Origin of the sequence: Anabaena sp. FACHB-1237 (assembly GCF_014696225.1) — a bacterium.
Lineage (GTDB): Bacteria > Cyanobacteriota > Cyanobacteriia > Cyanobacteriales > Nostocaceae > FACHB-1237.
In genome coordinates this window covers 1-57,671 of the sequence record NZ_JACJPV010000024.1, presented here as the reverse complement: position 1 = coordinate 57,671, position 57,671 = coordinate 1, and the positions used below count along the sequence as shown (strand labels likewise).

The following is a 57,671-nucleotide window of genomic DNA, read 5'->3' as shown; positions in this document are numbered from 1 at the left end:
TTAACCTAACAAAGTTAGAAAAATTAGTTGTACAACTGAGAACAATACTAGAAGATACAGAAAAAACAAATCTTCTTGAACTGTCGAATTTTTTTGTAGACAGATTGCGATATTACGAAAGTCGCAGACAATGGTATTTACCAACTATTGTGGATAACGACATACTATTAGAGATTTACCGCAGCCGTGAAGAATTAGCAACAAAAACAAGGTTAACTTTAGATCAATGGGGAAATTTAAGTCAAAATATTCACACTTGGTTACAAACTTATAATAATATTGATTGGCGTTCAGCCACAGTAGAAAATCAAATACAACAATTACTAAATGACAGCGAGCATTTTCTCAGAAGAACTATCGAAATAGTAGGAGAATTAACCGATCTATCTTTGATATATAGAAAATGGTTAAATGTAATTGAAAACCTACCTGTAAATCCCCAAGGAAACCCTGAAGAATTAACTCAACATTTTCTTAGTCTCAAAAAATATTCAGAAGCAAGCACTTATTTTCAGAAAATTGATCACCCCTTAACATTACATCAAATTGAACTGGGTTTAGAAATTTTTGCTCGCTCCCGACAACGAGATGCTTATATACAACTACTGATAGAGAATGATCAAATACTGAAAGTGTATAAACCTGATTTTGAAAACCTTAATCATTCGGTTCGTATCTACTCATCCTCAGTAGTTTTGATACGGGTAACATTAGGAGCTTCCTCTGCTAGTGGTAGTGGTTTTTTTATTAGCTCAAATCAAATAGCCACCAACCGCCATGTTTTAATAGATGAAACTACAGGTCAATGTGTTTCACCTGAATCTGTCTGTGTAATTACTAAGCAAGGCGTTCTTCAAGTAGCAAAAATTTATTTACCTACTTGGGGTGCAGATGATGTAGCAATTCTCTGCTTAGTACCAGATTCTACTTCTATGACTACTACTCCATTAAGACTAGGCTTTTCAGAATTAATTGAAGTGGGAGAGCAAATAATGACAATTGGTTTTCCTACACCTGATAGTAGTGGTTTTGAAGAGAATCTATACTGTAATAAAGGTTTAATCAATCGTATTCGTCAAGATCAATCTTGTACTGAACGTATCTTAGAAATCAGTATTCAACTTCAAGGAGGAATTAGTGGTGCGCCTATTTTAAACAAATACGGAGAAGTTATAGGTCTATCAACCTTCTCACGACTTAAACAAGAACAAGAGTCTGTTGGTCAAATAATTCGTATTGAACAATCATTTTATGCAGTTCCTGTTCAGCTTTTGCACCGCCTTTGTGCAGAAATTGAAAATTAACAGTATAGGAAAAATTGTTCTACTATTTACTTAATGATGGTGAATTATACTGTCGTTATCGTGCAGCTATGATAGTAGAGCCTTATGCACCCTAAAGATTACTACAGATTACTAGAAAATTATGGACTTAACAAGTAACTCATCTTTACAATTCCAAAAAATATATAATGCTATCTTTGGTGATTATATTACTGGTTTAACTTGGAGTCCCCAAGGACAAACTTTAGCTATTACTTCCGCAGTGGGAGAAATTTGTTTATGGGAAAATGGGGAAATTACTACTTTACAAATGCCTATCAATAAAGCAGTAAATTGTGTAGCTTTTTCTGCTGATGGTGCATATTTAGCCATTGGTGGACAAGATGGTAAAGTAAAAATTTGGCATAATAAACAGCTAATTAGTGTATTAGAAAATGCCCCAGTCTGGGTTGATCAATTAGCATGGAATCATAACAACAACCAACTAGCTTTTAGTTTAGGACGTTCTGTACAAGTGTGGGACGCTAACACATTAGAAATTCAAACAACACTGGATTTTAATGATTCTTCTATTTTAGGCATTAGTTGGCGCAAAGATGGTAAATATTTAGCAATTAATGGTTATAAAGGTGTAAAAATTTGGCATACTTACGATTGGGATGATGAACCTTTTATATTATCCATACCTACAGTAAGTTCACTAATAGCATGGTCAGCAGATAATAAATATTTAGCCTCGGCAAATATGGATAAAACTTTAACAGTTTTAGAATGGGAAAATCCTGATCCTTGGGTAATGCGAGGGTTTCCTGGTAAAATTCGTCAACTCGCATGGTCAGAAGTGAAAAATTCCACAGAACCACCAATTTTAGCGGCATCTAGTGTGGAAGGAATTGTAATTTGGAAAAAATCAATAGATGAAAAAATTGGTTGGGAAGCAGAAGTATTAACTAATCATGTTGATATTATTAAAGCGATCGCTTTTGCACCATCCAGTTTAATATTAGCCTCTGCTGGTGCTGATGGTTGGTTATGTTTATGGAATGAATCTCAAGAAATATCCCAAATTCTTACAGACACATCCGCAGGAATTGCTACCTTATCATGGCATCCTCAAGGAAAATTATTAGCCGCAGGTAGTGAACATGGAGAAGTAATTATTTGGGCAAAATAAAAATAAAAGCTCTCCGACTTCTTGAAGAAGTCGGAGATATTACAGCGATTTTCATGTAGTTAAGCCAGAAAATGAGGTAAACTAGAATAATAACATTTATCCCTTATAATAAGTTCAGTAATGGAGAATTAAAGTATGAAATTTTAAAATTCCCTCCCTCAAACTCTTACTCTCTGTGACTCTGTGCCTCTGCGTGAAACAAAATCATGTATTCATCTAAAATACTGAAAATTATGGACATTATCACAACTCTTACCGAAGATTATCACCGCTTTCCTCTTAACCAAACCTACAGCATTTATGCCCCAGATGTTTATTTTCAAGATCCGATTTTCAAATTTCGCGGTTTACAACTTTATCAATGGATGATTAAATTTATTCAAACTTTTTTTCTCAATCTAAAAATGGATTTACATTCTATCCAACCACAGGATGATTATATTAAAACAACATGGACTTTAAGTTGGAACTCTCCTCTTCCCTGGAAACCTCGTATCTCTATTTCTGGTTATAGTGAATTACGTTTAAATGCTGATCAGTTAATCGCTTCTCATCTTGATTATTGGAATTGTTCGCTTTTAGATGTAATTAAGCAACATTCCTTTTCTCTCAAAAAACAATCATAATATAAATGTGTAAATATTTGTAAACTAGGTCAAAGGAAACAGGAATTATCCATGCGTGTAATTTTAATGACAGGGAAAGGTGGAGTCGGTAAAACCTCTGTAGCTGCGGCCACTGGTTTACGTTGTGCGGAATTGGGTTATAAAACCTTGGTTTTAAGCACCGATCCCGCCCACTCCCTAGCTGACAGTTTTGATATAGAATTGGGTCATGCTCCCAAATTAGTGCGCCCAAATTTATGGGGTGCAGAATTAGACGCTTTACAGGAATTAGAGGGTAACTGGGGGGCTGTAAAACGTTATATTACTCAAGTTCTCCAAGCAAGAGGTTTAGATGGTATCCAAGCGGAAGAGTTGGCCATTTTACCAGGGATGGATGAAATTTTCGGTTTGGTGAGGATGAAACGCCACTATGATGAGGGAGAATTTGATGTTTTAATTATTGATTCTGCCCCTACTGGTACGGCATTACGCCTATTAAGTTTACCGGAAGTTGGCGGTTGGTATATGCGTCGTTTTTACAAGCCGTTTCAAAATATTTCCGTTGCTTTACGGCCTTTAGTTGAACCTATTTTTAAGCCCATAGCTGGTTTTTCTTTACCAGATAAAGAAGTTATGGATGCACCCTACGAGTTTTATGAACAAATAGAAGCATTAGAAAAAGTATTAACTGATAATACACAAACTTCTGTACGTTTGGTGACAAATCCTGAGAAGATGGTAATCAAAGAGTCTCTACGCGCTCATGCCTATTTGAGTCTATATAATGTGGCCACAGATTTAATAGTTGCTAACCGGATTATTCCCGCAGAAGTGACCGATCCATTTTTCCAAAGGTGGAAGGAAAATCAAGAACAATACCGCCAAGAAATACATGAGAATTTTCTACCTTTACCAGTGAAAGAAGTTCCTCTTTATTCTGAAGAAATGTGTGGTTTAGCTGCTTTAGAAAGATTGAAAGATACTCTTTATAAAGATGAAGATCCCACACAGGTTTATTATAAAGAAACAACTATCAGAGTTGTACAAGATAATCACCAATATAGTTTGGAATTGTATTTACCAAATATTCCCAAAAGTCAAATTCAACTCAGTAAATCAGGTGATGAATTGAATATTACTATTGGCAATCATCGTCGTAATTTAGTATTACCACAGGCTTTAGCTGCTTTACAACCTGCTGGGGCAAAAATGGAGGAAGATTATCTAAAAATTCGCTTTGCTTAATCATAAAAGCAGATCCCAGACTTGTTAAATAAGTCTGGGATGTCACAAAAGTTTAATTACGAATTACTAATTTCTCAATTGTACAGGCATGGCCAAATAAGTCATTTTCAAACCAGATAAAGGAGTAAAAATTACGGGAGTTAAACTTTGATTTAAGTGCATTTGAATTTCTGAAGATGTTAATTCCTTTAACCCTTCCATCAGATATTTAACATTAAAAGCAATATCAATATCTTCTCCAGAAATTTGTGCAGGCATTGACTCTGTACCACTACCGACATCTTGCGCTTCACAAGATAAAGTTATTTCTTGATCACCAGCATTAATGCTAATTTTGACAATATTATTCTTTTGATCTGCTAATACTGCAATTCTTTCTAAAGTGCTGATAAATTGCTTTCTTTCTAATGTTACTTGTCGTTCAAACTGTCGCGGAATTAATTGCCGATAAGCGGGATATTGTCCTTCTAAAATACGACTTGTTAACCGTTGATTTTGCCAAGCAAATACTACTTGATCTTTATCTAAAAATACTTCTACAGATTCTTCTGATGTTGCATTATGGGCTAACATTCTTTGTAATTCCCGTAATGCCCTAGCAGGTACTGTCACTTCTAATGGTTCATTACCGTCCAGAGGGCGATCGTTATTAGTTTCAATTACCGCTAAACGATGTCCGTCTGTTGCTGCAAATTCTAATGTTTCCTCTTTTACGGTTAAATGTACACCTGTGAGAACTTGTTTAGTTTCATCACTACTAGTAGCAAATAAAGAACCTTTTAGTCCTTCAATTAAGGCGGCAGTGGTGAGGTTAATTGCTTCTTGAGTGGTAATTTGAGGTAATTCAGGAAACTCTTCAGCACCCATAGCCCGCACTTGATAGCGTCCGGTTTTGGGTTTGAGGGTTACAATAATACCCTCTCCAGAGGTATCTGCCTGGTCGTCTAAAGTAATTTCTCCATCAGGGAGACGAGAGGTAATATCTACGAGTAATTTAGCGGGTAAGGCAATTTCTCCACCTTCCTCGACTTCAGCGCTAAAACTGGTGCGAATGCCTAAACTGAGATCAAAAGCGGTAAGACTGACTTGGTTGGTTTCCTCGTCAGCTTGTAAGAGGATATTAGCTAATACAGGATGTGTGGGACGAGACGGTACAGCCCGACTTACTAGGGCAAGGTTACTGCTTAAATCACTTTGGGAACAGATAAGTTTCATAATGGCAATTTAGTCAAACAGTCTATTTTATATCATGTAGGGAACAAATTTACCATACTGGTGGATTAATCTCACTAAAAATGTTGGGTTTTTCAATTCAACTATTGCAATTTTCTTGCAATTTCAGTTTCTTAGGGCAAATTTGTTGTACTATTAATATTAGTTAAAATCCTGACTAAAAATTTTACTCCATCCGGTTCAATTATTTCTAATTCTGTATCAATAGATTTTATTGTACCTGTTTCTAGGGCTTTTTCAGTGGTTTGTTTTACGCTTGTCCATAATGTTCCAGGTTTTATAATTATTGTACTTTTATTCATAGATTTAATTATCTGTGAAGTTGAATTGATAGGTTTAATGTGCTGTAATAAAGATTCTTTATCTGCGGTTAAAATTGCAGCTTGAGGTTTTTTAAACCACTTTGTTATTTTACCAAATTCTTGCGCTTGGCCAATTGATTTTTTTCTTTCAAGTACACCTGATAATTGACTAATTCAGTTAGTGCTTGACATAAACTTTCAACAAAATCACATAATTTTAACAGTTCTTCAGTATTTAATCAATTATCCACCTTTGTTCCACCTGCTGCTTCGTTTCTAAGCTGTTGTGCTTTTAACTTGAATAATTAATACAAGCAAGATGCTTGTGCTACTGTAACTTCAGGTTTTTTATTTATACAGTGAGTGCTGCACATTAGCTTATAAATAATTAATACAGCACATTCCATCTACATGAGGTACACTATGAACACAGCAAGATGCCTGTGTTACAAGGGTTTTATCATTAACATCTGTACCTCCTCCAGTAAACAACTTTGGTGTTTTTTCCCACATCATTGTTTCTGTTGGAGCTAGAAGTTACATTGACCACATTCTCCTGCAATTTTGATAAAAATAGACCTATCTACAAATTAGTTTAACTATAAATTAGATCCCCAACTTTTTTGTTCATCATCTTATTGATCATTGATGATAGAAGTCGGGGATCTGATACAAGTCTAATAACTATTGAGATTTTATATCAGCGATCGCTCCCCTTGTCATGGCTGCGATCGCCTGATCTGTCGCTTTTGGTAGGTAATAATATTTACCTCCTGCGGTTTTAGCAATTTCTTTAGCGAAACCTGTAGAAACAAATTTACTCTCTGTATCAATTACTAATAACTGTATCCCTGCTGCTCTAATTCTCGCTGCAATATCTAGTAGTTCCGCTTTGATATCTGGTTTTTCTCCTGGTTCTTGAGGTTCACCTAATGATCTAGCTAAGGAGATATTACTACGTCCATCGGTAATTGCCACGATAACCACTTGACCAATATCTCCCGCCATTTTAGCATTTATCCCCACTCTCACGGCTTGAGTTAACCCATGGGCTAAAGGTGAACCCCCTCCACAAGGTAATCTTTCTAACCTATTTTTGGCTAAGGCGATGGAACGAGTCGGGGGTAATAATACTTCTGCTTGTTCACCTCTAAATGGAATTAAGGCAATTTGATCACGACTTTGATAGGCTTCCGTTAAAAGCTGCATTACTGCACCCTTGGCTGACTGCATTCTATTTAAAGCCATTGAACCGGAAGCATCTACCACAAACACCACTAACGCTCCTGCTTTTCTTACTAATCGCTTAGAGCGCATATCTCCCTGTTCCACAATAACCTTTTTTTCAGGATGGCGCAAACGACGCGCTTTTTGATAAGGTGCTGCCGCTCTTAATGTGGCATCTACGGCTATTCTTCTGACCTTACCTTTAGGTAACATGGGCTTAATGTAGCGTCCTCTGTCATCTGAAAAGATAATACTGCGACTTCCTGACTTTCCTTGACGTTGGGACATTTGGGCAAAATACAGCACCTGGGGATCGAGAATTACCCCTTCAGGATCAAAAATAAACTCTTCGGGAATATCGGGGGTTTCCTGCTGTTCTTCCTGTTCTTGTTCTTCCTGTTCTTGTTCTTCCTGTTCTTCTTCCTGCTGCTGTTCTTGGGAGTCGTCTTGACTTTGGGGAGGTGGTGGAGGTGGTTGTTGATCTTCTGGAGGAGGGGTTTGAATAATTGTAGTTCTAGGAACTATGACTAATTCCACCGCTCGACGTAAATCATCAGCATTTACAGACGTTCTACCATCTAACGCCGCCGCTGCTTTAGCTACTCTAACTGCAAATAATTCTGCCCGATGTCCTTCCACTCCGCCACGAATAGCTTCGTTTACTAGGTAAGTGATTTGTTCTTGACTAATAGTAACTTCTTTTAACCATTCCCTAGCGAGGAGGATCTGAGTTTTGAGTCCATCAATATCTTCACTGTATTGTTCTAAAAATTCTTGAGGCGATCGAGAATAGGCGATCGCTTGTTCTACTGCTTGTACTCGTTGATCTAATCCTAGCACGCCATCTGCGGACAGAGCGATCGCAATTCTATCAAGTAAATGTTCTCTTAAAGTTCCTTCTTCTGGGTTATAAGTCGCAATAAACAAAGGTTGACAAGGATGTTGAATACTTATTCCTTCCCGTTCAATTTGGTTACGGCCATCGGATAATACAGCTAATAGTTGATTACTAATTTGATCATCTAATAAATTGATTTCGTCCACATATAACACACCTCTGTTAGCGGTGGCCAGCAAACCAGGCTGAAAGACAGTATCACCTTGTTTAACCGACTGTTCCACATCTACAGAACCTAAAAGTCTATCTTCCGTAACTCCCAAAGGTATTTGGACAAAAGGTGCAGGGATAATTTGAGTTTCTACTTCTGTGGGTGCTTCTAGCAATAACTGATCATCCCATGTTTCTGGATGAGCAGGATCGCAATTGCTGACAGAATTTTTCACAACTTCGATAGGTGGTAACAAAGCATGAATAGCTCGCGCCATAACTGATTTAGCCGTACCTCGACGACCAGCAATCACGACACCGCCCAAACCGGGATCTACTGCTGCTAATAATAAGGCTATTTTAATTGCTTCTTGACCAACTACAGCCGTGAGAGGAAAAGAAGTGATTGTGGGAGCAAAAGAAGGCGCGGTCATTTTTTCCTGATGAGTTATTATAACTTGGTGGGGGTAGTAACATAATGGTAGATTATACAGCAGTAAGCAACAGTTAAGAGAAAAAATATTGCTGATGATCAGTGAGGGGGTTTTCAAAGTTGGGGGTAAAGAAGAAAAGAAAAGTGATCTTTTTTTGATACAGCAGTTTCCGTTATTATGAGGTACAGATATTAATGATAAAACCCTTGTAACACAGGCATCTTGCTGTGTTCTTAATGACAAAACCCTTGTAACACAGGCATCTTGCTGTGTTCCTAGTGTACCTCATGTAGATGGAATGTGCTGTATAATCAAAAAAAAGATCACTAGTTTTTCAATTTTTAAATTATGTTAAATAGTTTAATCACTAAACTAAAAGAAGTCAAGGATTTCCTGTAATCTCAAGGGAGAAGACATGAGTGATGGGTAGTCTTAGCTATGATTATTTTAGCGTTATTAACAGGAAATATTAGTTATAAGCAAATGGCTAATTTTAGCAAAGCTGAAGAAAAATCTGATTGCACTATTGTCTATAATCTCTTACTACTATGAACTGGTTATTATCTGGAAGATTGAAAACGGAAAAATTAGTTGTGAAAATTACTAATTTACCTGTATCTTTACAGGGATTAAAGTTAGTACAGTTGTCAGATTTTCATTATGGTAATTATCATTTATCATCAAGGTTATTAACAGAAGCGATCGCTGTCACAAATTCTCTTAAGCCTGATTTCATTTTCTTAACTGGTGATTATGTTAATAATACTCCTGAACCTATTTATCAATTAGCAGAACATTTACAAAAATTAAATAGTCGTTATGGTATTTATGCGATATTAGGTAATCATGATCTCTATCATAAAAACTCCAAATCAAAAATTATCAATGCTTTACAAAATGTGGGTATTCAAACTTTATGGAATGAAATTGTTTATCCTTTAGGATCAGATTTACAATTAGTAGGATTAGCAGATTTATCTACTAGGGAATTTCAACCAGAATTAGTGATGAATAAAATTGATCCTAAAATTCCTTGTATTGTCTTATCTCATAATCCTGATACAGCAGAATATTTACAATCATGGAAGGTAGATTTACAATTATCTGGCCATACTCACGGTGGACAAATAGTCATTCCCGGTTTAGGTTTAGCTATTGTTTATTATATCAAAATGCTGCATATTCTCAGAAAAATACCGACTAAAATTCGTCGCTTATTGCCATTTTTACCTAAGCATATTCCTATATTAAATCATTGGGAATGGTCAGAAGGTTTACATCAAATTGGGAATAATCAATTATATGTAAATCGTGGTTTGGGAACTTATTTCCCCGGACGCTTTTTTTGTCGTCCAGAAGTAACTTTTATTCAATTAATATCAATTAATATCAATTAATATAAGCTATCAGTAATCAGCATTCATGAATTGTTCCTAAATTGATTTTCACTCCTATGTTTATCTAATTAACTACAAAATCATCTGCGTTTATCTGCCTTCCATTTTGACGATGGTAATTATTATTTAAAATACAAGCAAGATGCTTGTACTACTATGATTTTTTGATTGAATTTTCTCATTTCTGCTATAATATATTTCTCTCAATATCCAAAATCTTATTTAATATGTCTACTGTTCCTTTAGTTGCTTCCATAAATTCATCTAATTCTGAATTATGCGAATCTATTCCCCCTTTATTGGGTGCTTCATTAACGGAATTAACCGCTTGGGTACAATCACAAGGACAGGCATCTTATCGAGGTAAACAGTTACACGATTGGATATATCATAAAGGAGCGCGATCGCTCGCAGATATATCCGTATTTCCTAAAAGTTGGCGTGAAAAAGTTACAGATGTTTCCATCGGTAGATCCTCTTTACATTACCGTTCTGTAGCGCCGGATGATACGGTCAAATATTTACTCAAGTTAGCAGATGGCGAAATTATTGAAGCTGTTGGTATTCCTAGCGATAAACGTTTAACTGTCTGTGTTTCTACTCAAGTTGGTTGTCCAATGGCTTGTGATTTTTGTGCTACTGGTAAAGGAGGTTATAAACGTAACCTAGGTCGTGCTGAAATAGTTGATCAAGTTTTAACAGTCCAGGAAGACTTTCAACAACGAGTCAGTAATGTGGTGTTGATGGGATTAGGTGAACCACTATTAAATACTGAAAATGTCATTGCAGCATTAAAATGTTTAAATCAAGATGTGGGTATAGGACAGCGATCGCTCACTTTGTCTACAGTAGGTATACGCGATCGCATTCGTCAACTAGCCCAACATCATTTACAAATCACCTTAGCAGTCAGTCTCCACGCACCAAACCAAAACTTACGAGAACAAATTATACCCAGTGCTAAACCTTATCCTATAGAAGACTTACTTGCAGAATGTCGGGAATATGTGGAAATAACGGGGAGAAGAGTAACATTTGAATATATTCTCCTTGCAGGAGTGAACGACTTACCAGAACACGCTTTAGAACTTGCTAAACGTTTACGGGGTTTTCAAAGTCATGTAAATTTAATTCCCTATAACCCCATTGAAGAAGTAGATTATAAAAGACCAAATCGTGAAAGAATACAGAACTTTATGAACATTTTACAACAGCAAAACATAGCGGTTAGTGTTAGATATTCACGCGGTTTAGAAGCAGATGCAGCTTGTGGACAATTAAGAACCAGCAAAAAGTAGATTACAGTAATTAACTATCTTGCCGTAGTTTCATGCACACAAAAACTGAATTTTACAGTGAATTTTACACGCACAACAAGATACCCGACTTCTCTAAGAAGTCGGGTATCTGACTCTTAATCTCTGTTTTTAATATCTTTTCTGATAAATACCCGGTGCATAAGCCTCAATTACTTTACCAGTTTGGGTACAAGTGATCATCAAATAATCGCAACTTGAACATTGGGTGCGTGTAATCTGACTATCATGAATATAGTGACGTTCAGCCGCAGAACCACAATTAGGACAGTGAATTTTTTGAATAGTTTGAACAGGTTGAACATTTTGTAATAATTGCATTTTAAAACCCCTGGATTTGATTTAATAATTTTTTGAGATTCTTGTTTGAGATATTTGAAACCAAAAACCTTTGTAATTTGTCAGAAAATCAACAAAAAACAACAAACAAATTTAGATATCAACTTCACACCAAAAAACTTTATAAACTTTATAAACTTTATAAACTTTATAAACAATAGCGATCGCTTCCCTCTCCATAGGCATCGTCTCTTTTAATTATCATAAATTAACTAAACTTTGTCTTCATCCTTTCGATATAAAAATTTACCTTAGCGATCTATTCCCTCTAGTTTCCTAGCGATCCCTATGGGTTAAGCCTTGAGTTTAGGCAATTTACTGTAGTGATCAAAAATAGGTCGTTTTTGTATTCAAGCGTTACCAGATGAGAAAAACTGTAACTCAAGTTACAAAAATCATTTCTTTATCTTTAGTTAATATTTATAGTTAATATTTATAGTTAATATTTATAGTTAATATTTATAGTTAATATTTATAGTTAATATTTATATGTATTTAAGCACTTAGCTTACCCTATACGGACATGAGTCTAAAATTTCTAAAATTACAGTAGTACGAACTTCTTGCTTGTATAGTTCTAGACAGAGTAGTTAGGACATCTCATAAAACTCCCGCTAAAATCAAGTTTTAATCCTGAATTATGTAGGGGTTTAGTATTGTTAAACCCCTAAGTCTTAATCTTGAAAATATTTCATTAAGGGCTTAACAAAAAAACCACCAATTACACATAAAATAACCACAAATAAAACTTTCCAGCCTATAGTTAAAGTAACTCCCATAGCTAGTAAAGCTAACAAAACAAAATTGAGAGCAAAACTAAAAAAAACCATTGGTACAGGAAATATAATAGCTGGTTTTGGTTCAAGTAAATCCTTTATTTCCTGTGTATTTTGCGGTCTTTTATCTGGTTTATATTCCATTAACCAATCAATTAAATCCTTAAAATCCTCATCAATTCCTGTAGCTTTATCTCGCCATAATAACTTACCATTCCGTGAATCTATTGTGAGGATAGTAGGTTCAATTCCTGTTAATAAATGAACAAAAGTACGACCTAAACAGAAAAAATCAGCCCTATGATCAAACTGATGGTTTTGGTTTGCTAACCAAGTTTGCCAAGTTGGCAACGTTGCATTTTCTTGTTCTGGAGCAGCATAACCAGGAGTTCCAATTTTTGTAGCAGGAACATTTTGCTTTTCATACTGCTGACTTAATTCTTTCACAATACCAAAATCAATTAAGACTAATTTACCATTTGGTTTTAACATAATATTGCTAGGTTTAATATCTCGATGAACATATTGATGATTATGAACATAATCTAAGATATCAATTAGTTCTTTTAACCATTGAATAGCTTGTTGTGTGTTGATAATTTTTGTATTAATTTTTAACCATTGCTGTAAATTTTCACCATCAATTTTTTCCATAACTAAACCAGGTATAGTAAACACTTGGCTATTCTGATTATAAGTAATCGTTACATAACCATCTATTTTTACTCCAGGAATTCCAGGATGGTCTAATCGTTTTAATATGTCATACTCTCGTGCAAAAAGTTCCCGCACTTTAGGATGAGAATAGGCATTGTCCTGCAAAATTTTAATTACTTTATGATCATTCTCTGCTTTATCTTTTACTTCAAAGGTTTTAGCAAAACCTCCAGATCCTAATTCTTTAATAACATGATAACGATTGTTGATCATATCTCCAGATTGAATCATAACTTTCCTCTCTTTTGATTTAATAAAAAGGTGATTTATTTTGATACTTTACCATAGCAAGGTAACTTTGTCACATCATAATTAATCGGTACAAACATAGCACTATATTCGGAGCATTGACGAGGTACAGATACAACCTTAACTATTTCAGAAATTTCCTCTTTTCTATCTCCATCACTATCAAAAGATATCTTTCCTGAAGCTCCTGCTGTAACTTGTAACTGAGTTAATTGTTTTTGTATATCTAATCTTTGTCTTTTCACATCATCATTTATATTTAGTTTTTTCAGAGCTTCTGTTAAAACTAAAGTAGCATCATAAGACATAGCGGTTTTATCACTTATATCACCTGTTCCCCAAAGGTTTTTAGCCTTAGCAATCACCTCCTGATTAGGAGTAGTTAAACGATGCCAAGAAATCACTAGGACAAGTTTTTTGACCCTATTTATATCTATGGTTTTTAATATATCAGGATCATAAATAACCGAACCTCCTCCCATTGGTAATTCATCTCTATTCAAATTAATCAGGGATAAAGTATTTTTGAAAGACTGAGACTTAACATGACCATCAGGAATAAGAATTAGTGCTTTAGCACCTTCCTTTTTCACATTAATTAAGATATTTTTAGCAATAAAACCAGGATTAGATATATCTATAGCTATGATCTTATTATCTCCTAATTGTTGCCTAACTTCCTGAAAAAAAGATTTACTGTAAGTGCTATTTGGATTATAAAAAACAGCTACTTTTTGCCTATCAAATAATTGAGATAATTGCAATTTATCAATTAAAAGACGATTTACAGTCTTCACAGTAGGAACAGTCCTAAAGAAATAATTTGTTGAATATGTCTTACCATATAAAATAGTTTCTCTCATGGCAGTGGAACCAGGAGAAATAACAACTACTTCGTTCTTTTGATAAACAGGTAAAGCTGCTTTAGTAACTTCAGAAGTATAATGTCCAATTACTGCAACTACATCATCTTTAGAAAGAAGATTCTCAGCTAATTTAGCAACTTGATCAGGATTATTTTCATCATTAACAATTAGAACTTTTAAACCAATATTGGAATTTTCTTTGTTAAATTCTTCTTGAACCTGTGCCACACCTCTTAATAAAGCTTCTGCTACTCCTTGACTATTATTATTTTGATTACTAGGAACAACAACAGCAATAGTATAAGTTGTGTTCCTTGCCTTCTGCATTAATTTGGCATTATTCAAGTAGATTAAAATTTCCGGGTTATTGCCATTATTTGCTCTCTGTTTTTGGAAAAAATTAACAGCTTCTTGCCATTTACCTTTTTGAAAATCTTTAAAGCCATATTTTTCTTTTGTCTCTGTTATCAGACTTTCTTCTCCACAGGAAATTTTATCCCCTAACTCATAGTTTGTACACCAGTTCACTTTAGGTGGAATAATGATAACATATATACAGAAAGCAAAAATAACTGTGAATATTATTAAAAATAACCGTTTCATTAGCCTAGAGTATTTGGCCTTTTTTCTGCGAAAGAATTTCATCTTGATTCTCCTGATAAAATTATCTACAACGTCTTCTAATATATTTTTGAATTAAAGGATTGATAACCCAAAGAATTATCTCTTCTAGCATATCATCCTTTTCCATAACGCCAACTTTCCATAAATTATTTATCGCAGCACTAATTTCTGCTTGAGAGGAATCAGGAAAATATTGATAAATTTCAAAAATGGTTTCCGGCTCTTTTTCCGTTGCTAATTTCTTAATAATATTTTGCTGTAAACTAGGTAAAGAATAAATCTGGTTTTCCAATAAATCCATCAAGACATCATCCAGAAACAATGTACTATCCAGAACTTTCTCTATTTTGCCATTATGTACACTTTTAATATTTTCAGAAACTAATATTAAAGCTAATGGATGTCCTTTATAATTTCTAATTAATGTATCTATACCCGGATCTTGAAGTTTTAATTTCTCTAATAATATTCTCGCATCTTTATTATCTAAACCAGATAATGACAATTGCCTAATCTTATTTTTATTTCTGATTGAATCTATGATCGTAGGTTTTTGCAACCCAGTGAATAACAAACAACTTTGATGTTGCAAATTACCAATTTGGCTAAGTAATTTGTTATAATTTTCCGATGATGTTGTATCTCCCATAACTACTTCCCATTGATCAAATATCAATAAACAACGATGGTTTTTTAGATAATCAATCAGATTTAAAATTCTGGGATATGGACTTATTTCTGAACTATGATATCCAAAGCAACTTTCCAAATGAGTTATAAATTGTTCCCAATCAGAGGAAAATTCCATATTTTTCCAAATAACATAGTCAAAATCATCTTTAATGTTTTCTACTAACTCTCTTACTAATGCTGTTTTACCAATTCCAGTTAACCCAAAAATACCTACTAAACGAGAATGTTGTTTAATTATCCATTGATGCAACTTATCTAGTTCTATTGTGCGTCCATAGAAATCATTAAAATCTGGTGCTTCTCGTAAATTGATATGTGATAAATTTCCTGTTATTTTTTGAAATACTTGTGGTTGATCAGATGTTAAAATTTTTTGGATAGTTAACTTGCAATTTTTCTTATTGATATCTAATCCTGTAAATTGTCTCAACTTTCTGAATAATTTGGGAGCCTTTATATTACTGATATAAGATAAATCATAATTCATGATCCTGTCACTCATCATGCTGTAAGATAAGCCTTGTAAAGAATATTCTAAAATTTCTTCTTCAAGGGAATCTAAATTCAAATCTATTCTTTTTTCCCTCTTTAACCAATCCCTAAATTGTCTGATTATCTTTTTATCACTCATAGTCTACGTCTCACTTAATCTCTTATTCTCAGTTGTATTTTAATATTGTATCTTAACTGTATGTTCATTTTAGAGAAATTATGCAAGATGTAACTGAAAACCTTATTCTTGCGTAGGGGTAATTCATGAATTACCCCTACTTCATGAATTACCCCTACTTCATGAATTACCCCTACTTCATGAATTACCCTTAGTTTTGTTCACTTTTGCGTAAGTCCTGTTTTATTAACCTACAATACCTTTGGCGATTTTCCAAATATAGGGATCAAAACCAATACGTTACGATATCAATAAGGTTTCAGGGTTTTGGCAACAGTATTGAACCTAATAAAGTTAATACTTAAAAAAATTAGTGATGACAATCACATTAATCTCTGTTATTCTTGTTACAGAATCAAGGAGAAAAATATGGCAATCAAAAACGGCACAAATGGAAATGACTATTTATTGGGAACATCTACCAGTGATATCATATACGGTTTCAATGGCAATGACACGCTTGATGGTGGCTTAGGTGCTGATACCCTGTATGGTGGTGATGGCAGTGACACATACTATGTAGATAATGCAGGTGATGTAGTTACGGAATACTATAACGATGCTTTAGGTGGTGTAGATAAAGTATTTTCCTCGGTAAGCTTCACTTTGGGATTTGGACTAGAAAACCTGACATTAACTGGTACTGGTAATATTAATGGTACAGGGAATGGCAATAACAATGTGATCACTGGTAATAGTAGCAATAACATTCTTACTGGTGGCTTAGGTGCTGATACCCTGTATGGTGGTGATGGCAGTGACACATACTATGTAGATAATGCAGGTGATGTAGTTACGGAATACTATAACGATGCTTTAGGTGGTGTAGATACAGTATTTTCCTCGGTAAACTTCACTTTGGGATTTGGACTAGAAAACCTGACATTAACTGGTACTGGTAATATTAATGGTACAGGGAATGGTAATAACAATGTGATCACTGGTAATAGTGGCAATAACATTCTTACTGGTGGCTTAGGTGCTGATACCCTGACTGGTGGCTTAGGTGCTGATAAATTTGTATTTAACAGCCAATTTCAAGGCATTGACATCATCAAAGACTTCCAGTGGACACAGGGTGATCAAATTCAGGTGAGCAAAATTGGATTTGGTGCTACCTCCTTGAATCAGTTCAGCTATAACTCCTTCAATGGTAATTTGTCCTTCCTGGGGAGTACATTTGCCGTAATTGAGAACAAACCATCTGGCTTTGTGGTTTCCTTAGATGTTGTATTAGTCTAGATTTCTAAGATTTTTATCAATTATAGCTATAGCCATCAAGATTAGGACGTAGGGGTAAAGCGCAATGCGCTTTACCCCTACAGGATTCAGGAGTAAAACCTGATTTTAGTGGGAGTTTTATTAGATGTCCTAACTACTTTGTCTACAGCTATACTTCCAATTTGGATCATGATTGCTTTGTTTATTTCTGGAGTTTTGGATTAAATTAGGACTTACGCACTGTACAAATTCACCATGATGTGAATAAAGGAAAATCCGTCGTTTCAGGCTTTTGGCGATTAACTTCTGATCAGTAGCAATGCTCACGGCAAGGGAAGCTATCACTCAAAAATCATCAAAAAATCACGTTAAAATGCCCGAAACCCATAGTCCATATTTAGTTGATTATGTCAATGCGTAAGTCCTATAAATAATACCTGCAAAGGTTTGTATAATCGGCGTTCCATAAATGCTGGATGAAATGGCGGTTGAAACCATTGGAGATTCGTTCTAAATTCAGTGAAATGATCCCATGATTCAGCAACCCCTACTAATTCATCCTGTAAATATGGAACGTCTTATTTTCTTGGTTAGTCGCTATAAGAATTACACCTTTCCTTTTAGGATTTGACATTTGTAAATAAATATGTCAGCAAATACAACAACGACAATTATCTGACATACTGGAATTAAGAAATGCTCACAAAGTTAGATAGTACCTATTCAAACATCTTGAGGCAAATACTATCTCTTGTTTCCAACTAAATACTAATGAACATAGATGAGAAAAATATGAACTATCAAAAAATAGTTTCTTTCCTAGCTGTAATATTAGGAATAGGATTATTTGACATGAAATCAGTAGATGCTAAAAATCTGGCGATCGCAGTTCCTATTAATCATAATTCTCAATTCATTGCTCCTTTTTCATCAAGAAAAATTGCCCAATTAACAGAAGCAAGTTCTCCTCTCTATGGTTCATGGATATTAACCTTCAGTGCTGATGGAATTGTGCATCAAGGTGTCTTGGTTATGGAAGGGTATTACGGAGTTTTGAGAGTTAGTTACTTTGATCCTAATCTGGGAAAACAAGCAGCTATTGATCAGTATATGGAACTTAAATCTTCATCAAAAGGATTAATTTTATTAGGATATAATCCTGTTTATGCGGGAACTTCTGTTTCACATCCTACTTATATTGCTGATAATTTTTTGTTTTCCATTCAACCTGATGGTTCATTAGTAGTTGTAACTTGTGACGCTAGAGAACGCTGTTCATCTGTTGACATAGAAGCAATGAAATAAAAATTAAGAAAACTCATACCAAATTTAGAGGAAGTTATGAACCTTAATTACAGTTTGAAAACAGTTGTGATTTCTCTATTTTCCCTAGCTTTGTTACCTATAGAAAATCCAGTAATAGCCAGAGAAAATCAGGTAAAATCTACCAACTATCAGATTAATTCAAAATTAAATATCACCCAAATATTGAACAGGAAACAACCTATTCAAATCGCCAGAGATGACTATTATTGGGGACCACAAAGAGATTTTAGAATTTGGATGCCTGGAGTGGTAACAGATAATACTAGTAAGAGCTTGATAACGACCAATGAAACAAATAAAACAATATATATTATCGTTCATGAAGACTTACCACAAGGTGCTAATTATTGGACTCAAGAGGAGACTAGACAAATCTTGCAAACAGCTATGCGAGAAAATTTGGATACTCAAGGAAAAGTCATAAAAAGCACGAATATGGTGGTTGAAGGATATCCAGGAATTGAGTTACTCATCCAACATTCTGATGGCAGTCAAGGACAATATCAAGGATATGTAGTTAGACGCAGACTTTATTTAATTGGAGCAAGAAGTTATGATGAATTAACTACAGAAGCAACTTACTTTTTTGACTCTTTTAGAGTTTATCCCAGTCGAATTGTAAATTATAGATAGGGAGGTTAACTGACCTAATCTCTGTAACTGTTGGCAAAAATTACTTTTTTTTATGTCCATAAACATATATATTTCATTGAGGATGAAAATAATCATAAATTTCCTCTGCTAACTTCTTTCCTATTCCTGAAACTTCCATTAATTGCGTCAAAGTAGCTTCACGAATATAGTCAACAGATCGAAAATGTCCTAATAGTAATTTTTGCCGATGTTTACCTAAACCGGGAATTTGATCTAAATGCGATCGCGTGAACTTCTCACTTCTTTGTTGACGATGAAAAGTCACAGCAAAACGATGGGCTTCATCTCGTAATCTTCTTAATAGTTGAACTCCTGGCTGTTCTGGATCAGTTTCTAAGGGTTGAGACTCCCCAGGTAAAAATATTTCTTCGCGTTTTTTGGCTAAACTCACAACTTTTAAATCTGCCAATAACCCCATTTCTGATAAAATATTTATCACTGATGATAATTGACCTTTTCCTCCATCAATCATCACTAAATCTGGCCAATCATTATTACCAATTCTAGTTAATTTCGGATCTTCAATATATTTCCTAAATCTTCTGTGAATCACTTCCGCTAAACTGGCAAAATCATCAGAATGGCCAATAGTAACATCAGGATTTTTAATCTTATAATGACGGTAATATTGTTTAGCAGGTAGACCATCAATAAATACCACTTGTGAACCTACTGCATTACTACCTTGAATATGGGAAATATCATAACCTTCAATACGTCTTGGTAATTCTGTTAAATCTAAAATATCCACTAAATCTTCTAAGGATTTTTGATTACTATTACTTAATCTCTGCATTCTTTCTAATTCATATTTGGCGTTCTTTTCCACCATTTCTATTAATTCCGCTTTACTTTGTCTTTGGGGAGCAATAATTGTTACTTTTCTCCCCTTTTTCTCTGTTAAAAAATTACCTAAAATATCACCATCAGGTAATTCATATTGTACTAAAATTTCTAAAGGAATTTCCACAGCTTCGGTTATTTGATAATGTTCCTCTAAAACTCTTTGTAAAATTTCCCCAGGTTCATGATCAGCATTTGCAGTAAAAGCTAATCTTCCTACTAATTTACCCGCACGAATTTGAAATAATTGAATACAAGTATGTCGATCATCCCTTGCTAAAGCTACAGCATCCCTGGAAATGGTATCATCAGGTAGGGATACTTTCTGATGACTAGTCAAAGACTTTAAACCAATAATTTGATCCCGAATTTTAGCCGCAGTTTCAAAATTTAATTCCTCTGAAGCGGCTACCATTTGTGCAGTTAAAGTCTCAATTAATTCCTCAATTCTGCCTTGAAATACCATCGCTATTTTTTGCACAACTTTATGGTATTCTTGCACAGAAATTAATTGTTGACAAACTCCAGGACAACGACCAATATCATAATTTAAACAAGGACGATCTTTAAATAAAGGTTGTTGTCTTTGTCTAATGGGAAAAATTCTTTTACAGGTATGTAATACCTCTCTTAATAAACTAGAATCTGTATAAGGTCCATAATATTTATCTTTCAAATTATCTTTCAAACTATCTTTCAAATTATCTTTTAATTTTCCTAGTTTACGTTTACGAGTAATAAAAATTTGTGGGTAATTTTCTGACCAGGTAATACAAACATAAGGATATTTTTTATCATCCTTGAGTAAAACATTAAAATATGGTTGATGTTGTTTAATTAAATTTGCTTCTAATGCTAATGCTTCCGCTTCCGTATCAGTGACAATAAATTCAATTTCTGTCACTTGTCTAACCATTTTATGAATACGTTCTGTTTTATTTGTAGAGTCACGAAAATAGGAACGAACACGCGATCGCAATTTTCGAGATTTACCTATATATATTATGCGATCGCTATTATCTCGCATCAAATAAACCCCTGGTTGTGCAGGAATTTCTGTTAACCGACTTTCTAGTTTTTCGGGATTTTTAACAAGTGGTAATATCGTCACAATTCCAGATAAATAATTTAAGTAATTACAATCAGGACTTACGCAACTGGCACATTGATAGGGTATGGTTCGACAAGCTCATCAACCAAATCAGACAGTATAAATCATGTAAATAACCAAATTGTTGATATCTGACGCACCCACTCAACAGATTTTTTAGTGTGACACTTGCGTGAGTCCTAACAATATATCTTCCCAATTGTAAATCAAATCCATTAGATTTAACCACAAGATCCCCGACTTCTTAGAGAAGTCGGGGATCTGACTTTTATATATGCTCTCTATTAAATTATATCTTTATTCTCTATTGCAAATAGTAGTAAGTAAATATAACATCATGAAAAAAATAAATGCTTTTATTAAATTATACAATATAAATAAACTATTTGCTCGTATGCAAAATTGTACTTTAGCGTACCTTAGTTATACTTACCTAACTCCTGTAAATCTTGAGCAAATGTTCTGATCTAATCAATTAATATCATCAGATATTTCTAGGTATTTATTCCTTCTATACCAATATTCGCAAAAAAACTATCAAGATTCTCCAGAATTTATTACAAACTTGTTACAAACTTTAGTAGAATGATCTCATCACTAAAATGAGTATTTTTCCCTATTGACATGATAGCAGATCAATTTCCTTGGCTGACTACAATCATCCTACTGCCACTGGTAGCATCCTTTCTCATTCCCGTCCTACCTGATAAAGAAGGTAAACTTGTCAGATGGTATGCACTGGGAGTAGGTATAGCAGACTTTGCTTTAATGTGTTTAGGCTTTTGGCTAAATTACGATGCTAAAAACCCTAACTTCCAAATGGTAGAAACTTTCGCTTGGATGCCCCAACTTGGGTTAAATTGGTCTGTTGCGATTGATGGTATTTCTGCTCCATTAGTTTTATTAGCAGGCTTTGTTACTACCCTGTCCATATTTTCCGCATGGCAGGTAGATCGTAGACCCAAATTATTTTATTTCTTAATGCTGATGCTGTATTCAGCACAGATAGGGGTCTTCGCTGCTAAAGACTTAATGTTATTCTTCATCATGTGGGAAGTTGAATTAGTTCCCGTATATCTATTAGTTTCTATTTGGGGTGGTCAAAAGCGACGTTACGCAGCCACAAAATTTATCATATATACCGCAGCCGCATCTGTGTTTATTTTAGTCGCAGCCCTAGCTATGGGATTATATGGTACTGGTAATTTGAATTTTGATATTTCTAATCTAGCCTTAAAAGATTATCCCCTGAATTTACAACTATTACTTTATGCAGGTTTATTTATTGCCTTTGGTGTCAAATTAGCCGTTTTTCCGCTACATACATGGCTACCAGATGCTCACGGTGAAGCATCTTCTCCAGTATCCATGATTTTGGCAGGGGTATTATTAAAAATGGGTGGTTATGGTTTAATTCGCTTGAATATGGAACTATTACCCGAAGCCCATATCTACTTTGCACCTGTGTTAGCTATTCTTGGCGTAGTTAATATTATCTATGGAGCTTTAAATTCCTTTGCTCAAACTAATATGAAACGCCGTTTAGCCTTCTCTTCAATTTCCCACATGGGTTTTGTATTGTTAGGTTTAGCGTCTTTCACAGACTTAGGCATGAATGGCGCAATGTTACAGATGATCTCACATGGTTTAATCGCCTCTGTATTATTCTTCCTCGCTGGCGTTACTTATGATCGCACTCATACAATGGTCATGAAAGACATGGGTGGTATTGGTCAAGCTATGCCTATTGTATTTGCATTATTTACAATTGGAGCAATGGCTTCTTTAGCTTTACCAGGTATGAGCGGTTTTGTAGGAGAACTTTCCGTATTTGTCGGTGTAACAACCAGTGATGTTTATACTTCCACATTCTGTACCATCACTGTATTTTTAGCCGCTGTGGGAGTTATTCTCACACCAATTTATCTACTTTCCATGTTACGTCAGGTATTTTATGGTAAAGATGCAGCGTTAATTTGTGACATTAATAACGCCAAAATAGAAAATCAGGAAGATGAAGGTACAGCTTGCTTTGGTACAGATTGTCTTTTACCAACTCAGGCAGTTTATAGAGATGCTAAACCAAGAGAAATATTTATTGCTGCTTGTTTTATCGTAGTTATCATCGGCATAGGTTTATATCCTAAAGTAGCCATGCAAATGTATGACGCTAAAACTGTAGCTGTTAATACTCATGTACGCCAATCCTATAGCATAGTTGCTGAATCTAAACGGAATATTTACGCCAATGGCCTATTTTCTGGCAAAGTTGCGGCGGTGAGTTTAAATTCTGCTAATTTCTAGTAATTTATACTAGTAAAAAATCCAGATCCCCAACTTCTTTAAGAAGTTGGGGATCTTTTTGTTGAGTTTTGTTTAATTTCAGGACTTACACAACTGGCACATTGGTAGGGTGTGGTTCGACAAGCTCACCAACCACGTCAGACAGTATAAATCATGTAAATAACCAAATTGTTCATATCTGACGCACCCACTCAACAGATTTTTTAGTGTGACACTGGCATAAGTCCTAAATTTATCAAATTGAGAGTATTACAGCAGTTTCCATTATTATGAGGTACAGATGTTAAGTATCATAAATTATCAAAGAGGATATGAGGATGAATAGTCAGATAGTTTCATTCTCCAATCATAACACAAATGATTATATTTGACTATGTTTGACTATATTTTTGTGATTTAAACTCAATACTTTTACTATCAACATCAAACCAGTATTAACCTAGTCCTCCTGTGGATATTCGTCCCATAAATCAGTAATCTCTCTTAAACTTTGGTGTTCTCCATTACCTATGATTAAATGATCTAACACAGGAATTGTTAATAACTGCGCTCCTGCTAGTAACTGACGAGTTAAGTCTATATCTGCTTGACTAGGTTCTAAACTACCCGATGGATGGTTATGAGCTACTATAACTCTGGTTGCGCCTTGTTTAATCACTTCTCGAAAAATATCACGGGGAGAAGCTAAGGTTTCCGTTGCAGTACCAATAGTAATTACCTTTGTTCCCAATAAGCGATTTTTAACATCTAACAATAAAACTGCAAATCTTTCTTGATTTTGCCACATTAAGTCTTGACTAAGCGTTGCAGCAGCAGCTAAAGGACTATCAATAACTGTTCCTTCCGAGGGACGAGATAAAAAAGCGCGTTTACCTAATTCTATAGCAGCAATAATACTAGTAGCTTTTGCTTCTCCCACTCCAGGAATAGTCATTAATTCTGCCGGGGTAACATCTCTTAATGCTGCTAGGGGGTCATTTTGGGTTTTTCCCAGTTGTTGTAAAATGTACTGTCCTAAACCTACTGCTGAGAGTTTACCTGGACCTTGACCCGTACCTATGAGAATGGCAATTAATTCGGCTGTAGCTAGTATTTTCGCACCATGAGCGATTAATCTTTCGCGGGGACGCTCATTTTCTGGTAAGTCAGCTATTCTTAAGCAGTAAGTCATGACGAGTGTGCAAAGTTAGTTATGATTTAGGAGAGAGAATAGTTGAGAATAGGGATAAAATCAACTACTTATGTACTGTTTATATACTTTATCCTGATTTTCTAAATTATCTTTATCAGTTAATAAAATCTTTAATCTTTGCGGGTAATACTTAAGTAGTGCATGGTGCATGGTGCGAAGTTTTGGGTTTAGCACTGCTAAACCCGTACTGACTTGCTGAATCCTGATAGCTATTGATGAATTTGCGTAGCTTTGAGCATATGATAGGTAATTATCAGTTGAGTCAAAGCTAAAGGATAGCTTTGTAATGTTTCTCCTGTAGTCCCCGCAACTTTACCTAGTTCTGGATTAATTTCTCGATCGCACACATTTTTGAGATAAGGTAAATCACAACACATAATGTGTTCAATTTTATTTACCTGTTCTAATGTTGCATGGCCATCAACTTCTAACACATCTACTGGTTTATTCATATCCCTATCTAAACCTAGACGGACAGCACATTGATCGCTACTTTCTCCGGCCTGGATAATTTCCGTAAAATCAGGATGGGGAATGGATGGACGCAAAATTAATTTAACATTCAAATGTCCACTATTTTCCTCTAATTCATCTTTAGGTGGATAAAAAGTCACAACTATATCAGACCATTGACGCTGAGGACGAATATATTTTTCTGAATCAGGTTCACGTTTTTCTAACTCCGCTAATACTTGTTCAGAAGTATAACCACGTTTCTGGGTATCTCGTTTAATTTTCCAATTAGCGCGAAGACTTTCAGGAGGTGCAAGATATACTTTCACATCATAGCAGTCACGGGCAGCACGGGTAGAATAACCCAGTAAACCTTCAATAATGACAAACTTAGCAGGTTTAATATATTGAGGAGGTTCAAAGGTTCCTGTTTTGTGGCTATAAACAGGTTTAAGAATAGCTTGACCAGTACGGAGTAAAGATAAATGCTGCTGCATAATGTCTAAATAATTGCAGTCAGGGTGTAAAGCCGTAATTCCTATTTCTGCTCTTTGTTTACGATCATAGCGATGATAATCGTCTGTACAAATCAGAGTAACATTTTCAGGACCAAGTACCTGGGCAATACCTCTAGTTAGAGTAGTTTTACCTGCTGCGCTATCACCAACAATACCAAGAATAATTGGTCTAGTCATTCTACCCCCTTGAACACAATTTAATTGTGTAATAATGTTTTCTAGGAACAGTTTGATTTAATTTTAGAAGGAAATTAGCAAAAGAACGTCAATTGTGATGCTCTTCGCAACTACTCTTAATAAAAACTGATTTCACATCAAAGATCAAGAAGTTACTTACTCTTTTACCGGGAAATTATGTCTAGAAAAAGTATTGGCTTGGAAGAAGATTTGTATGATTACTTACTTTCTGTTTCTCTGCGCGAACCGATTATTTTAGCCCAATTGCGTCAAGAAACCGCCCAGCATCCCATGTCACAGATGCAAATTTCTCCTGAACAGGGTCAGTTTATGGCTTTGTTAATTAAATTACTGGGAGCAAAAAAGACGCTAGATATAGGTGTTTTTACTGGATACAGTGCTTTAGTGGTGGCCTTAGCTTTACCGATGAATGGTAAAGTGATAGCCTGCGATGTTAGTGATGAATTTACAAGTATTGCTAGAAGATATTGGGAACGAGGGGGAGTATCAAATAAGATTGATTTGCATATTAGTCCTGCTCTGGAAACTTTAGATCAGCTATTGTTAAATGGTGAAAAAGAAACCTTTGATTTTGCTTTTATAGATGCTGATAAAAGTAACTATGAAAAATATTATGAGCGATCGCTGCAACTTATTCGTTCAGGTGGGTTAATTGCCATAGATAATGTATTATGGTCGGGCAAGGTAGCAGATACGGCTGTACAAGATACGCAAACTAAGGCTATTCGTGCCTTAAATTGCAGATTGTATCAAGATTCACGAATTACATTAAGTGTATTACCCATTGGGGATGGGTTAACATTGGCTAGGAAAAATTAGAACGTAGTGAATAAAACATAATATAAGTATAAATAAAATTACATTTATACTTGATACTTGGGTTTAATATTTACTCGATGTACTAATATTGAGGAGAAAATTAACATGGGTCGTATAAATCCTTATAATTTACAAATGCAAATTACCCAAATGTTTGCCCAAGGACAATCATTTTTTGCCTTAACAAAAGTGCAAGATTGGTTAACAGCACATAATCAAAACCCTTTAGAATATGACGTAATTTTCCATCAAAAACCTGCTCCTCCTGGTTCAAAAGAAGTCATGATTATAGAAATAGAATTGAAACGTAAAGATGGACAACCTGTAGATTCTTGGCTACAATCACAAGTAAACTTACAAAAATAAGCCAAAAATAATCTCCCATCAGATCCCCGGCTTTTTGGTGCAAACCCAAACTAAAGCTACAGGGTTTAGCAAATTGGAAATAGGTAAGAGGATAATTACCAATTACCAATTACCAATTACCAATTAATAAGCACCTTTATTTTTAGGCATAATTACCACATTAATGGTTTTCAAAATAATTTGTAGGTCTAGCCAAAAATTGCGGTTTTTGGCATAGTATAGATCAATTTGTACCCGTCGAGGATAAGGAATATCATTACGCCCAGAAACCTGCCATAGACCAGTAATACCAGGACGAATAGTTAACACATCATCCATAGCATCACCATATTTAGGTAATTCATCTGTTACTAAAGGTCTAGGTCCTACTACACTCATATCACCTATTAACACATTCCAGAATTGGGGAAACTCATCTAAACTAGTCATTCTGAGAAAATGCCCAATTTTGGTAATACGCGGGTCTTTTTTAAGTTTAAAATTACTAGCAAATTCTTCCTTTAATTCTGGGGATGTTTCCATTATTTGTGCCAAGATTTCATCAGCATTTGTCACCATAGTGCGAAACTTAATACAATTAAAACTGCGATAGTTTTTACCTACCCGTTTTTGAATGTAAAATATTGGACCTTGGGAACTGAAGGCGACTATAATAGCCAAGATTATGTATAAGGGAGAAAACATAATCAAGACAGATAAAGAGAAAATTATATCAAACAGTCTTTTAAAAAAATCTCCGTATAAACCCTGAGTAGGTAAATCTCTCGACTTTACCCGAAAAGGTTTAATTTTGCGCCCTCGTTTTGAGAAAACAGTAGTAGAGGTACTGTTATCCTTACGTGGGTATCGTTTGCCGGAGAGAAGTGAACCCTGGGCAGTCATGATACTCCTTATAATCCACACCACACATATTCCCAATATTAAAACTAAAATGTAGTAATTGTCAGCAAATATTTGTAAAAGTTTCCAAAATAAATGCAAATAAATACAAAAGTTTAGGCTGTGAAACTACTTTTTGTGAAATTAACTCTTGCTTGCTGACATTGATTGATAAAATCCAAGTAGCGTTGACCAAAAGTGTCCGCAGAAAATTGTTGTGAATGTGATTGTATATAGTGATGATCATAGAGATGTTGATAGGTTTCAAATTGTTGCACTGTTTCTACTAAACTCGCTACGGTTTGGTATGGGAATAATATACCAGTCCCTGTAGATTGATGACTACGAATATCTCTAACTGTTTCCGATGCTCCACCTATTCCATAAGCAATGACAGGAGTACCACAGGCTTGGGCTTCCACTAGTGCAATACCAAAGTCTTCACAGGCCGCATAAACAAAGGCTTTAGCACTAGCCATATATTGTTTGACTATATCATCAGGTTGCCATCCTAAAATTTTAATATGAGATTGTGCTATGTCACGGATTTTCCTCATTTCAGGACCTGTACCAATAATTATTAAGGTTTTTTTTAGTTGGTTAAAAGCCTGAACAATCAGAGATACTTGTTTATAGCTGACTAACCGGGAAACTATCAGATAAAAGTCTTCTTTTTTTGCAGAAAATGGCAAGTTATGGATATTAACCGGGGGATAAATAACGGTGGCTTGGCGACGATAACAACGCCAAATGCGTCGCGCTGTGTGTTGGGAGTTGGCCAGAAAATAATCTACACGGTTGCTACTTAATACGTCCCATTGCCGTAAACTATGTAATAAGTATTTTGTGATCCATCCTATGGCACCTTGTCCCAGTTTACTTTGTTGCAGATAGTCAAAGGTTAAATCCCAAGCATAACGCATGGGACTATGACAATAACAAATATGTATTTGATCTGGTGTGGTAATGACTCCTTTGGCCACGGCATGGGACGACGAAAGGATGATATTATATTCTCTTAAATCAAGTTGTTCGATCGCTAGGGGTAACAATGGTAAATACTTTTGTACTCCTCGACTGGCTAAGGGAAAATGCTGTAAAAAAGTTGTGCCAATTTGACGTTGATATAAATAACTTTGGGGGTTTATAGATTCAAAGTCAATCAGTGCGTATAAATCCGCCTGAATGTGATTTAATATTTCCTTAACTACGAGTTCTGAACCTCCGGTGGCGTGAGGTGTTAACCATTCATGAACTAAAGCATATTTAGGAGACACGGTGGATGTGGGTAAATGATTAATATTAGGTGATATTACATCAAATGAGGAGTCACGGAGTTACGGAGTCATAATATCAACTTTTGACTTCATGAAGTGCGCTACGCACAGGAAATAAATTCTATGTCTGATATTGGAAGTCAGTGGTCAGTAAAGTAATATTAGCAGAATGTAATCTTTTTGCGAAAGAGGAAGTTTATGCGTATTCTGGTAATTGGCGGTACTCGTTTTATTGGTGTGTATCTAACTCGGTTATTAGTGGCTGCTGGTCATGATGTGGTGTTGTATAATCGGGGTAATCATGCCGCACCATCAGGAGTAGGACAAATTGTAGGCGATCGCTCTAATCCTAGTCAATTGCAGGAAAAACTAGGCAATGAAGAGTTTGATGTGATTTTTGATAATAATGGTCGAGAATTATCTGATACTCAACCTTTAGCAGAAATTTTTCAGGGTAGAGTTAAACATTTTATCTATATGAGTTCTGCTGGAGTTTACCTCAAGTGTGACCAAATGCCCCACATTGAAGGTGATACAGTTGATCCTCAAAGTCGTCATGCTGGTAAACATGAGACTGAGGCTTATTTACAACAGCTGGGTATTCCTTTTACTTCTATTCGTCCCACTTATATCTATGGACCTAAAAATTATAATCCTTTAGAGAGTTGGTTTTTTGATAGAATTGTGCGCGATCGCCCTATTCTTATTCCTGGTCATGGTACACATTTTACTCAATTAGGCCATGTTCAAGATTTAGCTAAGGCTATGGTACAAGTAATTGGTAATGAAAAAGCCATTGGTCAGATTTACAATATTTCAGGCGATCGCTATGTCACTTTTGACGGTTTAGCTCGTGCTTGTGCTGTAGCTGTAGGTAAATCAGCCAATGATGTTAAAATTCTCCATTACGATCCCAAAAAATTCGACTTTGGTAAACGTAAAGCCTTCCCCATGCGAGTACAACACTTTTTTGCATCTATTAATAAAGCCCAACTAGAATTAAATTGGCAACCTGAGTATAGCTTAATTTCTGGTTTACAAGACTCTTTCCAACATGATTATTTAGCCAATGGTGCTGATAAAACCTCTGTAGACTTTTCTGTGGACGATGAAATTTTACAAAGTCTCTAAAGCACCTATTTAGGGTTTGCACCAAAAAGTCCTTTCGTTGAGGCTAAGGAGTTCAAGGAGTTTTTTGTATTTGAAAATTTTGATTTCTCCGACTAAAAATGCTTTGTTTTGGTACTATACTCCTCAAAACCCTTGCACCCATTTTCTGTGCTTATCAGCCTCAGTTTTATATTTTTTCATCAAGCCCTATTTATAGCTAATAATACAGCGTCAATCCCTCTATAGTGAAGGCTGACGCTGTATAAATTTATATGTGTTTGCTATAGGCTAGAGTCTTTTTTCGGCTGACTCTGATGTTATTGATATATATTATCTTCCCTAATTTCTCAATCCCTCAATTTCTTAAGTATTTCTTTATATTTAGTTTTTCAACGAATTATCAATCTTTGTCAACTTTTGTTAACTTACCTATGATAGAAGACACTAAAATATCGGATATCCAGACTTCTATGTTGCGAAGAGGATGGTAACGCAAGTCTTTTACTTGAGGATGAACTATGGGTTCTGTTAATTAACCCCAAGAATTGTAAACATTCCTAAACGATTACTAAATAAAATGTCTATAAATAGGCGATCGCCCATCATTCCCACTTCATGTACAGGCAAATTCATATTTAGATATTAAACATACTCATAATTTTATGAAAACTCTCCAGAAAATTCATGAACCTGGCAATACCTTATTAATAGCCAAATTAAACCTCCTAGAGACATCTTAAATATACAATATAGCTATAACCATCAAGATTAGGACCTAGGGCAGGGGTTTAGCATTGCGCTTTACCCCTACAGGATTCAAGAGTAAAACTTAATTTTAGTCAGAGTTTTATGAGATGTCCTAACTACTCTGTCTACAGCTATAACGTAAGTTGCTAATTACAAATAATTAGGTTTATTCCTAGACTAGATTTGGGAAGGTAATCAATCAAAATCCCCTTATTCAAGGGAGATTTAGGGGGATAGAAAAGGTTTATATCAGGACTTACGCAACTGGCACATTGGTAGGGTGTGGTTCGACAAGCTCACCAACCACGTCAGACAGTATAAATCATGTAAATAACCAAATTGTTCATATCTGACGCACCCACTCAACAGATTTTTTAGTGTGACACTTGCGTAAGTCCTAGTTATAACTAGCAACTTGGTTTAACATACATCTGTTACATCTCTAGGAGATTTTATGATCATTAAATTAAATTAAATTAAATTAAATTCTAGTCAAAAGTTGATTTCTCATTGTTTCCACTAATTGATATATATTCCCCATATTCAACCTATAACTCAAAGGATGAACGATTAACCTTGCAGTGCTTTCATATAATACCGCAATTTCAATTAAACCATTTTCTCGTAATGTTTTACCAGTGGAAACTAAATCAACAATAGCTTCTGACATTCCCGTAATTGGACCCAATTCTACAGAACCATACAAAGGAACAATTTCCACAGGTAAATCTAAATCTTGAAAATATTCCCGCGCACAATTTACATATTTAGAAGCTACTCTACCATGTGCAGGTAAATCCAAAGGAGACTTATAAATACTGTTAGCTTTTACTGCTACAGACATCCGACAATAACCATATTTTAAATCAATTAATTGGGCAACTTGCGGTTGTTTTTCTTTTAAAACATCATAACCCACAATTCCTAATTGTGCTTGACCATATTCTACATATACTGGTACATCTTGCGCTCGTACTAATAAACCTTTTGCTTGTCCACTACCATCCACAATTTGTAATTGACGATTTCCTGCTTCTAAAAAAGCACTAAAGTCTAACCCTACAGATTTTAATAGCTGGATGCTATTTTTGAGTAATTCCCCTTTTGGTAATGCTACAGTTAACATTATTTTTTGGTATCCTGATTGTATTTAGTATTAACTAGAATATAGCTATATTGACCAACAAGATGAATGGAAGATGAACATTTTATTAGTTGATGATGAAATTGAACTTACAGATCCTCTCAGTCGCTTATTAACTCGTGAAGGTTATCTTGTGGATACAGCATATAATGGATTAGATGGTGATAATTTAGCACAAGCAGGTAGTTATGATTTACTAATTTTAGATTGGATGTTACCGGGAAAAACTGGGTTACAAATATGTCAAGAATTGCGCCATCAAGGTAAAACTACCCCTGTACTTTTTCTCACAGCTAAGGATACTTTAGACGACAGAGTCCAAGGTTTAGATGCTGGTGCTGATGACTATTTAATTAAACCTTTTGAACTTAGAGAACTATTAGCAAGAGTAAGAGCTTTATTAAGACGTGCTGCAAATATAGAAACTTGTACTAATATAATAAACAAATTAGTAGTAGCAGATTTAGAACTAGATATAGAAAATCAAATTGCTTATCGTCACGGTAGAATTATTGAACTTTCTCAAAAAGAAAGTCAGTTGTTGCAGTTTTTTATGGAAAATACGGGACAATTACTGACTCACTCCCAAATATTGCAACATTTATGGGAAAATGAAGAACAACCTAGTAGTAATGTTATTGCCGCATTAGTTCGTCTTTTACGTCGTAAAATAGAGTTACTAGGTGAAATGCCTCTTATTCACAATGTATATGGTAAAGGTTATCGCTTTGGTAAGTAGTCGTGCAAAATAAATTTTATATTTGATTATATTTGAAAAGGTTTGAAGCTGAGACAGGGGTTAATTAACCCTACTTAACTCCTGACTGCTGACTGCTAATAACTATGCAGAAATATGTACTACTAACTCTCGAATATGGTTATGTTGACGATGTTCCCAAATATAAATTCCTTGCCATGTTCCTAATACTAAATGTCCATTATTTATGGGTATTTGTTCAGATGTATGGGTTAAAACTGTCCGAATATGTCCTGGCATATCATCAGGTCCTTCGGCATTGTGAATATAATGATATTTGTTACCGTCGGGAACTAATTTGTCCATAAAGTTTGCTAAGTCAACTAATACATCAGGATCCGCATTTTCTTGAATTACTAAACTCGCTGATGTATGCCGTAAAAATAAACTACAAAGTCCGGTTTTTACTCCTGATTCTGTTACTATTGCTGCTATTTTGGATGTAACATTTTGAAATGATTTTCCGGTGGTGGAAATTCTTAATAGTTTTTGGTAGTGTGTCATTTTTTAGTGCTAATAGCTGATTAGTGACCCGTAATGGGTAATATTAGCATAAATATCAGTATGCAAGCAAGATGCTTGCGCTACTGTACAGCGAAACTTTACATTAAATAATTTATCACAGATTGGGCAATGGTTTCATTACCATCTTGATTAATTTTATCAGGTTTTTTGGGAGGGTGTGGTATATCCTGAATAAATTCCCAATCTCCTTGAAAAAATTCGGTAGATGTAATAATTTGATGATGATTATAATTAGTAATTCCTGTTAACAGAATTGGTGATTCTGCGAAGTCTTCACGCGGTATGGTAACTATGGGTATTTGTAATTTTGTGGCTTCAGCAAATGTACCATACCCAGGTTTTGATATGATTTTATTGCAAATTGGCATGATGTCCACAGGACGATATTTAAAATCAGTAATTTTGATTAAATTGGCTAAATTCGGGGCCTTTCTATCAAATGTAATAAATTGCCAGTCTGGAAATTTACTCAAGTTATGATAGGGAATTGCATCTAAACTTAATCCACCAAATGTTAATAAAATGGTTTTGTCTGGAGGTGTTTTAATATTCCATTTTTGCCTAATTTCATCTACTGAAATATGGGGAGAACCTCCTGTTAAACCGACATCTGTAATATTAGAAAATGCTGACATTGGTTCATAAAATGGTAAACGAAATAAGCGATCGCTTTTACTATACCATTCACTAATCCAATCTGCTATTTCTGTAAATTCTCCCCCCCAGTCTCGATAAATAAAATCCCAGCCAAAATTACTGATCATCCAACAGGGAATATTGGCTGCTTTAGCAAAACCAGCGGCTAAAAAGGGAATATCTCCCAATATTAAATCAACTCGATTTTGTTGAATAAAATTAACTTCTGAAGCTATTAAAGACCGATAATTTTTTTGGATTTCTCGCAATTTTTCTAAAGTTGCTGTTTTGTCCATCGTTAAACTATCGCTTTGAACGATGCCTAAATCAAATGCCCTTTGCCGCAGAATAAAATCACCTTCAATATAGCTTTCTATTAACCATCTTGGGGCTGTTGTAGTTAAAATTAATAACACATCTGGGCATAATTTTTGGATAGTATTAGCGATGGCTGCTGTGCGGGTTGTATGTCCATAACCATGATTTGTCATGGCTATATATATTGTTAATCTTTTCATAGTTTTATTGATTATTTAATGTACCCAATTTAGATTTAGATCACCGACTTCTTCAAGAAGTCAGTGATCTTATCTATTAATTGATCAATTTCTGATATTAGTGTTAGATAATGTACACTCACTCTAATACAACTGGGATGGGCAATAGTTCTAGTTAAAATGTTTTGCGATTCTAAGAAACTGACTAACTTAGCATGAGGTTGATCATTTGTCAGTTGAAAGGACACTAAACCACTTTCTGGAGGTGAATTTTTTAAACATTTGATATCAGGTAAACTATTTAATTTCTCCCATAAATATGCCGCATTATCACATATTTGTTTATATCTTGCTGTTGCTGTTCCCCATTGTTCATGAACAGCGATCGCACTTTTTAATCCCATATACAATGCATTTGATAATGTTGATACCTCATATTTTCGACCATCCGGTTGCCAATCTATAGGTTGTGCTTGACTATTGGTAATTACTCCATTTAACCCGATAAAAGTAGGATTTAATTTTTCCCTAGCTGACTCACTCACATATAAACCTCCCACTCCCCCAGGACCACATAACCATTTATGACCTGTAAATGCGTAAAAATCCACACCTAAATCCATTAAATCTAATGGTAATACCCCCACGGACTGCGCTGCATCTATCAATAATAAAGATTCATTGTCTTTGCATAATTTAGCAATTTTGTCAATAGGTAGAACTTGTCCAGTATTCCATAAAACATGACTTAGTATTACTAATCGAGTATTAGGGCGTATATTTTCAATAATTACACTGATAGGATCGCCAAAATTTAAGGTAGCCATTATCGGACAGGTACTTACTTCTACTCCAAACCTACGACTAACTTCTTGAGTAGCAGCAATAACTCCAGGATGTTCACAGTCAGAAATGAGAATGTGATCTTCCGGTTGCCAGTCAATACCCCAGATCGCAATGTTACAACCAACAGTTACATTGCCAGTGAGAGTAATTGTATTGCTAGGAACATTTAATACAGAAGCGATAGACTCTCGACAACTTTGCATCTGTGGAGATATCCAGCGATAGGTTTCATTACTAAAAGGTCCAATATTTTGGATAGATGTCTCAGTTTCAATGATCGCATCTAAGGCAGACTGAGGTAAAGGACCTTGTCCACCATAATTAAAATAAACCTTATTAGCTAAAGCGGGAAATTGGGAACGGTGAAGATACAATTGATTCATAGTTTATGTGAAAATCTAAATTTGATATATAATGCTAAATCATTTGTGGACAAAAAAGATCACCTACTTCTCTTTTTATCTTGTATCTATTACAGCAGATTTCTTTGTTATGAGGTACAGTCTAATCTTGTTGGTTTTTTAATTCTACCTTCTGTCTTAAAATAAGGTCTCCCTCATGACATAGGGAAGTGCTGTATCAATTAATGTTAGAAGTTAAGTATCTCAAGTTGACAAAATTAAATTTACCATAAAAAACCACATACAAAAACTATGAATTGGTGGAACAGACTACAAAAAAATACCTTAGCAAAATTTGGAGCAATATTACTAATATTTTTCTATTTTATAGTAATATTAGCCGATTTTGTCGCTCCTTATGACCCCTACGACTCACAAATGAATGGTTCATTATTACCTCCTACCAGCATTCATTGGGTTGCACCATCAGGGCAGTTTATTGGACCTCATATATATCCTACCACCCAAGGAAAAACAAGTTTAGAAACTGGAGAAAGAAAATTAGTTGTGGACCAAACCAAACCCACAGCTTTAAAATTATTTGTAGCAGGTTCAGAATATGAATTATTTAAACTAACTCTTTCATTACCTCCCCAATGGAAAGAAGTGACAATTATTCCAGGAATTAAATTGAACTGGCATTTATTTGGTACAGAAAATAAAGATGTAAAATTCAATATTTTAGGCACAGATGAACAAGGAAGAGATCAATTTAGTCGCTTATTGTATGGTGGTAGACTGAGTATGTTTATAGGCATTTTTGGGATTATTATTACCTATCCCATCGCCCTATTTATTGGTGGAATTTCTGGCTATTTTGGGGGCATAATTGATAAAATAATTATGACCATTTCTGAAGTATTGATGACTTTTCCTAGTATTTATCTATTAGTAGCAATTTCAGGAATATTAAGCACAAAATTAACTAGTAGTCAGAGATTTTTGTTAATTGTTTTAATCACATCTTTTATTAGTTGGGCAGGTTTAGCTAGAGTAATTCGTGGTCAAGTTTTATCAATAAAAGAACGGGAATTTGTGCAAGCAGCAAGGGCAATGGGGGCAACTCCGATCTATATTATTGTTAACCATGTGTTGCCACAAACTGCTAGTTACATTATTATTTCTGCTACGTTAACTATACCTAGTTTTATTGGTGCAGAAGCCGTATTAAGTTTAATTGGGTTAGGTATTCAACAACCCGATCCTTCCTGGGGAAATATGCTTTCTTTAGCTAGTAACGCTTCTATTTTAGTATTACAACCTTGGTTAATTTGGCCACCCGCAATTTTAATTATTCTCACGGTATTGGCTTTTAATTTATTAGGAGATGGTTTAAGAGATGCTTTAGATCCGCGTAATTTAGAAAGATAGCTAATAACCCAAAAATTGCCTAGTTGGGCTTCAGCCCTCATGGCACTAAAGCGCTACTACGGCCTGACTCCTCAAACAAAAAGACCAGCCTTCCCAGGGGCTGGTCGCCAAAAAAACGTTGTTCGCTTTGTCTTCTCAGTAGAGTCAAAACCAAATTGCACGTTCCCAAAATGTAACGGGCAACTTTTCTTAACAAGATTGTAACAGTAAGTACAATTTTTTTATAAAAAAATTATAAAAAATATCTTTCTTTAGATCAGTAGTATTTATGTTTTAGGAGTGATGTAGGTGAAATTTACAGCACATTCCATCTACATGAGGTACACTATGAACACAGCAAGATGCCTGTGTTACAAGGGTTTTATCATTAACATCTGTACCTCATAATAACGGAAACTGCTGTATTAACGCTAATCAGGTTAATATGTATATTCTAAGTATATCAATGGGATAACATGGTGATCAAACCTCAACAACGCAAAAAGTACATCGTGGATGAGTTGCTAGAAGGTATTACTCCTGATATTTCCATCCTGAATTTGATACTTGTGATCTTGTAGGAAATGAAAATTGGGAATATTAAGACTTAATATTTATCAGTCACAATTAATAACTTATAAACCAAAATCTATGAAATAAAGCAAAAAATAAAGCAAAAAACAAAGCTATTAAAATCTTAATTTTCAATTATCAATTGTCCCCGGTTTACCCCAAATAATTTTTTCTTGCTTATATACAACTAATCCTGGTTTAGTACCTTTCGGTTTATATACTCTGTTTGGTTGTGTATAAACAACTGGTACTTGTTCGCTTTGACGGGCGCGACTAAAATAAGCCGCTAAATTTGCTGTATATTCTAAATCAGCCTCCTCCGCAGCTTTACCAGGTTCTAAGCGTAATAATACATGACTACCAGGAATTTCTTGGGCATGAAACCATAAATCATAATCACCCGCCACACGAAATGTGAGATAATCATTTTGATTATTATTGCGACCAATTAATATCTCAAAACCGCTAGGACTGCGGTAACGATGAAAATTTGTAGTAGGATTATTATTGGTTTGACGACGATATTCTACATCTTGTAAATACTTTTCTTCTATTAGTTCATTCCTAATTTCTTCTAATGCTTGTAAGTCTTCTGGTGTATGATAATTGTCAAGTTGAGAAATACTAGCTTCTACCTGTTCTAAATAATTAATTTCTGTCTGTACTGCTAACAATAATGGTTCTACTGCATTTCTGGCACGTTTTAATTTTTGGTGTTGTTTATAAAGATATTGGGCATTTTGTACAGCATTTTTATCTGGTTGTAAAGCGATCGCTATTAGTTCTCCTGTTTCAAAGTCTGCTAAACTAATTTCCTTCATTCCTGGTTGCCATTGCGATAAATTAGCCATTAATAAATCTGCTTTTTGACGATATTCGTCCGCCATATCTGACTGTGCTAATCTATTTTTAAAAGTATCAGCCTTAATGGTTAATTTTGCGAGAATATTCTTTAATTTTTGTAATAGTTGATGTCTTAATTGTGCAAATAATTGTTGATTAATTTGATCTCGATAATAATTATTTAACAATACCTGAACATTCTGAGTAGGTTGAATAATTCCCCACCCCATAACATTATAACCGTTAGCCGTCCAACCAGGTTGAAAATTACCATTTTCTAAAGTTGTTAACCAATATTGCCAACATTTATATAAATTTTGCCAATCATTTGCAGTTAAATTTGTAGTATGTTCATCAGGGGAAATATTAGCAGTAAATAACATTGAATCTAATAAAGCCGCACTCAAACCACTATAATTTTTTAATAGTTGTTTTTTAATAGTACCAGGAATTAAACTCACTCGTTCTTGCCAACGTTCTAAAGATTCATGTAAACTAGGAATTTGATTAGTTAATTTTGGTGGAGTTTGATATAATTGACCAGTTTGAATAGGGCGGACACTCGACTGTTGAGAACTTACTTGATGGGCAGCAGTGATAATATTATTATGGGCATCTGTGAGAATCACATTACTATATTTACCCATAATTTCCGCATACAAATGATAAACTGCTTCCTCCCCAGGACGACGGGCAAATTTTAAATCAATGACCCTTTCCCAAGGACAAATAAAATCAATGTCTGTTAAAGCTAAACCTCCTAATTGATGTACTAATTGTTGACTAAAAGTGAAAGTATCAGGAATACGAGGAGGAGGATCAGCAATACAAATATGTGCTGCTTGGGGATGCCAAGAAATTTGTAACCAGTCGCGCTTTGTAATAGTACGTAAAGCAATGGCAATAGTACAGCGATCGCGTTGAAATACCTGTTCTGCGCGTGCTGGGAGCCAATTGGCGCGAATTTCGCCACAAGTAGCAGTTAAAGTAGTAAAATCGAGGGGTTGCAAAATAATTAATCTCGTTGATAATCTAGGTTGGATCAGATATTGTACTTTTAATATGGATCATGGATGCAAGCAAAATGCTTGCAATAGTTTTTACTCCTTTGTTAGTAAGTTGGAATAACTTTCATAAAGCGGTATATTAGGAAGGGAATGAGCTAAGGATATAGCAGCGCCAATGAATCCTTGGAATAGGGGATGGGGGGTATTGGGACGAGATTGAAATTCTGGATGAAATTGACAAGCTATAAAAAATGGATGTTTAGAATATTCCACTATTTCTACTAGTCTACCATCAGGTGATGTACCACTGATCAAATAACCGGATTCTAATAACTGTTGACGATAGAGATTATTAAATTCATAGCGATGACGATGACGTTCATAAATCACTTCTTCTTGATATAGTTTAAATGCTAAACTATTAGGCAATAAGCGACAAGGATATAATCCTAACCGCATTGTTCCTCCTAAATCAACCACATCCTGTTGTTCTGGTAATAAGTTAATGACTGGGTAATTGGTATAGGGATCAAATTCTGCACTGTTAGCATTATGTAATCCTGCTACATTTCTTGCCCATTCTATTACAGAACATTGCATTCCTAAACATAAGCCTAAAAACGGAATTTGGCGATCGCGTGCATATTTAATCGCCGCAATTTTCCCATCTATACCCCTATTACCAAACCCACCAGGAACAATAATACCATCTACCCCCGCCAAATAATTTTCTGGTGGTTCAGCTTCCAATAGTTCCGAATTTACCCACCGAATACGTAAATCTCCATCGGTAGCAATAGCAGCATGGCGTAATGCTTCCACTACGGATAAATAGGCATCACTTAACCGGACATATTTACCAACAATGGCAATTTCAATACTATATTTGGGATTATATAGTTTTTGTACCATATTTTCCCATTTATTCAGGTCTGGCTTGCGCTGTTCCATGTGTAATAATTCTAAAACCTGTTCCGCTAAACCTTCTTTTTCCAAGGTTAGGGGAACTTCATAGATACTCCGGGCATCTTCGGAACTAATGACGCATTCTACCTGGACATCGCAAAATTCTGATAATTTTTGTTTCAAACCTACAGGTATGGGGCGATCGCTGCGACAAACTAAAATATCGGGTTGAATGCCAATAGAACGTAATTCTTTAACAGAATGTTGCGTAGGTTTAGTTTTCATTTCCCCTGCTGCATTAATCCAGGGTAACAGAGTAACGTGCAGATACAAAACATTCTGCCTACCTACTTCCTTCCGCAACTGTCTAATAGCTTCTAAAAATGGCAGAGACTCAATATCACCCACAGTACCACCAATTTCCGTAATAACTGCTGCCGGATTGGCTTCCTTTGCCACCCTAAGTATGCGATCCTTAATTTCATTGGTAATGTGGGGGATCACCTGAACAGTACCACCATTATAATCTCCGCGACGCTCTTTATTAATAACTGATTGATAAATCAAACCAGTGGTAACGCTATTTAAACGAGACATAGAAGTATCTGTAAACCGTTCATAATGTCCCAGATCCAAATCCGTTTCTGCGCCATCTTGGGTAACAAATACTTCCCCATGCTGAAAAGGACTCATAGTGCCTGGATCAACATTAATATAAGGATCAAGTTTGAGAATGGAGACAGAATAATCTCGTGATTTGAGTAATCTTCCCAAACTTGCTGCTACAATGCCTTTACCGATACTAGAGACAACGCCTCCAGTTACAAAAATAAACTTAGTCATATTAGTTTCAATTTTTAGCAACTTCTACAAATCTGTCCCGTCTTGTTAAGAATGAAGTGTTAAGTACAAAGTGACAATTATTGACAATTTTGGTTTGATGAGCAAACCTGTAACTGTGATCATAGATATTTATAGCAGTGAACAAATTATATATTCTGATTCATCTGAAAACCGCTATTTTTAAGGTAAAATTGACAGATAATTCACTGATTAGATAAAGTATATTATTAATTATCAATTATCAATTATCAATTATCAATTATCAATTACCAGTTACCAAGTTGCAAATTTTACCGTGAAAACACTGTTTAGCTTAATTATAGCTAGTTCTTTTTTTACCTCCTCTGTAGCATCAGCGCGAGAAACTCTCGTTGTAGTTTTTCCTCCCAATAACCATCAAACCAGTACAGAAAAAATCTTTTTTCTCGGTACAGCACCATCTTCAGGGCAAGTTACTATCAATGGTAAAGCAGTTAAACGCAGTCAAAGTGGACATTTTGCTCCTAGTTTGCCATTAAAATTGGGAGAAAATATATTTATAGTTCGTTACCAAAACCAAGAGCGTCAGATTAAAGTCATCAGATCATCTAATGTACCGCAGTTCCCTTCAGAATTAGGTTTTGCGGCTAATTCCTTAACTCCTGCTCAAGATATTGCTAGACTACCTGGAGAATTGATTTGTTTTAGTGCTATAGCACCTCCACAAGCTCAAGTAACAGTGCAGTTAGCCAATCAAACCATTAATCTTACTCCTCAACCTGCTCACTTTGAACTACCGCAAAATTCCAGTGTGCTGACGGGGAAAAACAGACCAACTGTTTCTATTTTTAACAATTATCAGGGTTGTACAACAGTTACACAGATTGCTGATTTAGGAAAACCTCAATTTACTTTAACTTTGAATAGTCAAACAATAACTCAAACTGGTACTGGGAAAATAACTATTCTGTCTCCTGCTGCCTTACCAGTTGCAGAAGTAACATCAGAATTATGCACTACCCGTACAGGTCCAAGTACCGATTATTCTCGACTTTCACCCTTACCAAAGGGAACTAGAGCCACTATTAATGGTAAAGAAGGGGATTGGCTGCGTTTAGATTATGGTGTATGGATTAATAGCAAAGAATTGAAAATTTTAAATGGTGCAGTTCCTCCTCAAAGTATAATTCGTAGTGTAAGTTATCTTAAGCAACAGAAAAACACAGAAATACTATTTCCTTTACAAGCTCCTGTACCCGTAAGTGTGACACAGGATCATAACTCTTTCACTCTTACTCTCTATAATACCACTGCTCAAACAGATACTATTCGTTTGGATGATCATCCCTTGATTTCTCGCTTAGATTGGCAGCAAATTAGCCCTGGACGAGTCGAATATAGGTTTAACTTCAAAAAGTCCCAACAATGGGGATATAAGCTAAAATACGACAATACAACGTTAATTTTAACGTTACGTCATGCACCGGAAATAGTCAATAAAAATAAGTTGCCTTTATCTGGTATTAAAATCTTACTTGATCCTGGTCATGGTGGTAAAGAATCTGGAGCAACGGGACCGAATAGATATTTAGAGAAAGATGCAAATCTACTAGTGTCTAAATTATTGCGAGATGAGTTAGTCAAAAAAGGTGCAAAAGTAGTCATGACGAGGGAAGATGATCGAGATGTGTCATTATTAGAACGTCAACAAATTATTAATAAAGAAGAACCAGCGATCGCGTTATCTATTCATTATAATTCCTTGCCTGATAATGGAGATGCAGAAAATACCCAAGGATTTGGAGCTTTTTGGTATCATGCTCAAAGTCATAATTTAGCAGTATTTTTGCATAATTATGTGGTGCAGAAACTTAAACAACCTTCCTATGGAGTATATTGGAATAATTTAGCATTAACTCGTCCTTATGTTGCTCCTGCGGTATTATTAGAATTGGGGTTTATGAGTAATCCTGAAGAATTTGAGAAAATTGTTAATCCGCAAGTACAAAAGAAAATGGCCAAGACTTTAGCAGAGGGAATAACAGAGTGGTTTAAAACTAATAATAAATAGTGCAATCAATCAGATACCGGACTTCTTAAAGAAGTCCGGTATCTTGTCATTCATAGTTTATCAGAATTTTCGCAACCGTTAAAATTATTTCATCAAACATTTCATTTGTGTTTTGTCATTGTTTTATATTAATGATAATGCCAATTTGGCTTGAATAGATAATTAAAGATTTGATAAAAATTTAATAACGAGCAGTTTTCCAAATATTTATTTTCTGATTTTCGATTTTTGGAAATTCTCAAATATTCAATTATCACAATCTTGACAAGATTCACATATTGTGTTTTATAGTTGATGTTTTAATGATGTATATTGTTGATTATTTGCAGAAATTTCACAAACAAAAAGTAACACCATTTTAAATAGAGAGTATTGGTTAGAGTTCAGCCTTTTTGCAGATATTTCTAGGAATGAATATGTTACTATCTTGGAAGAAGCAAATGGAAAGAATCATCAATCAACTGTTAAGTAAATTAAGTAAATTAAGGAATAGACATTGGCTAATATTGGATATAGTAATTTTTGCAATTACACCATTTTTGTCCTTGCTATTGACTTATAATCATCAAGTGCAACTACAGGAATATAGTGTTTATTTAGGAATGATTACTGCTTTGTTTCTAGCAATTAAATTAATGTTATTTTGGAGGTGTGGTTTTTATAAGCGTTATTGGCATTATGCCAGTATAGAAGAAATAATGTACATAGTTATATTATTTTCTGCTACTGTAATTATAGAAACAATCATATTGAGTTTTTTGGCTAAACCATTAAATTCAATATTAGATAAATTGCCAGGTTCCTTACTAATTATTGAAGGGTTAATTTCCTGTAGTTTGGTGATATTATTAAGGTTTAGTTGGCGGCTTTTAGAAAGAATAATTATCAGACAATCGAATTTTCATGATAAAGAAAGAGCGTTAATTATTGGTGCGGGATCAGCAGGAATAACCTTAGTAGAAGATATGCAGAGAAATCCGAGATTTGGATTTAAACCAGTGGGTTTTATTGATGATGATCGGCGTAAATTGCATATACATATTAGGGGGATTCCAGTATTAGGCGATCGCTATAAAATACCTGAAGTTGTAGAATCATTAAAGATTAATAAAATTATCATTTCTATGCCTTCGGTATCAGGAAAAGAGATTAAAGAAATAGTCAATATATGTCAAGGAACAGGAATAAAAACCAGTACCTTGCCAGGACTACAAGAGATGATCAATGATCAGATCAAAGTCCATAGTATTAGAGATATCAGAATTGAGGATCTACTAAGAAGAGAACCTATCGAAATAGATATTGACAAGGTATCTCGATTTTTGGAAAATAAGACAGTATTAATTACAGGTTCAGGAGGATCAATAGGGAGTGAACTTTGCCGTCAAATCTTGCAATGTCAACCCAAGAATATTATATTAGTGGGACATGGAGAAAATTCTGTTTTTAACATTCAGCAAGAGTTAGAACAACTGATTAAAAATCTCCATGAGAGTCATAAATTACGGAGAAATAAACTGAATATTTCTGCTTTTATTGCTGATATTAGAGTTTATTCTCGACTGGAACAAATATTTGATAAATGTCAACCGGATATAATTTTCCATGCTGCTGCCCATAAGCACGTTCCCTTAATGGAATTAAATCCTACGGAAGCAATTACGAATAATGTGAGAGGAACTAAAAATTTATTGGCCATAGCCATAAAATATAACATCAAGCATTTCGTAATGATTTCCACAGATAAGGCAGTGAATCCTACTAATATTATGGGAGCGAGTAAAAGAGTAGCAGAAATGTTAGTGTTACAAGCTGCCAAAGACACAGGAAATAATTATGTGGCGGTAAGATTTGGTAATGTTTTAGGCAGTCGAGGTAGTGTAGTTCCCACATTTAAAAAACAGATTGAAGTAGGAGGACCAATAACAGTTACCCATCCAGATATTACGCGATATTTTATGACTATTCCTGAAGCAGTGCAGTTAGTTTTGCAAGCCTCGGTTATGGGACATAGTGGGGAAATATTGATGTTAAATATGGGTAAACCTGTGAAAATTGTAGATTTAGCTAAGGAGTTAATTAGGTTATCGGGATATGAGGTTAATAAGGATATTGAGATAGTATTTACTAAGTTAAGGCCGGGGGAAAAGTTATTTGAAGAGTTGTTTGTTGAGGGGGAGGAATATGAAAAGACAGAGCATGAGAAATTGTTAATTGTGAAAAATGCCAGTCAGGTAATTCCTGAGAATTTGGGGGCGAAGGTGGAGATTTTGTTGCGAGTAGCAGGGAAAAATGATGCCAATTTAATTAAGTTTTTGTTGGAACAGTTGGTATTGGGATATAAGCCGGAATATTTAGTAAGTAATAATTTGTTAGAGGTTAATAAATTTGATAATCATACATCAAATACGCCAGTAAATATTTTGGGAAATATAGAATCACAAAGTGCATAACTAGATTATTGTTTTTGGTTTTGCTCTGTTTATCATACTCTTTATGTAATGGTCAAAAAATATGCAATTAAATCCTGCTAAAAGTAGATTGGATAAATTGGATCGAGAATATTTACAAACACCAAAACCAAAATCTTTATCTTCTTTCAAAGAAATAGTTAAGAAATTTGTGAGAAGGAAGTCTGATTGGTCAATTGGTATTTATACAGGTGATTCACCGTTTAATTTAAGTTCTCCAGAGAATATCAAAAATCCGGTTTTGACAGCTAAAGATGTGACTGATGTACCAGCAGATTTTGTCGCTGATCCATTTATGGTTTGTGAAAATGGGATTTGGTATATGTTTTTTGAGGTATTGAATAGTTTGAATAATAAAGGAGAAATAGGACTAGCAACTAGTAAGGATGGGTTTAATTGGCATTACCAGCAAATAGTAATGAGGGAGGATTTTCACTTATCTTATCCTTATGTATTCAAATTTAAAAATGAATACTATATGATTCCAGAGAGTTTTCAATCAAGTTCTGTTCGTTTGTATATAGCTACTGATTTTCCAACACAATGGTCATTTGTAACAAATTTACTCGATCAAAGTGAGTTTGCAGATTCTTCTATTTTTCAACACAATGATATGTGGTGGCTGTTGACAACAACATCGAAAGACAGGAATATTTTACGTCTCTTCTATTCCCAACAGTTGATTGGTCTCTGGATTGAACATATTAAAAGTCCTGTCATAGAGGAAAATAAAAAGATAGCAAGATCGGCAGGTAGAATTGTATTACTTGATGGCAAAATCATTAGATATACACAAGATTGTGAGCGTATTTATGGTAGTCAAGTTAGAGCATTTGAAATCACTGATTTAACAACGACAAATTACCAAGAGAAAGAATTCCAAGAGAATCCAATTATTAAGGCAAGTGGATCAGGTTGGAATAAAACAGGAATGCACCATATTGATCCTCATAAAATTGACGAAAATAAATGGATAGCTTGTGTGGATGGAAATAATTCTCGATTAGTCTTTGTAACTAAATCCAATACTGATACTTTGATTAAAAGTGCTTATTAACCAGGGCGTTTTTATTCTCCAAAATTGCGATGCCTACGGCGAGCGTAGCTATCGCGAGAACCTTTTGACCATCAATATTTGGGCTTGTTTTTCATATTAATTAATCAAAAATTAGGAAAAAAAGCCTCTATTGACCTGTGGGAAAGGATTTTGGGGAAATGATTTTCCAATTTACCCCCAACTTTGAAAACGCCCTGCTTATTAACTACTAAAAATATGAAATTAGATTTAGACATTGATAATAAAGCCCAAATATATAGTGTGAATTTCAGCCATTAAGCTATGATTTTCTCTTGATACATTGACGCTCGACAAAAAAATTATCTTCCTATAAGAAAGCCCCATGAAAAATTGGCAATCAAAAACTTTATTTAATTACTGGAAAAAGTTGACAAGCGGCTCTATAAATCGCCAAATTTTTGGTGCATCTGTTACGGTCGCTTTCATGACAGCACTTGTAAAAATAGTCTCCGTATTAAAAGAGCTAGTAATTGCATGGAGATTTGGTATTGAGGATAAATTGGATGCCTTTTTAATAGCATGGTTAGTTCCAGATATAATCCTTAATGTTATTGCTTATTCATTTAATTCGGCACTGATTCCTACCTATATTAAGGTACGAGAGCAAGATGGTATGAAAGCTGCCAAAAAGCTTTTTCATGGAGCGAGTATTTTAAGTTTTTTCATACTAATGATAACCATAACCATTCTCATAATTACTGCTCCTATTTATCTACCCATAATTGCATCAGGATTCAGTCATGACAAGTTACATCTTACATTTTCTCTCCTTCGCGTTATTGCACCAATTATTTTGATATCCGGAATAGTAAGCACTTGGTCTGCTGTTTTGAATGCAGAAGAAAGTTTTGCTTTAGCAGCTATTGTTCCCATTATTGGAAACATCATAGGAATATTCCTACTCTTCTTCTTTAAAGACTGGGGAATTTATTCCCTAGTAGCAGGGTTTCTTGTCAGTCCATTAATAGATATGTTTTTCATAGCAATAGCACTGAAACGACGCAATATATCTGTGCTTCCTAAATGGTATGGATTTGACGATCACCTCAAACAGGTAGTCAGCCAGTATGCACCAATGATTATTGCGGCGTTTATAATTTGTAGTGCCGGTCTAGTAGATAAATCTATGGCAGCTATGCTGTCACCTGGAAGTGTCTCATCATTAAACTATGCTAACAGACTGATAGCCTCGCCAATTAGCTTAATTAGTATTGCGTTAAGTACCGCTGTAGTTCCTTACTTTTCCAAAATGATTGCTAATGAAAATTGGTTAGAATTACGGCGTACTTTTGAGCAATATACAAAGGCGATAGTTATAACTACATTACCAATAACAATATTTTTTTTATTTTCATCACAATTAATAGTTAAGATATTTTTTGAAAGAGGTTCATTTACAGCCCAAGATACAAATGATGTAGCTCAGATACAAGCACTATACGCTTTGCAAATACCGTTTTATATCATCAATATATTGTCTATTAGATTAATTACAGCTATGAAATCAAATCAAATCCTAATATATTTTTTTGGTTCCAATTTAATAATTAATATAGGATTGAATTATCTTTTTATCCAATGGATTGGAATTAAAGGTATAGCACTTTCTACTAGTTGTATGTATCTATTTTCTTCCTTGGCTATGCTTTCAATGGCAAGAAGAAAAATCCATCAGCAAATATGTGCAGAAAATTAAAACTTATATGAAAATTTGACTACATATTCCTTTGATGCCATTTTCTCCTCTTAATTACACAAGCATTATGAATACAAGACCTATTGCTTTCTTTCTTCCAACTTTGCATGGTGGTGGTGCTGAACGAGTAGTAATAAATTTGCTTAAAGGAATGTCAAGTTACAATATACCCCTAGACTTGATTGTAGCTACTACTGATGGTCCTTATTTAAACCAAGTTCCCTCTCAAGTGCGTGTAATTAATTTGGCAACAGGACGAGTTATTAAAGCTATTTTACCTTTATCGAAATACTTGCAAAATAATAAACCAATTGCGATAATATCACACATGAATCATGCAAATATAGTAGCAGTTTTAGCTAAAAAGATTGGAGGCACGGAAACAAAACTAATCTTAGTAGAACACAATACTTTATCATTTAGCAAGTCAAATTCAATTCGAGCTAAATTTTTGCCACCATTAATGAAATTGCTTTATCCTGTTGCAGACGTAATAGTAGGTGTTTCTAAAGGTGTAGCAGAAGATTTAGAGTCTCAACTTGCTCTGGAAAAAGGAAAAGTGAATGTTATCTATAATCCAGTTATTGACGATGAATTAATTGCTAAAGCAAAGACTCCTCTAGAGCATCCTTGGTTTGAAAAAGGATGTCCGCCTGTATTTTTGGCTGTGGGACGGTTAACAGCGCAAAAAGATTTTTTGACTTTAATTAAAGCTTTTGGACTTTTAAGAAAACAAAAACTAGCTAGATTAATTATTTTAGGTGAAGGAGAACAACGGACTGAATTAGAGGCAATGATTCGTAAGCTAGGGATTTCTGAAAATGTTTCAATGCCTGGATTTGTAGATAATCCTTATGCATATATGTCGAGAGGAAGTGCCTTTGTACTGTCCTCACGCTGGGAAGGATTACCAACTGTATTGATTGAAGCGATGGCTTGTGGTTGTCCTGTGATTGCCACAGACTGTCCTAGTGGACCACGAGAAATTCTAGAAGCAGGAAAATATGGGACTTTGGTTCCGGTTGGAAATGAGATAGCAATATCTGCTGCAATGTTAGATATATTAGATAGTTCTGTAAATGTGGATGTATTAGTACGAAAAACAATGGATTTTTCTGTTGAACAGGCAAATTCTAAATATTTATCGCTATTAGGCTATAGTATTCCTATGTGATATGCAAAATTAATAGTATTTTTACACTAATATCTAAACTAAATTTAAGTTATGAATATGATGACCACTTTAACTAAACAAAAATCACTACGTTTATATTATCAATCTGCCTTGGCAGTAGGTGCTATCTCTATTTTTTTTACAGATTTGCATTTATATCTAAACAGTGCTCGATATATTTCATTTTCTCCAGCATTATTTATTGCAGTTTTTGGTATTGCTTCTATACCCTTATTTCTATCCACAATTAAATTATTGCCAATGTATTTAATTAATTGGTGTATTTTGTATATTTCAGTTTCATTAATATCATTTATATCCTCTGATCATAGTGAAATAGTATTAATAGAATTGCAAACACGCTTGTTCTCAGTTGTATTTTTGATAATAATGTCTATAATTTTTAGAGGTAATATTCTAATTTCATTTTTCGCTAGATGGACAGTTTTAATTGTCACTATAATTAATGTAATAAATAATTTTATTGAACTACTAAATCCATCGATTTTTGCCGAATTAAATGATACATATCGTCCATCTGGATTCTATGTAGATCCTAATAAATCAGGTTGTGCCTTGATGCTTGGCATGATTTTTAGTATAACTTTATTGCCGCAAAAATATCGAATACCTTTTAGTTTATTAACTGGTGTAGGTATTATCCTAACCTTCTCACGGGGAGCTATTATAAGTTGGTTAAGCGTAATAATGATATTGATAATACAAAGAAAAATTGCTATTAAACAATTATTAATTTTTGGTATAATTACTGGAGCAATTATTTTATTGATGGGGAGCATTGGAAGTGTATTTTTAAATACAGGAGTATTAGAAGACATTATATCAAGTAATAATAACATAAATGGTAGACTGGCTTGGTTGCAAGACCCTTCATCTAGTGATTCTAATAGCGATATTTCTCGTTTGCTAGTGGTTGAATTTGCCTTGCAAAAATTTGCAGAAAATCCCTTCCTTGGTAATGGAATTGCTTACACTCAAGAGTGGGGTGAAATTCGCACCCACAATATGTACTTGTTGTTGATAGTTGAACATGGTTTTTTAGCTGTATTACTGATGCCTCTATTAATTTTGGCAGTAACCCACAGTCCTAAAATTAAAACTAAAGATATTGCATTTACTTTTGCTTTCTTTATTATGCTCTGGGGTATATTTAGCCATAGAGTTTTTGAGGAACGCTACATCCTAATAATGTTTTCATTAATGTCTGCAATAAATATGAATAGCCAATTAAAACCACCCCCTTTCCACCCGAAGATATAGATCGACTCGAATTTTTGATTTTCTAAATATAGAGATCAATAGGAGTTATAGTCACGTTAGGTGGCGATAGGGGAATAATCCATGCTCTTTGATCAGGATGGAAGTAAACTTCAAAAAAACAGAAAAAATCATGAAAATTGTTTACGTTAGCACGGGACTTGGCACAGGTGGCGCTCAAATCATGCTCTATCATTTGTTATCTAGAATCAACCGCGAGCGCTTTAGTCCAGTAGTGATTTCCTTAATGGATCATGGGATTATTGGCGATCGCATCGCTGCCTTGGGTATTCCTATCTATACTATTGGCATGAAACAAGGAAAACCGACACTGGCTAGTATTTGGCAACTAGCTCACACCATCCGCGAAATTAATCCCGATCTGATTCAAGGTTGGATGTATCACGGTAATCTAGCCGCACAATTAGCTAATATTGTTTTTATCGGTCAAAAACCTATTTTATGGGGAATCCATCATTCAATCACAGCTTTAAAATCAGAAACAAAACTCACCCAACTGCTCATTAAATTAGGGGGATTTTTATCTCCTTATGTAGCGAAAATAATTTTTGTTTCTAAAAATAGTAAAGTCCAGCACGAAGCCTTAAATTATAGCATTGACAAAACCTGCGTAATTGCTAATGGATTTGATACCGATTTATTTAAACCATCACAGCAAGCTCGTTCTAACATCAGAGAGGAACTTAGTTTAGATCAAGAGGCTGTTTTGATTGGGTTAATTTGTCGTTATCATCCCATGAAAGACCATAATAATTTCCTCCAAGCAGCTGCATTGTTGTTAAAAAAATACCCAAACATCTACTTTATTTTAGCGGGGAATAATGTTGATAAAAATAATGATAATTTATATCAATTAATTCAGGAATTAGGCATTGTCGAGCGTGTTTATCTATTAGGAGAAAGTAGCGATATGCCCCAATTAACAGCAGCGTTAGATATCGCTACCTCGGCTTCTGCTTACGGTGAAGCATTTCCCTTAGTCGTCGGAGAAGCAATGTCCTGTGGCGTACCTTGTGTCGTTACAGATGTGGGTGATTCCGCCTGGATTGTTGATAACACAGGAAAAGTTGTCACACCACGTAATTCACAGGCATTAGCTGAGGCTTGGCAAGAGCTAATTGTCATGACTTTAGATAAGAGACAGGCTTTAGGAAAAGCAGCACGACAAAGAATTATTGAATGCTTTTCTTTAGACTCTATTGTAGCTCAATATGAGGCATTGTATGAAACTATTCTGGATAAATGAAGTCAATATAAAATCTGACATTCAATTTCATACAAGAGGTTTAATTTACTGCCAATGAAAATATTGCGTAAATTTATATTAGACATAATTTGTCATTTTGGCGGTAATTAACAAATAAAATTTGCTAACTTAAATCATAGATGATCAAAACAGTCATCTTTACAGAATATGCAAATTAACATCAATATTTGGAAAAAAATTGAATGCTTGTTTGATTGCATCTAACAAATTAAAGATATTTTATTTAGAAAAAATATGAACAGTAAAATTGGAGTCATTGGTCTTGGCTACGTTGGTTTACCTGTGGCTTTAGCAATTGCCAAAAAATTTCCCAATAGCATTGGTTTTGATATCAATAAACAAAAAATTACCGCCCTAAACCAAGGAATAGATTCCACCGGCGAAGTTTCCAGTGATGACCTCAAAAATACATCTCTAAAAATTACTTGTGACACAGTTGATTTAGCTGATTGCAACTTCTTTATTGTCTCAGTCCCCACACCAATTGACGATAACCGTGTTCCCGATTTGACTCCACTAATTAAAGCCTCGGAAACTATTGGTAAAGTTCTCAAAAAAGGTGATGTAGTAGTTTATGAATCAACTGTTTACCCAGGAGTCACAGAAGAAGTTTGTGGTGCTGTTCTAGCACGGGTATCTAATTTAGAACAGGGTGTGGATTTCAAATTGGGCTATTCACCCGAACGAATTAACCCAGGTGATAAAACTCATACCTTAGAAAAGATTGTCAAAATTGTAGCAGGTGAAGACCCAGAAACATTAGAACATATCGCTAGTGTATATGGTGCTGTTGTTGATGCTGGTGTTCACCGCGCCCCATCCATCAAAGTTGCTGAGGCTGCAAAAGTCATTGAAAATACCCAACGCGATCTCAATGTTGCTTTAATGAATGAATTAGCAATAATTTGCGATCGCCTCAATATTCGTACCCGTGATGTCCTAGCGGCTGCGGGTACAAAATGGAACTTTCTCCCCTTTACACCAGGACTTGTAGGTGGTCACTGCATCGGTGTAGACCCTTACTATCTCACAGCAAAAGCTCAACAAGTGGGATATTATCCCCAAGTAATTCTTGCAGGACGACGAATTAATGACAACATGGGTCAATTCTTGGGTAGTCGTTTAGTAAAACTGCTTGTAGAAGCTAATGTCACCATCAAAAATGCGCGAGTGGGGATTTTGGGACTTACCTTTAAAGAAAATGTACCAGATTTAAGAAATAGTCGTGTTCCCGATATTATTCATGAGTTGCGACAGTTTGGAATTAAACCCTTAGTACATGACTCTTTGGCTGAAAATACTCATGCACTACATGAGTACGGTATTCAATTATCTAATTGGAAAGACCTGACATATCTCGATGCCCTAATATTAGCAGTTCCCCACCAAGAATATTTAGAAATACCAGCAGATAGACTATTTGCTCACATTCGTCCAGGTGGAATCTTCATGGATATCAAATCAATATTTGAACCTACGGACATACCAGCAAATATTCATTATTGGAGTTTATAACAGGTGAAATTATGGCGAAAATTTTAGTTACTGGTGCGGCTGGTTTTATTGGTTTTCACCTCAGTAAACGCTTACTAGAAAGAGGTGATGAAGTTGTTGGTTTGGATAATCTCAATGATTACTACGATGTAACTTTAAAAAAAGACAGACTAGACCAACTTTTAGAAAAACCAGGTTTTAGCTTTCATTTATTAGATTTAGCAGACAGGGAAAACATTCCCAAATTATTCGCTCAATCAAACTTTGATAAAGTTGTGAATTTAGCTGCCCAAGCAGGAGTTCGTTATTCATTAAAAAATCCCCATGCTTATGTAGATAGCAATTTAGTAGGATTTGTTAATATTTTAGAAGGTTGTCGACATACGAATGTCCAACATTTAGTATTTGCTTCTTCCAGTTCAGTGTACGGTGCAAATACAAAAATTCCCTTCTCCGTTCATGACAATGTAGACCATCCTGTTAGTTTGTATGCTGCCACCAAAAAAGCAAATGAATTAATGGCACATACCTACAGTAGTTTGTATGGATTGCCAGCTTCGGGATTACGCTTTTTTACAGTTTACGGTCCTTGGGGTCGCCCTGATATGGCATTATTTCTGTTTACTAAAGCAATTTTGGCAGGACAACCCATTGATGTTTTTAATTACGGTAAAATGAGGCGCGATTTCACTTACATTGATGACATTATTGAAGGTGTAATTCGTGTAGTTGATCAGGTTGTTAAGCCTAATCCTAAATGGTCGGGAAATACACCTGATCCCGCCACAAGTTATGCACCCTACAAAAATTACAATATCGGCAATAATCAACCAGTGGAATTAATGCACTTCATTGAAACCCTGGAAAATTATTTAGGAATAAAAGCAGAGAAAAATATGTTAACGATGCAAGTTGGTGATGTACCTGCTACTTATGCTGATGTTGATCAGTTAGTGGCAGATGTGGGTTTTAAACCGAATACCTCAATTGAATTGGGGATTGAACGATTTGTTAAATGGTATCGGTCATATTACCAAGTTTAAAAAAATTCATATCTTCCTATGTCACAAAAAATTAAATTACTCCACATTACTACAGTCTCAGGTACTTTTTACTTGTTTCGCGGGCAGATTGCTTACATGAAAGCACGGGGCTATGATATTCATGCTCTTGCTTCGCCTGGAGAGTGGGCTGCAAAAATTAGAGATCAAGAGAAAATTCCATTTCATACAGTCACAATGCCACGACGCATTACACCGTTCAAGGATATTGTGGCTATTGGGCAAATTTGGCAGCAAATACGCCAGATTAACCCTCTCATAGTTCATTCCCATACTCCTAAAGGTGGACTATTGGGAACTATTGCTGCTTGGTTAGCACGAGTACCTGTGCGGATTTATCATATTCGTGGATTACCTCTAATGACAGCAACGGGGTACAAGCGGATATTACTATCATGGAGTGAAAAAGTTTCCTGTTTACTCGCACATCGGGTTATTTGTGTGAGTCATTCTATCAGAGAGGTGGCAATTAATGAGGGTCTTTGTCCCCAGGAAAAGATTACCGTTTTATGTAGAGGAAGTAGTAATGGGGTTGATGCTGCGGATCACTTTAATCCCGCAAATTTAGCGTCTGACACAAGGAAAGAAGTTCGGCAAAAATATGGGATTCCTGATGATGCCATTGTGGTTGGTTTTGTGGGGCGCATTGTCCCGGATAAAGGTATTGAAGAATTGGTTATTGCCTGGAAAATTCTCCGTGGAGAGTTTCCAAATTTGCATTTACTCATAGTTGGAAACTTTGACACTCAAGATTCCATATCTACTCAAGCTCAGGAAATACTTCAAAGTGATATTCGCATCCATGCAACTGGGGGAAAATATCATACCGATACCCCACCATTGTATGCGGCGATGGATTTGTTTACTTTACCAACTTATCGTGAAGGCTTTCCTAATGTACTCTTGGAAGCTGCTGCAATGGCACTACCTGTGGTAGCTACCAAAATTCCTGGTTGTATTGATGCAGTTGAAGATGGAATTACAGGGACACTTGTACCATCCCATAATGGGTTAGCTTTAGCTCAAGGAATTAGTAGTTATTTAGTTAATTCCCAACTACGACAGCAACATGGTCTAGCTGGACGAGATCGGGTTTTGCGAGAATTTTGTCAAGAAGATATTTGGAATGCTCTACATCAGGAATACCTACAGATTTTAAAATTAAAAGGATTACCTGTTCCTAATTCCTCTCATCAGATGGAAGGGATATCACTGTAGAAGTTTTTGGCGAGGGGAAGCAGTGAAAATATCAAGTATTTTCAGGAATTATGGCTCTCCTAGAGTGGTTATGGTAATTTAACAATAATGCTTAAAACGATTATTATACAAGAATCCCATGAATCAAAAACAATAGATTTAATAAAAATTAATTTTGATTTTATTGAATTTCTTGCTACATAATGAATTGAAGTAAGCATTAAGTATTAAATAGTCATATCTAGTCTACGAGAGCCGGAATTATTTACTTCAAAAAATGTCAAAATGACAAGACTGTGAATTTTATTTTAGTTATATTTCAAGATAAAGTTTGATTTAGCAATTTTGTGATCGGAAAGCTGTTTAATAATTGAGCAATAATAGAAGAGCATCGGTTTTGAATTGGTTAAGTACCGTAACATAAAATAATCCCAAATCAATAATTTGCAATCAGCTTGTTTTTAATATCTAAAACTGCGGTGATAGTTAAAGAGGTGGTATGATGAATGAAGAATTTATGGGCTTAGAATTACTCAATTTTAGTATATTTATTAAATATTTATGTGACAGAATAATAGCAGCGATCGCCTTAATTATTCTTTCTCCTGTAATGCTAGTGATTGCGATCGCTATTTATTTAAAAATGGGTAGTCCAGTTATCTTTACCCAAGAGCGTCCCGGTAAAGATACCCATCTTTTCACCTGCTATAAGTTCCGCACAATGACAGATATGCGTGGAGCTAATGGCGAGTTATTACCTGATGCTGAACGACTGACAAATTTAGGTAAGTTTTTGCGTAAAACTAGCCTTGATGAACTTCCACAATTATGGAGTGTATTGAAAGGAGATATGTCTTTTATTGGACCTCGTCCCTTACTAGTTCAGTATTTACCATACTATTCAGAACGAGAGCGTCAGCGCCATTCAGTTCTTCCTGGAATCACTGGATTAGCCCAAATTAATGGACGGAATAAATTGCGATGGGAAGACCGACTGGAACTTGATATACAGTATGTGGAAAAACAGTCCTTAGCATTAGATATTTACATCTTGTTTATTACTGTTTGGAAAGTAGTTATCCGTAGTGGCGTTGATATTGATACAAGTTTAGAAGGTAATTTTGCTAAGTGCCGTCAACAGCAATTAGGACTGCCTATAGATTTGGATCTAAAGAACTAAACAATCAAAAAATTAGAATTGTATGATCATTACAACCCACATTCCGCACCCTCAACTGTCACAGATCAAAAAAGCCATTGAAGTAGTACATAATAACTAAAGGTCACTCAAAAATTAAGAGGCTTAATGAGAATAAATAGCATTAAAAATGAGAGGAAAC

At 35.0% G+C, this 57,671-nt stretch carries 45 protein-coding genes and 1 pseudogene (1 of these 46 running past the window's edge); 26 read left to right on the top strand and 20 right to left on the bottom strand.

All coding sequences use genetic code 11. The annotated features are described in order from the left end of the window. From H6F32_RS13060 to H6F32_RS13045, 4 genes are all read left to right on the top strand, one after another. Positions 1 to 1,304: the final stretch of an Hsp70 family protein gene (locus tag H6F32_RS13060; protein WP_190369769.1), read on the top strand. It extends 3,379 nt beyond the left edge of the window; 1,304 of the gene's 4,683 nt are visible here — the last part of the coding sequence; its start codon lies beyond the left edge, outside the window; its stop codon occupies positions 1,302 to 1,304. 121 nt (positions 1,305 to 1,425) lie between these two features. After that, on the top strand, positions 1,426 to 2,457 hold the full coding sequence (locus tag H6F32_RS13055) for a WD40 repeat domain-containing protein (protein ID WP_190369768.1): 1,032 nt from the start codon (positions 1,426 to 1,428) through the stop codon (positions 2,455 to 2,457). 233 nt (positions 2,458 to 2,690) lie between these two features. After that, a complete protein-coding gene (locus tag H6F32_RS13050) occupies positions 2,691 to 3,083 on the top strand; it encodes a DUF2358 domain-containing protein (protein ID WP_190369767.1) in 393 nt (130 codons plus the stop codon). Between the two features lie 51 nt (positions 3,084 to 3,134). Beyond that, positions 3,135 to 4,307, top strand: a complete 1,173-nt coding sequence (locus tag H6F32_RS13045; RefSeq protein ID WP_190369766.1) for a TRC40/GET3/ArsA family transport-energizing ATPase — start codon at positions 3,135 to 3,137, stop codon at positions 4,305 to 4,307. Between the two features lie 66 nt (positions 4,308 to 4,373). Here H6F32_RS13045 and dnaN read toward each other — a convergent pair whose 3' ends face one another. From dnaN to bchD, 4 genes are all read right to left on the bottom strand, one after another. Further along, entirely contained in the window at positions 4,374 to 5,522 is a 1,149-nt protein-coding gene (gene dnaN / locus H6F32_RS13040; RefSeq protein ID WP_190369765.1) for a DNA polymerase III subunit beta, read from the bottom strand. 131 nt (positions 5,523 to 5,653) lie between these two features. Then, entirely contained in the window at positions 5,654 to 5,842 is a 189-nt protein-coding gene (locus H6F32_RS13035; protein ID WP_190369764.1) for a hypothetical protein, read from the bottom strand. Positions 5,843 to 6,220: 378 nt separating this feature from the next. Next, complete coding sequence (locus tag H6F32_RS13030) at positions 6,221 to 6,358, bottom strand: hypothetical protein (protein WP_190369763.1); 138 nt, start codon at positions 6,356 to 6,358, stop codon at positions 6,221 to 6,223. Between the two features lie 168 nt (positions 6,359 to 6,526). Further along, on the bottom strand, positions 6,527 to 8,551 hold the full coding sequence (gene bchD / locus H6F32_RS13025) for a magnesium chelatase ATPase subunit D (protein WP_190369762.1): 2,025 nt from the start codon (positions 8,549 to 8,551) through the stop codon (positions 6,527 to 6,529). Between the two features lie 548 nt (positions 8,552 to 9,099). On the opposite strand from bchD, the gene H6F32_RS13020 reads away from it, so the two are divergent. Together H6F32_RS13020 and rlmN are read left to right on the top strand one after the other, a co-directional pair. Beyond that, positions 9,100 to 9,948 carry a metallophosphoesterase gene (locus tag H6F32_RS13020; RefSeq protein WP_190369761.1) on the top strand — a complete coding sequence of 283 codons (849 nt, stop codon included), beginning with the start codon at positions 9,100 to 9,102 and terminating at the stop codon, positions 9,946 to 9,948. Between the two features lie 227 nt (positions 9,949 to 10,175). Further along, positions 10,176 to 11,246: a 23S rRNA (adenine(2503)-C(2))-methyltransferase RlmN gene (rlmN, locus tag H6F32_RS13015; protein WP_190369760.1), complete on the top strand. Its 1,071-nt coding sequence runs from the start codon at positions 10,176 to 10,178 to the stop codon at positions 11,244 to 11,246. A gap of 129 nt (positions 11,247 to 11,375) precedes the next feature. On the opposite strand, the gene H6F32_RS13010 is transcribed toward rlmN, so the two are convergent. From H6F32_RS13010 to H6F32_RS12995, 4 genes are all read right to left on the bottom strand, one after another. After that, entirely contained in the window at positions 11,376 to 11,585 is a 210-nt protein-coding gene (locus H6F32_RS13010) for a replication restart DNA helicase PriA (protein WP_190369759.1), read from the bottom strand. Between the two features lie 692 nt (positions 11,586 to 12,277). After that, positions 12,278 to 13,327, bottom strand: coding sequence for a serine/threonine-protein kinase (locus H6F32_RS13005; RefSeq protein ID WP_190369758.1), 1,050 nt, complete (start codon positions 13,325 to 13,327; stop codon positions 12,278 to 12,280). A 35-nt stretch (positions 13,328 to 13,362) separates the two neighbouring features. Further along, positions 13,363 to 14,739, bottom strand: a complete 1,377-nt coding sequence (locus H6F32_RS13000; RefSeq protein WP_190369757.1) for an ABC transporter substrate-binding protein — start codon at positions 14,737 to 14,739, stop codon at positions 13,363 to 13,365. 136 nt (positions 14,740 to 14,875) lie between these two features. Beyond that, the gene (locus H6F32_RS12995) at positions 14,876 to 16,096 is read right to left on the bottom strand and encodes an NB-ARC domain-containing protein (RefSeq protein ID WP_190369756.1); all 1,221 of its coding nucleotides are present in this window, start codon (positions 16,094 to 16,096) and stop codon (positions 14,876 to 14,878) included. Between the two features lie 471 nt (positions 16,097 to 16,567). Here H6F32_RS12995 and H6F32_RS12990 point away from each other — a divergent pair, with 471 nt between their 5' ends. The 3 genes from H6F32_RS12990 (at position 16,568) to H6F32_RS12980 (ending at position 19,378) form a co-directional block, all read left to right on the top strand. Next, positions 16,568 to 17,440: a calcium-binding protein gene (locus tag H6F32_RS12990; protein WP_190369755.1), complete on the top strand. Its 873-nt coding sequence runs from the start codon at positions 16,568 to 16,570 to the stop codon at positions 17,438 to 17,440. Between the two features lie 771 nt (positions 17,441 to 18,211). Beyond that, positions 18,212 to 18,724: a hypothetical protein gene (locus tag H6F32_RS12985; RefSeq protein WP_190369754.1), complete on the top strand. Its 513-nt coding sequence runs from the start codon at positions 18,212 to 18,214 to the stop codon at positions 18,722 to 18,724. 36 nt (positions 18,725 to 18,760) lie between these two features. Next, entirely contained in the window at positions 18,761 to 19,378 is a 618-nt protein-coding gene (locus H6F32_RS12980) for a hypothetical protein (RefSeq protein WP_190369753.1), read from the top strand. A 73-nt stretch (positions 19,379 to 19,451) separates the two neighbouring features. On the opposite strand, the gene uvrC is transcribed toward H6F32_RS12980, so the two are convergent. After that, complete coding sequence (gene uvrC, locus H6F32_RS12975; protein ID WP_313926634.1) at positions 19,452 to 21,353, bottom strand: excinuclease ABC subunit UvrC; 1,902 nt, start codon at positions 21,351 to 21,353, stop codon at positions 19,452 to 19,454. A gap of 624 nt (positions 21,354 to 21,977) precedes the next feature. Here uvrC and H6F32_RS12970 point away from each other — a divergent pair. Next, complete coding sequence (locus H6F32_RS12970) at positions 21,978 to 23,657, top strand: NAD(P)H-quinone oxidoreductase subunit 4 (RefSeq protein WP_190369752.1); 1,680 nt, start codon at positions 21,978 to 21,980, stop codon at positions 23,655 to 23,657. Between the two features lie 439 nt (positions 23,658 to 24,096). Here H6F32_RS12970 and radC read toward each other — a convergent pair whose 3' ends face one another. Both radC and H6F32_RS12960 read right to left on the bottom strand, forming a co-directional pair. Beyond that, positions 24,097 to 24,828, bottom strand: coding sequence for a DNA repair protein RadC (gene radC, locus H6F32_RS12965; RefSeq protein ID WP_190369751.1), 732 nt, complete (start codon positions 24,826 to 24,828; stop codon positions 24,097 to 24,099). 230 nt (positions 24,829 to 25,058) lie between these two features. Then, entirely contained in the window at positions 25,059 to 25,997 is a 939-nt protein-coding gene (locus tag H6F32_RS12960) for a phosphoribulokinase (protein ID WP_190369750.1), read from the bottom strand. 177 nt (positions 25,998 to 26,174) lie between these two features. On the opposite strand from H6F32_RS12960, the gene H6F32_RS12955 reads away from it, so the two are divergent. Together H6F32_RS12955 and H6F32_RS12950 are read left to right on the top strand one after the other, a co-directional pair. Then, positions 26,175 to 26,837, top strand: coding sequence for a class I SAM-dependent methyltransferase (locus H6F32_RS12955; RefSeq protein ID WP_190369749.1), 663 nt, complete (start codon positions 26,175 to 26,177; stop codon positions 26,835 to 26,837). Positions 26,838 to 26,942: 105 nt separating this feature from the next. After that, on the top strand, positions 26,943 to 27,203 hold the full coding sequence (locus H6F32_RS12950) for a hypothetical protein (protein ID WP_190369748.1): 261 nt from the start codon (positions 26,943 to 26,945) through the stop codon (positions 27,201 to 27,203). A 123-nt stretch (positions 27,204 to 27,326) separates the two neighbouring features. Here the strand turns inward: H6F32_RS12950 and H6F32_RS12945 are convergent, their stop codons facing one another. Both H6F32_RS12945 and H6F32_RS12940 read right to left on the bottom strand, forming a co-directional pair. Then, positions 27,327 to 28,085 (bottom strand): sugar transferase, encoded by a 759-nt coding sequence (locus H6F32_RS12945; RefSeq protein ID WP_190369747.1) that lies wholly within the window; start codon positions 28,083 to 28,085, stop codon positions 27,327 to 27,329. A 113-nt stretch (positions 28,086 to 28,198) separates the two neighbouring features. Continuing rightward, positions 28,199 to 29,359, bottom strand: coding sequence for a glycosyltransferase (locus tag H6F32_RS12940; protein ID WP_190369746.1), 1,161 nt, complete (start codon positions 29,357 to 29,359; stop codon positions 28,199 to 28,201). 198 nt (positions 29,360 to 29,557) lie between these two features. Between H6F32_RS12940 and H6F32_RS12935 the strand changes: the two genes are divergently transcribed. Beyond that, the gene (locus H6F32_RS12935) at positions 29,558 to 30,490 is read left to right on the top strand and encodes an NAD-dependent epimerase/dehydratase family protein (RefSeq protein ID WP_190369745.1); all 933 of its coding nucleotides are present in this window, start codon (positions 29,558 to 29,560) and stop codon (positions 30,488 to 30,490) included. Between the two features lie 379 nt (positions 30,491 to 30,869). Here H6F32_RS12935 and H6F32_RS20580 read toward each other — a convergent pair. Continuing rightward, positions 30,870 to 31,102, bottom strand: a pseudogene (locus tag H6F32_RS20580) (YqeG family HAD IIIA-type phosphatase); the annotation flags it as partial. A 595-nt stretch (positions 31,103 to 31,697) separates the two neighbouring features. Then, positions 31,698 to 32,342: an ATP phosphoribosyltransferase gene (hisG, locus tag H6F32_RS12930; RefSeq protein ID WP_190369744.1), complete on the bottom strand. Its 645-nt coding sequence runs from the start codon at positions 32,340 to 32,342 to the stop codon at positions 31,698 to 31,700. A 73-nt stretch (positions 32,343 to 32,415) separates the two neighbouring features. Between hisG and H6F32_RS12925 the strand changes: the two genes are divergently transcribed. Continuing rightward, positions 32,416 to 33,099 carry a response regulator transcription factor gene (locus H6F32_RS12925; RefSeq protein WP_190369743.1) on the top strand — a complete coding sequence of 228 codons (684 nt, stop codon included), beginning with the start codon at positions 32,416 to 32,418 and terminating at the stop codon, positions 33,097 to 33,099. 102 nt (positions 33,100 to 33,201) lie between these two features. Here H6F32_RS12925 and H6F32_RS12920 read toward each other — a convergent pair whose 3' ends face one another. The 3 genes from H6F32_RS12920 to H6F32_RS12910 all read right to left on the bottom strand — a co-directional run bounded on the left by H6F32_RS12920 (position 33,202) and on the right by H6F32_RS12910 (position 36,004). After that, positions 33,202 to 33,621: a secondary thiamine-phosphate synthase enzyme YjbQ gene (locus tag H6F32_RS12920; RefSeq protein WP_190369742.1), complete on the bottom strand. Its 420-nt coding sequence runs from the start codon at positions 33,619 to 33,621 to the stop codon at positions 33,202 to 33,204. A 98-nt stretch (positions 33,622 to 33,719) separates the two neighbouring features. Beyond that, positions 33,720 to 34,796 carry a glycosyl transferase gene (locus H6F32_RS12915; protein ID WP_190369741.1) on the bottom strand — a complete coding sequence of 359 codons (1,077 nt, stop codon included), beginning with the start codon at positions 34,794 to 34,796 and terminating at the stop codon, positions 33,720 to 33,722. Positions 34,797 to 34,831: 35 nt separating this feature from the next. Beyond that, the gene (locus H6F32_RS12910; protein WP_190369740.1) at positions 34,832 to 36,004 is read right to left on the bottom strand and encodes an aminotransferase class V-fold PLP-dependent enzyme; all 1,173 of its coding nucleotides are present in this window, start codon (positions 36,002 to 36,004) and stop codon (positions 34,832 to 34,834) included. A gap of 270 nt (positions 36,005 to 36,274) precedes the next feature. Between H6F32_RS12910 and H6F32_RS12905 the strand changes: the two genes are divergently transcribed. Further along, a complete protein-coding gene (locus tag H6F32_RS12905; RefSeq protein WP_190369739.1) occupies positions 36,275 to 37,393 on the top strand; it encodes an ABC transporter permease in 1,119 nt (372 codons plus the stop codon). Between the two features lie 683 nt (positions 37,394 to 38,076). Here H6F32_RS12905 and H6F32_RS12900 read toward each other — a convergent pair. Together H6F32_RS12900 and H6F32_RS12895 are read right to left on the bottom strand one after the other, a co-directional pair. Beyond that, entirely contained in the window at positions 38,077 to 39,798 is a 1,722-nt protein-coding gene (locus H6F32_RS12900; protein WP_190369738.1) for an NFACT family protein, read from the bottom strand. A 90-nt stretch (positions 39,799 to 39,888) separates the two neighbouring features. Next, on the bottom strand, positions 39,889 to 41,544 hold the full coding sequence (locus H6F32_RS12895; RefSeq protein ID WP_190369737.1) for a CTP synthase: 1,656 nt from the start codon (positions 41,542 to 41,544) through the stop codon (positions 39,889 to 39,891). 295 nt (positions 41,545 to 41,839) lie between these two features. Between H6F32_RS12895 and H6F32_RS12890 the strand changes: the two genes are divergently transcribed. The 11 genes from H6F32_RS12890 to H6F32_RS12840 all read left to right on the top strand — a co-directional run bounded on the left by H6F32_RS12890 (position 41,840) and on the right by H6F32_RS12840 (position 57,511). Continuing rightward, a complete protein-coding gene (locus tag H6F32_RS12890) occupies positions 41,840 to 43,594 on the top strand; it encodes an N-acetylmuramoyl-L-alanine amidase (RefSeq protein ID WP_190369736.1) in 1,755 nt (584 codons plus the stop codon). A 410-nt stretch (positions 43,595 to 44,004) separates the two neighbouring features. Next, positions 44,005 to 46,047 carry a nucleoside-diphosphate sugar epimerase/dehydratase gene (locus H6F32_RS12885; protein WP_190369735.1) on the top strand — a complete coding sequence of 681 codons (2,043 nt, stop codon included), beginning with the start codon at positions 44,005 to 44,007 and terminating at the stop codon, positions 46,045 to 46,047. Between the two features lie 61 nt (positions 46,048 to 46,108). Next, entirely contained in the window at positions 46,109 to 47,122 is a 1,014-nt protein-coding gene (locus H6F32_RS12880) for a hypothetical protein (RefSeq protein ID WP_190369734.1), read from the top strand. A 343-nt stretch (positions 47,123 to 47,465) separates the two neighbouring features. Further along, positions 47,466 to 48,839 (top strand): murein biosynthesis integral membrane protein MurJ, encoded by a 1,374-nt coding sequence (gene murJ / locus H6F32_RS12875; protein WP_190369733.1) that lies wholly within the window; start codon positions 47,466 to 47,468, stop codon positions 48,837 to 48,839. A gap of 67 nt (positions 48,840 to 48,906) precedes the next feature. Then, positions 48,907 to 50,013 carry a glycosyltransferase gene (locus H6F32_RS12870; protein WP_190369732.1) on the top strand — a complete coding sequence of 369 codons (1,107 nt, stop codon included), beginning with the start codon at positions 48,907 to 48,909 and terminating at the stop codon, positions 50,011 to 50,013. A gap of 57 nt (positions 50,014 to 50,070) precedes the next feature. Further along, complete coding sequence (locus H6F32_RS12865; protein WP_190369731.1) at positions 50,071 to 51,294, top strand: O-antigen ligase; 1,224 nt, start codon at positions 50,071 to 50,073, stop codon at positions 51,292 to 51,294. 130 nt (positions 51,295 to 51,424) lie between these two features. Beyond that, entirely contained in the window at positions 51,425 to 52,558 is a 1,134-nt protein-coding gene (locus H6F32_RS12860; protein WP_190369730.1) for a glycosyltransferase, read from the top strand. Positions 52,559 to 52,813: 255 nt separating this feature from the next. Next, positions 52,814 to 54,094 (top strand): nucleotide sugar dehydrogenase, encoded by a 1,281-nt coding sequence (locus H6F32_RS12855; RefSeq protein WP_190369729.1) that lies wholly within the window; start codon positions 52,814 to 52,816, stop codon positions 54,092 to 54,094. 11 nt (positions 54,095 to 54,105) lie between these two features. Next, positions 54,106 to 55,116: an NAD-dependent epimerase gene (locus H6F32_RS12850; RefSeq protein ID WP_199294562.1), complete on the top strand. Its 1,011-nt coding sequence runs from the start codon at positions 54,106 to 54,108 to the stop codon at positions 55,114 to 55,116. Between the two features lie 18 nt (positions 55,117 to 55,134). Continuing rightward, a complete protein-coding gene (locus H6F32_RS12845; protein ID WP_190369728.1) occupies positions 55,135 to 56,352 on the top strand; it encodes a glycosyltransferase family 4 protein in 1,218 nt (405 codons plus the stop codon). Between the two features lie 478 nt (positions 56,353 to 56,830). Beyond that, on the top strand, positions 56,831 to 57,511 hold the full coding sequence (locus H6F32_RS12840; RefSeq protein WP_277875063.1) for a sugar transferase: 681 nt from the start codon (positions 56,831 to 56,833) through the stop codon (positions 57,509 to 57,511). Positions 57,512 to 57,671: the final 160 nt, after the last annotated feature.

Coding starts and splice junctions, on each gene's coding strand:
- H6F32_RS13055 (WP_190369768.1), top strand. CDS start 1,426: ATGGACTTAACAAGTAACTCATCTTTACAATTCCAAAAAATATATAAT.
- H6F32_RS13050 (WP_190369767.1), top strand. CDS start 2,691: ATGGACATTATCACAACTCTTACCGAAGATTATCACCGCTTTCCTCTT.
- H6F32_RS13045 (WP_190369766.1), top strand. CDS start 3,135: ATGCGTGTAATTTTAATGACAGGGAAAGGTGGAGTCGGTAAAACCTCT.
- dnaN (WP_190369765.1), bottom strand. CDS start 5,522: ATGAAACTTATCTGTTCCCAAAGTGATTTAAGCAGTAACCTTGCCCTA.
- H6F32_RS13035 (WP_190369764.1), bottom strand. CDS start 5,842: ATGAATAAAAGTACAATAATTATAAAACCTGGAACATTATGGACAAGC.
- H6F32_RS13030 (WP_190369763.1), bottom strand. CDS start 6,358: ATGATGTGGGAAAAAACACCAAAGTTGTTTACTGGAGGAGGTACAGAT.
- bchD (WP_190369762.1), bottom strand. CDS start 8,551: ATGACCGCGCCTTCTTTTGCTCCCACAATCACTTCTTTTCCTCTCACG.
- H6F32_RS13020 (WP_190369761.1), top strand. CDS start 9,100: ATGAACTGGTTATTATCTGGAAGATTGAAAACGGAAAAATTAGTTGTG.
- rlmN (WP_190369760.1), top strand. CDS start 10,176: ATGTCTACTGTTCCTTTAGTTGCTTCCATAAATTCATCTAATTCTGAA.
- H6F32_RS13010 (WP_190369759.1), bottom strand. CDS start 11,585: ATGCAATTATTACAAAATGTTCAACCTGTTCAAACTATTCAAAAAATT.
- H6F32_RS13005 (WP_190369758.1), bottom strand. CDS start 13,327: ATGATTCAATCTGGAGATATGATCAACAATCGTTATCATGTTATTAAA.
- H6F32_RS12990 (WP_190369755.1), top strand. CDS start 16,568: ATGGCAATCAAAAACGGCACAAATGGAAATGACTATTTATTGGGAACA.
- H6F32_RS12985 (WP_190369754.1), top strand. CDS start 18,212: ATGAACTATCAAAAAATAGTTTCTTTCCTAGCTGTAATATTAGGAATA.
- H6F32_RS12980 (WP_190369753.1), top strand. CDS start 18,761: ATGAACCTTAATTACAGTTTGAAAACAGTTGTGATTTCTCTATTTTCC.
- H6F32_RS12970 (WP_190369752.1), top strand. CDS start 21,978: ATGATAGCAGATCAATTTCCTTGGCTGACTACAATCATCCTACTGCCA.
- radC (WP_190369751.1), bottom strand. CDS start 24,828: ATGACTTACTGCTTAAGAATAGCTGACTTACCAGAAAATGAGCGTCCC.
- H6F32_RS12960 (WP_190369750.1), bottom strand. CDS start 25,997: ATGACTAGACCAATTATTCTTGGTATTGTTGGTGATAGCGCAGCAGGT.
- H6F32_RS12955 (WP_190369749.1), top strand. CDS start 26,175: ATGTCTAGAAAAAGTATTGGCTTGGAAGAAGATTTGTATGATTACTTA.
- H6F32_RS12950 (WP_190369748.1), top strand. CDS start 26,943: ATGGGTCGTATAAATCCTTATAATTTACAAATGCAAATTACCCAAATG.
- H6F32_RS12945 (WP_190369747.1), bottom strand. CDS start 28,085: ATGACTGCCCAGGGTTCACTTCTCTCCGGCAAACGATACCCACGTAAG.
- H6F32_RS12935 (WP_190369745.1), top strand. CDS start 29,558: ATGCGTATTCTGGTAATTGGCGGTACTCGTTTTATTGGTGTGTATCTA.
- hisG (WP_190369744.1), bottom strand. CDS start 32,342: ATGTTAACTGTAGCATTACCAAAAGGGGAATTACTCAAAAATAGCATC.
- H6F32_RS12925 (WP_190369743.1), top strand. CDS start 32,416: ATGAACATTTTATTAGTTGATGATGAAATTGAACTTACAGATCCTCTC.
- H6F32_RS12920 (WP_190369742.1), bottom strand. CDS start 33,621: ATGACACACTACCAAAAACTATTAAGAATTTCCACCACCGGAAAATCA.
- H6F32_RS12915 (WP_190369741.1), bottom strand. CDS start 34,796: ATGAAAAGATTAACAATATATATAGCCATGACAAATCATGGTTATGGA.
- H6F32_RS12910 (WP_190369740.1), bottom strand. CDS start 36,004: ATGAATCAATTGTATCTTCACCGTTCCCAATTTCCCGCTTTAGCTAAT.
- H6F32_RS12905 (WP_190369739.1), top strand. CDS start 36,275: ATGAATTGGTGGAACAGACTACAAAAAAATACCTTAGCAAAATTTGGA.
- H6F32_RS12895 (WP_190369737.1), bottom strand. CDS start 41,544: ATGACTAAGTTTATTTTTGTAACTGGAGGCGTTGTCTCTAGTATCGGT.
- H6F32_RS12885 (WP_190369735.1), top strand. CDS start 44,005: ATGAATATGTTACTATCTTGGAAGAAGCAAATGGAAAGAATCATCAAT.
- H6F32_RS12880 (WP_190369734.1), top strand. CDS start 46,109: ATGCAATTAAATCCTGCTAAAAGTAGATTGGATAAATTGGATCGAGAA.
- murJ (WP_190369733.1), top strand. CDS start 47,466: ATGAAAAATTGGCAATCAAAAACTTTATTTAATTACTGGAAAAAGTTG.
- H6F32_RS12870 (WP_190369732.1), top strand. CDS start 48,907: ATGAATACAAGACCTATTGCTTTCTTTCTTCCAACTTTGCATGGTGGT.
- H6F32_RS12865 (WP_190369731.1), top strand. CDS start 50,071: ATGATGACCACTTTAACTAAACAAAAATCACTACGTTTATATTATCAA.
- H6F32_RS12860 (WP_190369730.1), top strand. CDS start 51,425: ATGAAAATTGTTTACGTTAGCACGGGACTTGGCACAGGTGGCGCTCAA.
- H6F32_RS12855 (WP_190369729.1), top strand. CDS start 52,814: ATGAACAGTAAAATTGGAGTCATTGGTCTTGGCTACGTTGGTTTACCT.
- H6F32_RS12850 (WP_199294562.1), top strand. CDS start 54,106: ATGGCGAAAATTTTAGTTACTGGTGCGGCTGGTTTTATTGGTTTTCAC.
- H6F32_RS12845 (WP_190369728.1), top strand. CDS start 55,135: ATGTCACAAAAAATTAAATTACTCCACATTACTACAGTCTCAGGTACT.
- H6F32_RS12840 (WP_277875063.1), top strand. CDS start 56,831: ATGATGAATGAAGAATTTATGGGCTTAGAATTACTCAATTTTAGTATA.